Here is a 55,988-nt window from a genome sequence, read left to right on the forward strand (position 1 = left end):
TGACCGCCGGCCTGTCGGGGATGCCTGTCGTCTGCCCGAGCACGAAAGCGCTACGTGACCTGCGCCGCAGACTCGGCAGCGCGCCGGTGCGGGCGGTGTTCGAGGTACTGGCCGGACCGTTGGCCCGGCCGACTACGCCCGGCGTGCGGTTCGGCCCGTATCGGACGGTGTCGTTCGACGGATGCAGCTCGATCAAGGTGCCGGACAGCGAGCGCAACCGGGGCTGGCTGGGACGGTGTCCGCACGGCGGCTATCCCCAGGTCGAGCTGTCCGTGCCACAGAAGCCGCAAAAGGGGCACTGCGGACGACGAACACGACCTCATACCCCTCAGCGTCCCGGAGATCCGCCGGTTGATCGGGCGCCTCGTCATCACACCCCGCCACCACACCAACGAACACCACCTGCACTGGTCACGCTTCCGCAGACGCAGACGCAGACGCAGCCAGGCCAGAGCCCGCCGCTCCCACTGCAAACGCAGAGGCCACAACCCCCAGATGCGGTTGCAGCACTAGCTCGTCGCGGCAACGGCCGCGCTCGTCGGCATCGTCGGCGTACTTGTGACGGCGGCACGCAACCGCTCGGCCCCGTACGACGCTCCCGCCCGTGATGAGCATCCCGAGGTGGCACGAGCCCGCGCACAGTGGCAACAGACGCTGTTGGATCACGGGATGGTGCCGTTCCTGCACCGCCAACTCGAGGAATCGCGGACCGGAGACAGCTCCCGCCGCCCACGCCCCCCGCCTTCCCCCGCTCAGCGGGCACAACCGACAGCACGAGCGGCCATCCGAATCCCTCCTCGAACCGGGACTTCACCTCTCCTGGCTACGCGAGCCCGAACTTCAGTAGCCCGGACTTCGTGGGTCCCGACTCCACCGGGACGGAGTAGCTCAGCATTCAGGCGGGCGCCGCGTCCCCGCCACCGCTGCGGTTCAGGTGGCATCGGGATCGAACGACGGGCGCCCGGTCGGCGCCGCGTCCTCGCCCTTCCTCAGCGAGACTGGGCTCGTCACAGCCTTGTGCAGGGCGGGTTCCGCCGACGAACCGCGCACCGCCGCGCCATCGGCTGCGCCGCGTACGGCGTCCGCGACCTCCGCCAGCTCCTGCCTCGGGTCGAGAGCACTGCGGATCTCGTCGAGCCCCAAGCCATTGCCGTCCAGGACATGCTTGCGTACGAATGCCTTGGGATTCAGGTCCTCGAAATCGAAGTCCCCGAACTCCGGGCCCAGTTCGGACCGGATCTCCTGTTTCGCGTTCTCGGAGAACTCCCGGAACTTCCGGATGAACCCCGACACGTTCTGGATGACCTCCGGCAGCTTGTCCGGGCCGAAGAGGAGGACTGCGAGGACCACGAGCGTGACCAGTTCCAGCAGGCCCACATCAGAGAACACGATGCCACTCCTCGGGCCGTCACTGCCTGGGCGCCCTGTGCGCCGTCCCGCTCGGTCAGGTGGTGTTCCTTCCCGCCAAGGAGATCAGGATCACCAAGGTCAACGCGGTGACCGGGGACAAGGCGGCGAGTGGCGGAGCGTTCATGCAGGCCTCCTCGACCGACCGGCAGGTCACGGTCGCCCTCAACGCGAACCAGCAGGCCGATGTCGCGGTCGGCGACAAGGTGACCATCACGCTGCCCAACGGGAAGGCCACACCGGGTGTGGTCTCGTCGGTGGGGAAGGTGGCCACGAAGGAGAACGACAAAACGACCATCGACGTCCAGATCAAACCCTCGAACCCGAAGGTGACCGGTGAGCTCGACCAGGCGCCGGTGCAGGTCGCCATCGTCTCCGACACGGTCGAGGACGTGCTCTCCGTGCCCGTGAACGCGCTGCTGGCCACGGCCGGCGGAGGGTACGCCGTCGAGGTGGTCGACCCCGGTGGCGAGCACCGTCTGGTCGCGGTGAAGACGGGGCTGTTCGACGACAGTGCCGGCCAGGTCGAGGTGACCGGCAGCGGCCTCGAAGTCGACCAGAGAATTGTGGTGCCGTCCTCATGACAGACGTCGAGGCAGAGACGCGGGTGGCCACGGTCCAGCAGACCGGTACGCCGGTGCTGCAGCTGGACGAGGTCACGAAGGTCTACCCCGGCGCCACACCGGTGGTGGCGCTGGACAAGGCGAGCTTCACCATCCGCCAGGGCGAACTGGTGACGATCGTGGGCCCGTCGGGTTCGGGACGGTCGACGCTGTTGCAGGTCATGGGCACGCTGGACCGTCCCACCTCGGGGACGGTCCGGATCGTCGGCGAGGACGTCGCCAAGATGTCGGACCGGGCCCTGGCCGGACTGCGGGCCACCCGGATCGGCTTCGTCTTCCAGCAGTTCTTCCTGGCCCAGCACGCCACCGCGCTGGAGAACGTCGCCGACGGCATGCTGTATTCGGGCACCCGGCGCGGCGTCCGGCTGGACGCCGCGGCCGCGGCGCTGACCCGGGTCGGGCTCGGTCACCGGATCCGTCACCGCCCGCAGGAACTCTCCGGAGGCGAGAGGCAGCGGGTCGCCATTGCCCGCGCACCGGCCGGCAACCCGGCGATCGTGCTGGCCGACGAACCCACCGGCAACCTCGACAGTGTCTCCGGAGCGGCGATCTTCGAGCTGCTCAAGGAGCTCAACGCCGAGGGCGCCACGATCGTCATCATCACCCACGACCGTGATCTGGCTGCACAACTGCCACGCCGCATCGAGGTCCTCGACGGTCAGATCGTCGTCGACGTCAGCTCGGCGGATCAGCCCCTGTCCACCGAAAGGCATCTGCCATGACGACTTCGGCTCCCGGCCTGCTGTACCCGGCCGACCTGGCTCGTACGGCCAGTGTGGGGCTGCGCACCAGGCGGATGAGGGCCGCGCTGTCGGCGCTCGGTATCGCCATCGGAGTCGCGGCGATGGTGGCGGTCCTGGGCCTGTCCGCCTCGTCCCAGGCGGGTCTGCTGGCCGAGATCGACAAGCTCGGCACCAACCTGCTGAAGGTCAGCCCGGGGCAGCAGCTCGGCGGCGGGGACGCCGAACTCCCCGTCGAGGCACCGTCGATGATCTCCCGGATCGGCACGGTCGAGACGGTCCAGAGCACCGGCAAGACCGATGCCATGGCCTATCGCAGCCCGCACATCCCGAGCATCAACACCAACTCGATCACGGTCAACGCGACGAGTCTGGATCTGCCTGACGCGGTACGCACCACCGTCGCCCGGGGTAGGTACCTCAACGCCGCCACCGCCAAGCAGCCCGTGGCCGTGCTCGGTTCGGCGGCAGCCAGCCGCCTCGGCATCGCCGAGATCCACCCGGGTGCACGCATCTGGGTCGGCGGACAGTGGTTCTACATCGTGGGGATCCTCAACTCCGCGACCCTGACCCCCGAGCTCGACGCCTCGGTCCTGGTCGGCTATCCGGCGGCGCAGAAGTATCTGCACTTCGACGGCCACCCGTCCACGGTCTATGTGCGGGCCGACACCGACCAGGTCGCGGACGTCCAGGGGGTGCTGGCCGCGACGGCCAACCCGCAGAACCCCGATCAGGTCAGCGTCAGCAAGCCCTCGGCCGCGCTGGTGGCCCGGGCCGCGACCAAGTCCGCGCTGAACGGGCTGTTCCTGGGGCTGGGGGCCGTGGCCCTGCTCGTCGGCGGCGTCGGAGTCGCCAACACCATGGTGATCTCCGTGCTCGAACGACGGTCCGAGATCGGGCTCCGACGGGCGCTCGGCGCCACCAAGGGGAACATCCGTATCCAGTTCCTGTCCGAGGCGGTGCTGCTCGCCGCACTCGGCGGAGTGGTGGGGGTGGCGCTGGGAGTCGTCTCCACCGCGGTCTTCGCCCAGGTCAAGGGCTGGGCCACGGTCGTACCGACGCTGGCCTGGGGAGGAGGACTCGGTGCGGCCGTCGCGATCGGAGCGATCGCGGGACTGCTCCCGGCGCTCCGCGCGGCCCGGATGCAGCCCACCGAAGCACTGCGTATCTCGTAGCACCGGACAGCCCGGCCGGCCCGGCATCGCGGAGGACGACCACCGCATGCCGGGCGTCGGCCTGCTCCGGTGCCGATGCCCAGGTCGTCACGGGGACCATGGTGCGCGTCGAGAACGTCCACAAGTCGTACGGCCGGGGGCGGAGAGGACGACGCGCTGGTCAAGACCGACGGGTTCACCGTCGACCTGGCCGCCAAGGCGCGTTGATGTGGCGAGCGGCCCGCGCACCTGCTGTTCGGTTACGGCCGGTGATCAGCTGTGCCCGCTGTCGTCCGGCGATACGGTGATGTGGTCCTCCTCCAGATCCAGCGCCACCCGGTCGCGCATGCCCAGTGCCCTCGTGTACTCGGCGGGCAGCTGGAGGCGGCCGGCCCGGTCGAGCATCGCGTACTCGCGGGCCACCAGCGTCTCGTGGCCGGTGGTCTCGTCGACCTCGCTGCGGCGCAGGACCTCCGTGGAGGTGCGGCCGTCGCGGATGGCGACCGTGCGGCGGACCTCGGTGGCCACGGCGCGGTCATGGGTGACGATGACGATGGTGGTGCCCAGCTCCTTGTTCGCCGTGCGGAAAGCGGCGAAGATCTGCTGGGCGGTGTGGGAGTCGAGCTCGCCAGTGGGTTCGTCGGCGAGCAGCACCGCCGGGTCGCAGGCGAGGGCCACGGCGATCGCGACCCGCTGCTGCTGACCGCCGGACATCTCATGCGGGCGGCGGTCCCGGCAGTCGGCGACCTGGAGCAACTCCATCAGTTCCAGGGCGCGTTCGGCGCGGGCCCGGGAGCGGCGTCGCCCGCCCGCCAGCTGGAGGGGCAGGGCGACGTTCTGGACCGCGGTGAGATACGGCAGCAGGTTGCGGGAGGTCTGCTGCCAGATAAAGCCGACCACCTTGCGCCGGTAGTGCAGGCGGTCCTTCGCGGTCATGGCCAGCAGGTCGTGGCCGGCCACCCGGGCCGCCCCGGCGGTAGGGGTGTCCAGGCCGGCCAGGATGTTCATCAGGGTGGACTTGCCGCTGCCCGAGGCGCCCACCAGGGCCATGAGTTCGCCGTCGCGGACGAGCAGGTCGAGGCCCTGGAGGGCCTGCACCTCCACGCCGTCCGCCGAGAAGATACGGACCAGACGGTCGCAGGTGATGAGGGCGTCGTGGCCGTAGGCGGGCCGAGCGCGGGTGGCGGTCGCCTTGTCGGCCAGCTCGGCGAGGGTGGGATTCGTCGTCATCGGGCTCCTTGGTCAATGGGGGCGCGGCCGACCGGGTGCGCGCCGGGGCTGCCGCGTGCGGGCGAGGGCCGCCAGGGTGGGGGCCGAGTCCGCCGGGGTCAGGGGCCGGAGTCGCCGGAGCCCCTGGGGTCTGGCGCCGTGACCGCCGGCGCCGGAGACCCCAGGGGCTGGCGCCGAGGCCGCCGGGCTCTTTTGCCGGGGCCGCCGGGGACGGGGTGCGCTGCCCTTCTCACCTCGTGTCACCTGCTCTCAACTCCCGCACCGCTCCTCTCCTCCCCGCCCACCACGCCTGTACGCCGGCGATTCCCACCGTCACCGCCACCACGGCCAGCGCCGGCACCGTCAGCGACCAGGCGTCGGTGTGCAGCGGGGTCTGCTTCAGGGGAGCGACCGAGGGCGGTAGGGCCACTGCGGTCAGGTCCATGCCGGGGGAGAGCAGGCGGATCGCGGTCCAGCCGGTCAGGACGCCACCCACCGCGGCGAGCACGGCCTGGGGCAGGGCCTCCAGGACGAGCAGGCGGCGGCCCTGCGGACGGGTGAGGCCCATGGTGCGGAGGCGGGAGAGCAGCGCGATGCGCTCGGGAGCGGCGCGCAGGAGTGACAGGAGCAGCGCGAGCACGGCGTAGCCGGCGCCTGCCGCCACCGCCGCCGTGTAGAGGTGTTCCACGCCGGACTGGAGGGGGGAGTCGACATACCGGGCCCTCTCGTCGGCGCGGAGGCGGACCGACACCGCGTCCCCGGCCGCCTCGCGCAGGCCACGGCCGTCCGCTTCCGAGCCCGTCACCAGCAGCGCCGTCGGCCTGGCCGCCATGGCGCTGAGGCCGGCACGGTCCACCACCAGGAAGTCGGCGCCCATCACGGCCGGAGTGATGTCCCGGACGAGGACGATGCGGACGGTGACACTGCTGCCGTCCTCCATGCTGACGGGGAACGGAGCCGAGCCGTGGGCGTTTGCCACGCTCGGGGAGGCCACGGCGGCGGCCCCCAGGTCGCCCCGGCCCTTCTTCAACACTCCTTCGGAGAAAGCACCGAGCCCCGTCCGCCTCGTCAGCTTCGCGTAGCCGCCGGGATCCACGCCCACCACTGGCACCGCATGGCGCCCGTCGTTCGGCGTCGCCCGGTATGCGACGCTCACCGCCGCCACGTCCCGCACGCCGGAGACCCGGCGCACTCGGTCGGTCAGCCCTGCGGGCAGGGAGTCCACCATCGACTCCAGCCGGCCGTCGGCCCCGACCGCGAGGAGCGCCGAGTGGTCCCGGGCCTCGCCGATGCCCGCCAGGACCGAGCCACCGAACGAGGCCGTCGTGAGGGCGGTGAGCAGGGCGAGCAGCGGCAGCACCGCGGACGCGGAACTGCGGCCGGCCCGGGCCAGGGACAGATGGCTCACCACACCGCGCAGCCGCCCGGCCGGGCCGGCCATGCCACGCAGGGGCAGGGGGTAGAGGCGGACCAGCAGCAGTGCGGCGATCACCCCCACCAACACGGGCGCCGCCGAGATCAGCTGATCGCCGGACCCGCCGGACGTGCCCTGCCGGCGCAGGGTCACCACCGCGCCGGCGGCCACCGCCACCAGCGTCACCTCCGCGACCGTACGTCGCCGGGACGGTCGTACGGACGTCACGTCCTGGCGGAGCGCGGGGATGCGGACGAGCCGGTGGGCGACCGCCGCGCGCAGGGGGAGGGCGACGCAGGCGACGACCGTGACCGCGAGGGCGGCCAGCACGGCGGGCAGGGCCCGGGCGCCGGGGAGGGCCCACACCGCCACGGCCAGGCCGAGCGCCCCGGCCGGGACGGCGACCACCGCCGTCTCCGCGAGCAGGCGGGCGGCGAGGCCCGGCAGCGAGGCGCCGCGGGCGCGCAGCAGGGCCAGTTCGGTGCGACGGCGCTCGGCGGTCAGGCCGCCCGCCATCGCCAGGACGACGGCGGCGACCGTACCGCTGCCGAACGCGGCGACCGAGATCAGCGCAGAGACGCCGGAGTGCAGGCGGGAGTAGGAGGCGAGCACGTCGTCGAGGTCGGTGTCGGCGTCCGTGAGGGGGTCGGTGGCCGTGCGCACCTGCTGGAGGCTGGGGCCCGACACCAGGGCGGCGAGCGCGGACTTGAGCGCGCCCAGGTCACGGTGGTGCAAGGTGTTCGGGTCGGGGGCCAGCCGCCAGTAGCGGTAGGGCCGCCCCTCGGTGCCCAGGAGCGCGGGGGCGGCCTCGGACGGCAGCAGCAGGGCGCCGAGCCAGTACCGGGGCGACTCCGGGTCGACGGGCGATACCCGCGCCAGCACGGGCGTGCGCAGCAGGGTGTCCGTCGCCCAGTAGGCGCCGTCCCGGTCGCGCGGGGCGACGATGCCGGTGACCCGGACGGCGAGCGCGTCCCGACCCGCGCCGGGGACGTGCAGGACTGACCCCACCTTGATGCGCAGGCTCTTGGCGGTGTCCGCGCTGACCGCCGCCTCCACCTCGGGCGTCGTCGCGGTGACCGTGCCGGACGCGCGTGGCAGACGGCCCTCGCTCAGCCGGGCGTGGTCGGCCAGGCCCGCCTGCGCGACGAGGGCGACCTGGGCGGGCAGCCCGCTCGGCCGGGGCAGCCAGGGGTCGGGCACCGCCTGGTTGACGGAAGTGGTCACGCCGTACGACGACTGGCTGGGGTCGGTGACGAAGGGGCGCCGGACCGTGCCGAGGATGCTGTCGTACTCGCGCTTCACGGTGGCGGGGCGCAGTGCTTGCTCGCGCTGGTCCTGCGGCAGGTACGGCAGGGGCGCCGGGGCGGACAGACGGACGACACTTCGGAAGTGGGACACCTGTTCGACGGAGCGGCGCAGGCCCGCGTCCTCGTACCGCTCCAGCGCGCGCGGGAACGCGGAGGCCAGGCAGGCGGTCACCGCCACCAGCAGCGCGAGGGCGAGAGCGGGACCGGGGGCCGACCGCAGACGGGTGCGGACCCAGGGGGCGGCGGCACGTTCCACACGCCTGAACGGGATCACCATGTCACTCCCCCTCCCGCAGCACCTGCACCGGATCGGCCTGTCGCGCCGCCAGCAGCGCCACGACGACGACCGGGACGGAGGCAACTGCCGCCAGCAGGGTGGCCACCTGCAGCGGTGGCAGTTCCACCAGCAGATCCGGCACCGGGCGGGTGGCCTCGCCGGTCAGGACGATGAGCGGCAGCACCGTGCGGGTCAGGGCGACGCCCAGGCCGGTGCCCACGGCCAGCGCCAGCGCGACCAGGACGCCGTGCTCGGCGGCGACGGCACGGGCCAGCCGGCGGCGTGGGGCGCCCAGGGCACGCAGGATCGCGAACTCGGCGTTCCGCTCCCGCAGTGCCCCGGCCGCGCTCACCGCGAACCCGAGCGCGGCCAGCACCGCCGCCGCCCCGGCCGCTGCGGTGAACGCGGCCTCCGGGCCCGCCCCGAACGGGTCGTCGCGCAGCTCGGCGGCGATCTCGTCGCGCACGACGATCTGCCCCGGATCGAGGTCGGGCCGGGCGCGCAGAGCGGTGGCGATGCCCGCGCTGTCCGAGGGCGAGTCCGGCCGCAGCCACCACTCGGTGGGCGCGAGGGCGGCCCCGTAGCGGGCCTGGAGGGCCCGGTTCACGGCGTGCAGATCGACGAGCACGGCGCCGCCGTCGTCGTCTCCCTCCCCGCCCTGGGCCGTCGGCAGCTGCCGTACGGCGCGCACGATCCGCACGGGCACGTTCTGTCCCTCGAAGTCGAAGTCCATCGTCTGACCGGGGCGGGCACCGGCGGAGGCGAGGAAGCGGTCGGTGGCGAGAGCGGCCACCGCGGTGGTCTTGGGCTGTGCCACCTGCATGCGCAGCGTCAGTGACGGACTGAGCCAGGGCTGGTAGGACGGGACGTAGCCCGTGCCGTACACCACGGTCGGGTGCGCGGCGGGGCGGACGCGCGGGCGGGTCGGCGAGGTTCTGGGGTTGTCCGAGTCCTGCTCGTCGGTGCCGGAGGCCGCCGTCCAGGACGCCGGCAGGGGCACCCGTTGTGCCGTGCCGACGGCGGTTGTCGCGGTCAGGGCGTCGAGGGTCAGGGTGTGCTGTTCGGCGTGGGAGGACGGCACGGGCAGCACGAGCTGTACCCCGGTGAGCGTCAACGGTCCGTGGTCGCTCGGCAGTTCGACAGACAGTGTGTGCGGGCGCCCGTCGACGGGGAGGTTGCCGGACGGCAACGGGTAGGGGACGCCGTGGTCGTCCTCCAGCGTCTGGGTCACGGTCGCCGCGCTCTCCGTGCCCCGCACCGAACGGAGCAGGGTCGCCGTCAGCGTCAGCCGGGTTGCCCCGGCGGGCACGCGCGCGCCCGCCGACTCACCCGACGGACCCAGCCCCGCCAGCAGCCGCTTTATCGGGGCGGGCGCCAGGTCGGGGCGCAGCAGGACGGTGTCCGCCGCGTGCGCGGTGTCCAGCGCCAGCACCGTCGCCGTGCGCCCGCCGGACAGCGGCAGGGTCGTCCGCACGGCGGGGACGGCCTCGCGCACGTGGGGCACGGCCGCGTAATCCTGCGTGCGGCCGAGCTCGCTGCCGCCGTTGGCCAGGATCCGCACCGGCGCGCCCGCCGCAAAGTCGGCCTGGTCGTCCTGCGAGCGCTCCCAGGAGGAGCCCTGGCCGATCGCCAGTACGCCGAGCGCGACGGCCAGGACGAGCAGCAGTACGGGACCGGCGCCGCGCCCCGGGCGGCGGCTGAGCTGCCAGCCGGCCAGCGCCGCGGCAAGCCCCCGCCCGCCCGCCGCCCGGCGCTCGGCGAGCCGGGCGGCCGACGGCAGCAGACGCAGCGTCAGAACCGCGCCGGCCAGCAGCGCGAGGGCGGGTGCGGCGACCAGCAGCGGGTCGATGCCCAGGGCGCCGGTCGTGTCCGCGCTCACCGCGCCCGACGTGCGGCGGTCCAGCTGCCAGTAGGCGACCCCAGCCACCGCCACCAGCCCCAGGTCCGCCCCGGCCCGCAGCGGAGCGGGCAGGGCGCGGGCGCGGGACGTGCGGAACCCGGTCGGCGTGACCGCCGGCAGGGTCACCGCCAGCGCGCACCCCAGCGCCACGCCGGCCGCCGTCAGCCACACCCCGAACCCTCCGTCGGCCGGCACCTCCAGTTCCAGTCCGAGCCGGGCCAGCGCCCCCTGCCCGGCCAGCAGCCGGATCAGCGGGCCTGCCAGCAGCGGGGCGATCAGCAGCGCGGGCGCGGCCAGCAGTAGCGCCTCCCGGGCGGCGAGGCCGGCGAGGCCGGCGCGGGAGGCGCCGCGGGCGCGCAGCAGCTGGGTCTCGCCGGTGCGTTCGGCGGCGAGCAGCCGGGCCACGAGCAGCAGCGCGCAGGCCGCGAGCAGGGCGAGCTGGAGGGCGACGATCAGGAGGGTGGAGCGGGAGACGAGCAGGGAGCGCTCGACCCGGTCGAGGACCTGGGGGAGAGCGGTGCTCGCGGTCGTCCCGCCGGCCGTACCGCCCTCGCTGTCGTCCCCGGTGGGCAGCTTGAGCAGGGCGGCCGGCCCGGTGCGCGCGGAGGTGCGCAGGGCGTCGATACGGTCGGCGGTGAGGCGGGCGAAGTCGGCGGAGGCGAGCCACGCCGACCCTCCGTCGCTCACTCGGCCGCCGGTGACGACGGAGGGCGCCGTCAGCAGGGGGCCGTAGGTGGTGAAGCTGGACGTCCGTACGCCCCGACCGCCCAGTTCGTCCAGCAGCCAGTAGGGGGAGGCCGGCTCGGCGGGCCGGTACACGCCGGTGACGAGGATCCGCACGGGCGGCCCGTCGAGCCGGTCGGTGACGGTGAGGCGGGCGCCCGGCGCCAGCCGCAGCCGCCGCGCAGCGGTCCCGGGTATCGCCACCTCGACGTCCGGCGTGCCCGCGCGTGGCAGGCGCCCCTCGCTGAGCCGCACCTGCGTGGCGTCGAGCGCCGCGAAGTGCGTGAGGTCAGGCTTGTCGCCGGGCCGGGTGGTTGCGGGCAGGGCGTACGGGCCGGAGCGCGCCAGCGTCCGCACGGTCACCGGCAGCCCGTCGAAGGTACGGCGCGCTGCGTCGCGTACGGCGGTGTCGGCGGCCCGGCGACGATCGGCCGCCACCTGGGCCCTGACGACCAGCGCGGCATCGGCGGCGTTGCGCGGCTCGGCCAGCGAGTGGCGCAGGGCCGCGTCGCCGATCGCGGTCGAGTAGGCGGCCAGGGCCGCCAGCACGGACGTGGTCAGCAGGACGGTGACGAGCGCAGCGGCGATCAGCGGGCGATGCGCCTGCGCCCTCGCCAGGACGAGCGGGGCACGCCCCGAACGCACCCCAAAACGCCCCCCGTGCGTCGTCACCCGACTTCCCCCAAGCCTCTGTTGTCACCGTTGCCCCGACTTCCGGTGATGTTGTCAGACCGGATGCATGGGGTAAGCGATGCGAAGCGGGCTTTACCGGATTGTGACCGGAAATCGGCGTTCTATGAACGGAATCCGGGCTGTGGAGCGCGAACTCCGGCGCGTTGATCACCGACGCCGCCGCGTACGTCAGGTAGTTCCACAGCGTCGTCTCGTGCTCCTCGGACAAGGGCGTGGCCGCCCGATCAGAGGTCACCCGACAGGCTCTGAGCAGGTCGAGTCGTGGTCCGAGGGGGTAGCCGGGTTCCATGCCCGGTTCGACCATCGTTTCGGCAGGTCGGAGCCCCGCGAGCGGGCGTCGGACTACCTGAACGGGTTGCTCGCGCCGCTTGAGAAAAAGAACGGGTGGACGCTGTCGGAGCAGGTCGGGCAGTTGCGCCCCGACGGTGTCCAGCGCCTGCTCAACCACTCCGACTGGGACGAGAACGCGGTCCGCGACGATGTGCGGGACTTCGTCGTGGAGACCATCGGTGCCAAGGATGCGGTGCTGATCGGCGATGACATCGGCTTCCTGAAGAAGGGCACCAAGTCCGCCGGCGTCCAGCGTCAGTACACGGGCACAGCTGGCCGCACGGAGAGCAGCCAGATCGGAACATTCTTGGCCTACGCCTCCTCCAGGGGGCGGGCGTTGATCGACCGCGAGCTCTACATCCCTGTCTCCTGGACGGATGACCGTGACCGCTGCCGCGCGGCCGGGATCGATGACGGAGTCCCCTTCGCGACCAAGAACGAGCACTTCAAGTGGATGCTGCAACGCGCCATCGACGCGGGTGTCCCGTTCGCGTGGGTCACCGCTGACGAGGCATACGGGCAGGTCAAGCACCTGCGAGTGTGGCTGGAGAAACGTCGGGTCGCGCACGTGCTGGCCACGAAGGTCAACGACACCGTGATCGCCGCGCGCGGGGCGGACGCGCGGGTGGACCAGCTGGTCGCCGCGCTGCCCCGCCAGCGGTGGAAACGGATCTCCGGCGGGGCCGGCGCGCACGGTGAGCGGATTTACGACTGGGCGCGTGCAGCGATCCGCCCGTACTGGGAGAACGGCTTCGGGCACTGGGTACTGGCCCGACGCAGCGTCAGCGACCCGAGCGAGATCGCCTACTACGTCTGCTACGGCCCGGTCATCTCCCGACTGAAAGACCTGGTCAAAGTGGCTGCCGTGAGGTGGGCGGTAGAGGAGTGCTTCCAGACCGCGAAGGGAGAGTGCGGTCTGGACCACTACCAGGTGCGGCTCTACCGGGCCTGGTACCGCCACATCACCCTGGCCATGGCCGCCCTCGCCTACCTGACCGCCATCCGCGCCGCAGAAGCCACAAAAGGGGCACTCTCGACGACGAGCAGGACCTCATACCCCTCAGCGTCCCGGAGATCCGCCGGTTGATGGGCCACGTCGTCGTCACGCGCCACTGCCACAGCAACGAGCACCATCTGCACTGGTCACGCTTCCGACGACGCAGCCAGGCCCGAGCCCGTCGCTCCCACTACAAACGCCGAGGCCACATTCTCCAGATGCGGTTGCAGTATTAGGGCTATGGGGGAGTTGTTGACTGAGAGTGCAGTACGCGAGGTTATGACCGTTTCGCGCTTGGGGTTGGGTGAGGGGGCTGGTCAGCGGGGCGGGGCGGTGGTCAGGGGCGGGGCTGGGCGAACAGGCCGGGTTCGGGTTCGGTGAGGATGCCCAGTGTGACCAGGCGTTTCAGCTTGGACCGGATGCCTTCGGTGTTCTTCGGGAGGATCGGCAGATCGAGGGCCTGGCAGAGGTCGCGGGCCCGCATCGGCTTGTCGGCGTCGGTGAGTCCGGTACCGAGTACAACGCACGGTGGGGTCCTCACGCGGTGAACTCGATACGGAAAGGGTCGTCGGTCACGAGGCGCTGGTACTTGCGGAGCGAGCCGAGGACTCCGCCCGCAGAGCTGTTGGCCCGCTGGGTGATGCGGAGCCGCAGGCAGGTCTCCGTGCCCGTGGACGGACGACTCGCCCAGGTCGCCGGGGCGGACCAAACACCGTTCACGACCTGAGGAGACAACTCGGCGCACAGGTCACCGTTCTGACCGCCTTCCCGCGTGCTGGCCATCGGGAACTCGTCGCAACTATCCGCGCCAGTCGTCCCCGGGTACAGGTTGGTGAAGGGCGTGCAGGTCGCGGCGCGGTTGGTGTTCGCCTGAGTCTTCGACCGCGTGCAGGATGTCGGTGCCCCGGCGCTTCATGATCTCTTCGTAGATGGGCACGACGATCCCGTACTTCGCGTGCGACCGGGAGTAGCTGAGCACCGGAAGGTCATCGGTCGGAATGATGCAGCCGCGCAGCCTGGGCTGTTCCTTGTCACAGCGGATCTTGCCGTCGGCGGGGCTCGACCAGGAGGCGCTCGTGTCGATCGGGGTGGCGCCCGGCATCGTCACGTACAGCTTGTAGCCGGTCTGGAACGAGGAACGGGTGGTGTTCGCCGCGAAGGCATCTCCGGTGTACTTGGTGCTTCCGCTGTTCTCTTTGCCAACCGTGAGAGGGGTGACGCCGTACCACGACTGCTTCGTCAGAGTCGTACACCCGGCGCCGCAGCTCACCTGCATTTTCACCACGAGACTCTGCACGTCACCGGTGACCCTGACCAGCTTGACAGTGATCGTCTCCTTGAGTTCCAGTGACTTGTAGGAAGTGGCAAGTGTGGAGTTCACCTCGATGAGGCCGGTGCCGATGGGCTTGCCGTTCGCGTCATAGAGCGTGTAAGTGACCTCGGCACCGCGCAGACACATGCCGCCGGTGCGGCTCCAGGTCCAGTGTCCCGGTTCAGAGCCTGTCGGGTGACCTCTGATCGGGCGGCCACGCCCTGGCACGCACGCTTCCCGCGTTGCCGAAATGCCCTAGTAGCTCCTTCCCCAAGCTCTCAGCTTCGTTCGAGCAGGGGAGACCCCATCCGAGGACCTTCCAGCGCCTTGGAATCGCACGCACCAGACCGCGTCCGCTTTCCGATCGAAGGTCACCCGACAGGCTCTCAGACAGCAGCCGAATGACTCGATCTTCTATGAGGTGACGCCCGTCTACGAGAACGCCGACAGCGCGATCCCCGTGGGGGTCCGCATGACCGGTACGCGAGTGCGGGCGAACGGATGGTCTCATCCGGTGTTCGACGACGACGAATACATCCCCAACACCCAGACGAATACTGGGACTTACAACCTCGGCAACTGATTTCGGTAGTTCGCGCCATCGGGAGCAAGTATGAGCATCACCACACCGCCGCGGCCGCTCGAAGTGACCGCGCTCTTCCCTCAACTTGCCCCGCTGGCGCGCACGGCAACTCGGCTGCATCCCCGTCCCGGGGCTCCGTCCGGGCACGACAGCTCCATCGGCGGACCACTCTTGTGGCCCGCCGACGAGCCCTGGCCCCACTGCACGGGACCCCATGTGTGGGACGGGCGGAACCCGGCCCTCCCACCGGACGACGTCCGGTGGGAGCGGCGCATCCGGGCGGAACTGGCCGACCGCCCGCACAGCGATCCCAACCTCCCCCTGGCCGCCCGGTACACGCCCGAGGAAGCAGCGATCGCGAAGCGGATCAAGGTCGGCCGCGCGTGGCCCGAGGGTCCCGTCGCCATGCTGCCCATGGCCCAGTTGTACGTGCGCGACATCCCCGACCTGCGCCCGCCCGGGCAGCCCGAGGCCGATCTGCTCCAGATTCTTTGGTGCCCCTTCGACCACCCAGCGAACCCCACGACCGCGCTGCGCTGGCGGTCCACCGCCGACATCACCGAAGTGCTCGACGCGCCGCCCGAGCCGCCCGCGATGCAATTCCGCGGCTACCTGCCAGAGCCGTGTCTGCTCGCACCGGAGCAGATCACCGAGTACCCCAACCCCTTGGAGCTGAGCAAGGAGCTGCAACAGGAGCTGCGCGACTGGACCAGGTGGCAGGGGGCCGGAGCGACGGTGGACAGTTCCTACGCGGTCGCTCCGGATGAGTTCTACTTGAGCAATATGTCCGTCGCTCCCGGCTGGAAGGTCGGTGGTTGGACCCGGTGGGGTCTCACCGACCCCATGCCCCGGCGCTGCCAGGAATGCGGCACCGAGGCAGACCCGCTGCTGACCATCGCCAGCTCCGAGTGGAGTGCGAACACCGAGAGCTGGGCCCCTAATGGAGAGCAGGCGAACCTCACGCCGTCTCTCCCGCTGTCCCCGTCGCAGAAGCCCACCAAGCTCGACATCGCCCGGGGATACAACCTGCAACTCCACACGTGCCCGGTCTCCCCGGACCACCCGCACATCGAACTGATCCAGTAACAACCCGTTTTGGACGTGCCCCTGGTGGCCATGCAGGAGTTGAGCCAGGCGAGCACGGTCACCCCGTTACCTCTTTCGTGGCTTTCACCGTCACCTCACCACAGAAGTTGGACCAGACCTCCCTAGCCTCGATCTTTCATGACGGTCCGTCGGTTTCTTCGGCGGGCCGTTTCGGCTGTTCGGGCTGGTAGTGGTCAGGCTGATGGCCCGGCTGTCGCGTCGGGTGGGCGCCGGGTTCCACGGTTCCGGTCGGGGTGGTGCGCCTCGCAGGGACGGAAACGTACTGGTCAGCCGGGGTTCGGGGGAGCGTGGAGTCGCGCCAGGGCGTCGGTGATCACGTCGGTCCAGGGCCAGTGGCGTGCGAATCTCAGGTGCCGACGGCGGCCGGTGGTGACGAGCTGGGCGGCGGCGGAGAACAGCCGTAGCCGCAGTCGGCGGGGCTCCCACCTACGGGTTTTGCCGGTCAGGGCGAGCATGGGCATCCAGGCCAGCAGGTCGAGGGCGAGCTGGACGATCTCCAGCCAGATCCGGTTCTGGGCGGTGTCGTGCAGCGGCAGGTTGCGCAGGCCGGTGGCGCGGGCCGCCAGGATGCGGTCCTCGGCGCGTGCCCGCCGGCGGTGCCGCAGTTCGAGTGCGGCGATGGGGACGCCAGTGGTGTGGGTGGCAAACGCGGTCAGTCGCAGGCCGTCCGCGTCGGTGATCCGCAACTGAGCTCCGGGGTGCGGGCGTTCCTTGCGGACGATCAGCAGCATTCCCTTTCGGCCAGCCCTTGAGGCAGTCGCCGTCGAGTTCGGCGTCCCAGGCTCCCTCGCGGATCTCGCCGCCGGGCTCGACGGCCACCGTCCACGCGGCGGGCGGAGCCTTGAGGACGGCCCCGTGGATGGCGTCGGTGATGGTCATGCCGACCGAGTACGACAGCCACCGGCCCCTCTTCACGAGCCAGGCGACGAACTCATGAGTGCCGCCTGCGGAGTCGGTACGGATCGGCGTCTGACGTCCGCTCCGGTACTTCTTCGGCAGCTGTTCCAGGGCGAGTTGGGCGGTGGTGATGTGGTCGGCGGCGGTGTTGCTGCCTGCGTTGCCGGGCCTGAGCAGGCCGGCCACCGGCTCTCCGCTGCCACCGCTTCCGTGATCGACGAACTCCATCAGAGGATGGTGTCCGAAGGTCTTTCTTCCAGGTCGCGGTGGCGTCCTGCTTCTCGGAGTGAGCCAGCACGAGCACACCGTCCAGGTCCACGATCACCTGCCGGGTCGGACCCGACGGGCTCAGTGCTTGGCATAAAGGGCGATTCTCCTGTCGTGCCCTCTCAGGCTAACCCGCCGAAGCGGAACGTCTCACCCAAGGCTGACAGAGAGGGGCTCGCGCTCTGCTCTGGCCGAATTCCAAACGTCCTTGACACCCGCCCTGTGTCACCGCCAAGAGTCACCGGACGAGCCACAGCCATGGTCATGAGAATCGCCGGTTTGGCCAACCGGCGATCCGCCGCTATGTTGCCGCGCTGCTTCGGCCACTCAGATTCATGGAGCTGTGGGCGCCTCCTCCTTTGAGGCGGGATACGAGGGGCCTGGGCCAGCTGACCCATGGCGGCGCGTGGCCCGACTTCCGGTCGAGCGCCTTCGCTCCTGACTACCGTCCAGACCGTCCGAGTGACGGTGATCACGGACGTCCTTCGGAGGGTGCTGCGTAGGCTTGGGCCGTCGTCACGGTGGGGTCCGCGAGAGTGGGTGAAGCCCTCCTCCCGTCGCCTGACGATGCATCAGAAAAGTCAGCAAGTGGTCAGCATGAGTCCTGAAAAACCTGGGGAAAGCTGCCCGAACATGCGACTCGTTGTAGGGTGTCGAAACAGCCCTTGACCTGCAAAAACGCAGGCAGGGAGCCTACTTGTGGGAGTGCCCCAATGTTGCGTACTGTGTTCAAGTCGAAGATCCACCGTGCCACCGTGACCCAGGCCGACCTGCACTACGTCGGTTCCGTCACCGTGGATGCCGCGCTCATGGAAGCCGCGGATCTTCTGCCCGGCGAGCTCGTGCACATCGTCGACATCGACAACGGTGCCCGACTGGAGACGTACGTCATCGAGGGCGAACGCGGCTCCGGCGTCATCGGTATCAATGGCGCCGCCGCCCACCTCGTCCACCCCGGCGACCTCGTGATCCTGATCAGCTACGCGCAGGTCGACGACGCCGAGGCCCGCACGCTGACCCCGAGTATCGTCCACGTCGACGCGGACAACCGGATTGTCGCGCTCGGCGCCGACGCCTCCGCGCCGGTGCCGGGCACCGCCACCGAGCGGAGCCCGTACGCCGTGCCCGCCACCAGCTGACCGTTCCGTCCCAGGGAGATCCCGTCATGGCGGAGAACACCGCGCTCGAATTCTTCGACGACCGGGAGAACGGCAATCTGCTCGGCTTCGTCGACAACGTGGCCGCCGGAGGCATCGCGTACTTCGTGATGGACGGCGCCCCCGCGGCACTCGTCGCCGTGCACACCGTCGTCGAACCGGAGCACCAGGGCAAGGGCTACGCCGGAGCCCTGGTCCAGGAGTTCTACGCCATGGCGGACCGCGAGGGCGTTCCTGTCGTCCTGCTCTGCCCGTACGCGGCGAAGTGGGCCCAGAACCACCCCGACCAGGCCCCCGTGGCCCCGGCCGAGCTGGCGGAGCGGGCGAAGGAACAGCTGAAGATCCACCCGGAGCTGTCCTGATGCCCGGGACGCTCGCGCTTCTGCACACGTCCCCGGCCCACGTCCCGGTCTTCGAGGCGCTGCGCGACGCCGATCACCCCGGTCTCGCCCTGCGCCACCTCGTGGACGAGGATCTGCTTGCCCGGGCCCGGGACGCGGGGCCCGAAGCGGTGCAGGGGGAGATCCAGGCCCTGCTCGCGGGCGCCGTCGCAGAAGGTGCGAGCGCCGTGCTCTGCACCTGTTCGACGATCGGCGAGGTTGCCGAGTCCGCCGCGGCGGCGCTCGGCATCCCTGTCCTGCGGGTCGACCGGCCGATGGCGGCAGACGCCGTCGGCCGAGGCCGTGGCCGCGTCGTCGTACTTGCCGCGCTTGCGGACACCCTGGCACCGACCCTGGCCCTGCTGGCCGAGGAGGCGGGTGATCGGGCCGCGGACATCCGTACGGTCCTGGTCGAGGGGGCATGGGCGCGGTTCGAAGCCGGCGACCGCGACGGCTATCTGGAGCTGGTGGCCGCTGCCGCCGACCGGGTGACGGACGCCGATGTGATCGTGCTGGCCCAGGCGTCCATGGCCGATGCCGTCACCCGGACGGTCACGCGGATTCCGGTCCTCTCCAGTCCCCGGCCCGGGCTTGCTGCCGCGGCCGTGGCAGCGCACTGAGCCGCCGTACGGGTTCTCGTCCGGTGGCACGGAACCCGTACGTATGCTCTCGGCAGGCGCGGACAGCTGCTCCGGGAGACGGTGGACAGGAGATCCGCCCGCACTTTTGGAGCCCGAGATGACCAACCCGTATCCCGACCCCGTGCAGCCCGCGCCGACGCCCGGACCTCCGCCCGGACCGCCCTCGCCGCTGCCGGAGCCGACACCCGCCCCGCCCGTACCCGGTCCGGTGCCGCCCGGTCCTTCGCCGGACCCGATTCCCCAGCCGCCGTCGCCCAACCCCGAACCGGTGCCGGAGCCGGAGCCCACACCCCACCCCGCCGGATGACGAGTCAGGGCCGGACGGCTACTCCGTGTGCCGGGGGCCGATTCCGAGGAGGGAGTCGGCGTGTCCCGCCCCGCTCTCCTCGGCGATCGACTCCAGCGACTGGGCGTCACGCACCGGCGCGAATCGAACGGCCTCCTCGCCCGAGCTGTCGCTCCCGGCGCCGACCGTGCTGAACCCGTATACGGCGGGCCTCGGCAGACTGTTGTAGGACCAGGGGGTCGAGAAGTAGTACGCGCCGGTGTCGTACAGCACCACGAAGTCGCCCTCCCGCAGCTCCGGCAGTTCCCGGGCGTGCGCCACGACGTCCCCGGCGAAACAGCACGGTCCCGCGATGTCCTGGACCAGCGGCGGACCGTCCTTGGGGCGCCCCTCGGCGTCGAACGCCCCGACCCGCAGCGGCCAGGACTCGGGCATGAAAACGGTACGGGTGGCGACCTGCGCGCCCGCGTGAGTGAGCGCGATACGGCGGGAGCCCGCGTCCTTCGTGTACTCCACCAGCGCCCCGATGAAGCCGTTCTTCGCGAGCAGCGACCGGCCGAACTCCGTGACCAGCCCGTACCGGCCGTCGAAGAGCCCCGGCGCCGCTTCGCGCAGCGCCGCCACATAGGCGGAAAAGGTGGGCCGTACGGAGTCGTCCTCGAAGTTGACCGGCAGTCCGCCGCCGAGGTCGATGCTGGTGATCTGCCGGGCACCGAGGGTCTCGTTGATCTCCTCGGCGAGTCGGTACGTCTCCGCGACCCCGGTCGCGATCAGCTCCAACGAACAGCCCTGGGAGCCGACATGGGCATGCAGCCGGGTCAGCCAGGAGTGCTCGGCGAACGCCCGGACGACACTCTCGCGCGCGCCGGGATCGTGCAGCGCCACGCCGAACTTGGAGGTCGGCGTCGCGGTGCTCATCGCGCTGATGGAGCCTCCGCCCACCTGTGGGTTGATGCGCAGTCCGATGACGGAGACCGAGCTCCGGGGCCGCAGCGAGGCGATGCGCCGCACCTCGTCGAGGCTGTCGGCATTGAGTGCCACACCGAGCGCGAGCGCCTGACGGATCTCGTCGCGCGTCTTGGCGGGGGAGTCGAGGACGATCGTCGAGGGTGCGAATCCGGCGTCGAGGGCGAGCCTCAGCTCACCGGGGCTGGCGACCTCGCATCCCATGCCGCAGTCGGCGAGCAGCCTCAGCACGGGGACGAGGGCCGCGGCCTTGGTGGCGAAGGTGTGCAGCACGGTGGCGGGCGTGTCGGTGAACGCGCCATGGAGGGCGGCGACCGAGTCGCGCACCCCGTCGGTGTCGATGAACCCGGCGACGGGACGGCCCTCGCCGAGCAGCCCGGTGCCGACGGCGTGGCGGACCGCGGCGGCGACACGCGCGGAGGACGAAGGGCCCGGAGCGGGTGTGGTGAGAGGCATACGGCGAGAGTCGGTGATGGGAGCCCCGCAGGTCTCTGTCGAGCAGAACAGGATCGGCGCCGGACCTTGGCCGCAGGGCCAACGACCGTACGAATCAGGGACAAATCTAGCCGCTCAGCCGGACGGCGAGGGTGATGAGCAGCCGGGTGTCGGGGTCGTCGAGATCGACGCCGTACCGCTCCCGGGCGCGGCGCAGCCGGTACCGCAGCGTGTTGGGGTGCAGGACGAGCTGCCGGGCGGCCCGGCCGACGTCGCCCGACGTGTCGAAGTAGGCGGCAAGTGAGCGGACCAGCTCGCCCCCGGTCGCCAGGTCGGACCGTACGAGTTCGTGCACCGGCCCGCTGCCCGCTTCCCAGACCGGCCGTACGGCGTCCAGGACCCGCAGGACGTCCAGGGAGGGACCGACCTCGGCCGCCCCGGCGTACCGCAGGGGCTCAGGCTCCCCGCCGCGCGCGGCGCGGTTGCGCAGCACCCGTACGACCAGCGTCGCCTCCTCGCAGGAGGCGGCGGCCCGGAGGGCGGTGGGCGCGACGGGACCCGCACCGACCCGGACCGGCGCGGAGCCGCGCATCGACACGGCGAGTGCGTCCAACTCGCGTGCAAGGCCGAGCACTTCCGTGTCCCGGCCGCGCTCGACGGGCAGCAGCACCAGCAGCCGGTCCCCGTCGCGCAGCACGCGTGCCGAGGGGCGGTACGAGGATGCGTGCAGGGCGAGTACATCGAGGACGCGGTCGGCCGACGGCCCTGCCGCGCCGTCGCGTTCGGCCACCAGGACCGCGCACGGCGCGTCCGGTGGCAGCCCCAGCGACCAGGCGTGGGTGCGCCGGTCCCCATGCCCGTACAGCAGACCGCGCAGCGCATGGTTCCTCCGGCGCACGGCCCCGTTCGCGCGCAGCCGGTGCTGCACCAGGTGGGGGGCGGCGAGCTCCGCTCCGCGCCGCAGCGCATCCGTTGCCTGCGCGGAGAGCGCGCGCCCGTCCGTGGCCGCCCAGATGGAGCCGAGGACTTCGGAGCCGCTGCGGACCGCGATGATCAGGCGCTCCGGGCTGTCGCCTTCGGCGGCCCGGTGGATGACGTCCCGGGAGGTCCACAGGGCACGGAGGATTCCGCTGCGCCGGAGTTCGGCGACGCGCCACTCGGGAACCCTGCCGCCGAGAATCGTGGACCGGCGGACCCCGTCGGCCTCGGGGCGGGTGGCGGAGTGGGCCAGCACCCGGAAACGGGTGTCCTCGATGGTGATGGAGCCCCCGGTGTTCTCGGCGATGGCCGAGGCGAGGGCTGCCAGCCCGCCGGCTGAGGTGTCCGCCGTGACGGCCGTGTCCCCGGTACGGCCCGTCGCGGCGTAGGAGAGCGCGGAACGCAGCAGGGTCGCGGTGTCGGTCCAGTCGGCCCAGGCCGCACGGGCGAGCAGGGCGATGCCCGACTCCTCGGCGGCGGCCAGTACTTCGGGCGCCGCGGGCACCCCCTCCGTATCGCGGAGCACCACGGCGCAGGCGCCGCGCCGGGCGGCCTCACGGACCGGGCCCGCCGCATCGGCGGAGGAGACCGGCGGGCCGACGGCCAGCACGATGCGCTGGTCGAGTGGCTGCGCCGGCCCTTCGTCACCGACGGCCACACCGCGGACGCCGACGACGTGGTCGGCGGGCGCGAGCAACAGACGGAGTGTGCCGCCGTCGTCGAACGCCAGGATCTCGCGGAGCGTGACCCCGGATCGCGGCTCCCGCTCCGGCTCGGGCACGTCGCGCCTCGTCATGGGAGCCGAGCATACGAGCGACCGGCCGATGGCGGGAGAACGCCCGGTGTCCGGTCGGCGAGGGAGGCGCCCGATCCGGGCTCCCTGAGGGGCGGTTGCCCGGATCCGATCGCCGGTCAACCGGCTTCCGGGTCTTGTTCCGCGCTTCTCCCACCCCTAGGTTAAGCGTCGAGCTAAGTCGATTTAATTTTCCGATAAGCGGCTGGTCGCGTCGTTGCGCGTCCGCTCGAAGTCGGAGCCCCTCAAGGAGTTGTACATGCGCATACGCCCGGCCACGCGCCGAACCACCGGATCGGCGGCGGCTCTTGCCGTCGCCGGCCTGCTGGCAGCGGCCGCCGCCGCTGCCGCCCCCGCGGCGGCCGCCCCGACCGGGGGCGACGGCAGGGGCAGCCATCGCGTCGAGTACTTCGCGGAACCGGGAGGCGCCGGGAAGACCGTCGAGGTCCCGGCCACCGCGCCCAGGAAGAGCGGCCGCAGCGCGGGCGCGTCCCTGAGCGCCGCCGAGGCCGCGCTTGACGGTGCGGTCGGCAGGCAGCAGGTGACCGGCTCGACCGACGACCGGCTCGACGTCGTGATCATCGGTGACGGCTACACGGCCGACCAGCAGGCCGATTTCCACGCGGATGCCACCGCCAAGTGGGCCGACATCACCGCCATCGAGCCGTACCGGAGCTACCGGAACCTGTTCAACGTCTGGACCGTCGACGCCGTCTCCAACGAGTCCGGCATCAGCGGCGACCCCGGCGCCGGCATCGTCAAGGACACCGCGCTCTCCAGCTACTTCTGGTGCGGGGACATCGAGCGCCTCGTCTGTGCCGACATCGACAAGGTGGCCTCGTACGCGGCCGAGGCGCCCGCCGCCGACCTCGTCGTCGTCATCGCCAACTCCACCAAATACGGCGGCGCGGGCTACTCCGGTATGCAGGCCGAGGGCTACCCCTTCGGCGGCGTGTCCACGCTCTCCTCCGACAACTCCAGGTCGAGCATGATCGCCGTTCATGAGATAGGCCACTCGGTGGGCCTCCTGGACGACGAGTACACGTACCCCTCTTTCGGCACCTGGACCGGCGGCGAGACCGACGGACCCAACTCCACCACGTACACCCCCGCGCAGCTCGCCGAGAAGCGCGCCAAGTGGTATCGCTGGCTGGGCGAGAGCGACCCGACGGGCTCGACGGTCGGCACGTACGAAGGCAGCGCCTACTTTCCGCTCGGCATCTACCGGCCGACCTCGACCTCGCTCATGCGTGAGCTGTCGAGCACCGAGTTCAACCTGCCGGGACGCGAGGCGATGATCGCCGGGTTCTACCGTGCGGGCAACGCACTGAGCAGCACCCTCGACACGGGCGCCGCGATCACGCACGGCAAGCGGATCCGGGTCACCCTCGCCGGCCTGGGAAGCGCCGGTGGCGACGGACACGGGTCCGGCCCGGCGGCCGGTCTCGCGCGGACGGATCTGCGCTGGTACGTCGACGGTGTCGAGCAGGTCTCCGCCCGCGGCCGAACCGCCGTCACCCCGGCCTCGCTCGGCGTGCGCGCGGACGGCCGCGGCCACCGGGTGACCGCCGAGGCCGTGGACCGTACGGACGCCATCCGCGACCCCGCGGTCCGCGCCCTGGCCACCGACACGCTCACCTGGACCGTCGAGGCGGCCGGGCACCGGTAGGCAGCACCCGGGGACCCGGCCCCGGCCGTCAGGCGATGATCGGGACCACGGCTTCCGGCGTCAGCATCCGGAACGTGAACGACTGGTGGAAGTAGAGCCGGATGTGCGTCGAGTCGTGGTCCCGATAGCCGATGGACAGATCCTGGCCCAGGCACAGTTCGAAGTCGCCGCCGCGGGTGGACAGCAGCACACCGCCTGCGACGGCGGGCGCCCAGAGGATCTGGTCGTCCAGCAGCCGGGCGAGATGCGTGGACACCGGATAGCCGTGGTCGGACGTCTCGGTCGCCTCGGTGAACGCGTCGGCGCCGAGCAGCAGCCGGTACGGCCCGTCCACACCGGCCAGCCGCAGTTGGGTCAGCGCCTGGCTCACCGTGGCCGGATAGTCGCGCGCATCGGCGGGCAGCGGCAGCGGAGTGTGCGAGGAACCGTTGCGCAGACCGGTGATCCCGGCCGCCGCGTATCCGTCGATGACGGCCATGTCCTCGGCGAACGCACAGGTCCGGGCGGCGTCCTTGACGGGCTGCCAGTCACTGTCGGCGGAGCCGCGCTCGACATCGTCCACGGCCGCCCGCGTCACCGTGAACGGCACCCGCCACTCGATCACCGGCACCGAGGTACGGGCCTGGGCGATGACATCCGGCGTCGGCGGGTCGATGTCCCGCACATGCCCGTCACCGACCGCCGAGAACGACGGTCCCTCCGGATCCGTCACATCGACGACGCGACGGCTTGCCAGATGGCGGCTGAAGGTGCGCCGGGCCTCCTCCTCGATCTGGTCCCAGGCGGCTTCCGTGACGGGGGCGAGTTCGCGGTGGAGGTTGTTCATCACTGGGCGCTTTCTTGCAGGCTGCCGATATGCAGCGAACCGTCCCGCGCATCCGCCGGAACCGTGATCTGAGCAACCGGCGCGGAAGCCGGCTGCGACAGGGATTCGGTTCCGGACAGGACGGGGGACGGCGGCGGGGCGTCGAAGAAGTCGGCGCTGGGGGCATGGAAGAGGGTGCCGGTGACGGCGGTCGAGAAGTCGAGAATGCGGTCGTACGTGCCCGGCGGATTTCCGAGGAACATATTGCGGAGCATCTGTTCGGTCACGTCCGGATCGGCGGCATAACCGATGAAGTACGTGCCGAACTCGCCCTGTTCGAAACTGCCGAACGGCATGTTGGCACGCAGGATCTCGCGCGCGGTGCCGTCCGGCGCGGTGAGGGTGTTCAACGCGACATGGGAGTTATGGGGTTTGACGGCGTCGGGCAGCTCGACGTCGTCCAGCTTGGTGCGGCCGATGACACGCTCCTGCTCCTCCGTGCTCAGCGTGTTCCAGGACGCCAGATCGTGCAGATACTTCTGCACGATGACATAGCTGCCACCTGCGAAGGCGGGGTCGGCTGCGGAGCCCACGAGCGCCGCCGTCCGCGCATCGGCGCCGATCGGGTTCTCCGTCCCGTCGACGAAACCGAGCAGGTCCCGGTGGTCGAAGTACCGGAACCCCTGCGTCTCGTCGACGACCGTCACCGCCCCGCCGAGCCGGTCGAGCAGTCGGGCGGCCCACTCGTAACACACGTCCATCTGCTCGCCCCGGATGTGGAACAGCAGATCGCCCGGGGTGGCGGGGGCGTGGTGGCGCGCGCCGTGCAGCTCCCGGAACGGATGGAGCGAGGCCGGCCGGGGCCCCGCGAACAGCCGGTCCCAGGCGTCCGAGCCGAACCCGGTCACACAGGCCAGTCCGGCGTCCGGCATCCGGAAGTCGATGGAACGGGCGAACGCCGCAAGGTCCGGCAGCACCTCGCGTACGGCGCTCTCACCACCGGGTTCGATCGTGGCGACCAGGATCAGGGCGGCGGTGGTCAGCGGCGCGACGACGGGCTGGGCGGCGGCCGGGTCCGGGACGGCGTCGGGCATGCGGCGGCTCCGAGTGGGTGGTGGCGACAGCTCGGCCGGGGCATCCCGGTGGTGCGGGACGCCGACGGTACTCGCTGCTACTTACGCATACGTGCGGCCCCGCGGCATCCCGCGGTGACCCGACCGGGCGACCGGCCGCCCCCGTCAGCCGGTGGAGACCTCCGACCGGTCGCCGCCCCAGAGCGTGTGGAACGAGCCGTCACGGTCGGTACGCCGATAGGTGTGCGCTCCGAAGAAGTCCCGCTGCCCCTGTGTGAGCGCCGCGGGCAGCCGGCCGGCACGCACCCCGTCGTAGTACGAGAGCGCGGCGGCGAACCCGGGGGTCGGCACCCCTTGGCGCATCGCCTCGGCGACCACCGTCCGCCAGTCGTCCTGCGCCGCACCGATCTCGGCGGCGAACTGCTGGTCGGAGAGGAGACTCACCAGGCCGGGACGCGCGTCGTACGCCGCGCGGATCCGGTCCAGGAATGCGGCCCGGATGATGCATCCGGCCCGCCAGATCGCCGCCACCCCACCGAGACCGATGTTCCAGTCGTACGCCTCGCTGCCCGCCCGGATCTGGTGGAACCCCTGCGTGTAGGAGACGATCTTGGAGGCGTACAGCGCCTGTTCGACCTGGTCGGCGAAGGCTGCCGCCCCTGCCCCGGTGAGGGGGACGGCCGACGGACCCGGCAACTCCCGTGCGGCCTCCCGGAGATCCGCGTGGCCCGACAGGGAACGGGCGAACACCGCCTCCGCGATACCGGAGACCGGCACCCCCAGATCCAGCGCGATCTGCACCGTCCAGCGGCCCGTTCCCTTCTGCTCGGCGCGGTCCTGCACGATGTCGACGAAGGGCTTGCCCGTCGCCTCGTCCGTATGGGCGAGGACCTCGGCGGTGATCTCGATCAGATACGAGTCGAGGCGGCCGGTGTTCCAGCTGCGGAATGTCTCGGCGATCTGCGCGGGGGAGTAGCCGGCCACTCGGCGCAGCAGGTCGTACGCCTCCGCGATCAGCTGCATGTCCGCGTACTCGATGCCGTTGTGGACCATCTTCACGAAATGCCCGGCGCCGTCGGGGCCGATGTGCGTGGTGCACGGGGTGCCGTCCTTCGCCTTTGCGGCGATCCTCTCCAGCAGCGGCCCCAGGGATTCGTACGACCGGGTGGAGCCGCCCGGCATGACGCTCGGCCCGTTCAGCGCCCCCTCCTCGCCGCCCGAGATACCGACACCGACGAAGTGGATCCCGCGCTCCCGCAGCTCCTTCTCGCGGCGGCGAGTGTCCTCGAAGTGGGCATTGCCGCCGTCGATGATGACGTCGCCCTCCTCGAGCAGCGGGGCGAACTCCTGGATCACGGCGTCGGTCGGATCGCCCGCCTTCACCATGATGACCAGCCGGCGCGGCCGCTCCAGCGCCGCCACGAACTCCTCGGGTGTGCGTGCGGCGACGAAGGTGCCCTCGTCGCCGAACTCCTTGACCAGGGCATCGGTCTTTGCGGTCGTACGATTGTGCACCGCGACCGTAAAGCCGTTGCGGGCGAAGTTCCGGGCGAGATTGCGGCCCATCACCGCAAGTCCAGTGACGCCGATCTGCGCAGTGCCGCTCATCTGTGTGCTCCTGCAATCTGTCGAGGATGCCGGATGACCAGTATGGATACGGGAAGCGGGCACGGCCTGTTCACCCCGCCGCGCTCCGTTCGCGCCACCGCAGCAGAAACGCCCGTACCTACCTCAGAGCGGGCGGCGTCAGCGTCTGAACGCTGCCGGGCGGTTGCGCGGAGTCATCGGGCTCGGCGGCCGACAGGGCACGTCGTCCCGAACCGGTGCGCGGCAGCGGCGCGGGGTCGAACCCCACCCGACCCGCCCGACGACTCCTCAGCGTCACCGGCACCGTCACCGGCGACGGGAGCAGCGTTGGAATCGAGTCGGCAGCGGCCGAGCCGGACACGGCGGGCGCGCCCCGGGCAGGCTCCGCCTGGGGCTGATGCCCGGCGGGTGCCCCCGCGAACTCCACCGCACCGGCGGACTTCACCGCAGCAGCGGACTCGGCGGCACTCTCCGCGCCCTCCGGGGCACCTTCCATGTCCTCCAGGGCAACCCCGGCATCCACCTCCGACACATCCGCGCCGATACCCCGGACCCGCTGCTTCTCGCGCTGCTCCGCGCTCATCCGCTCCGTGGTCAGCAGGATCAGCCCGCCCGCGGCCACCACGCCGCACGTGAGCGCCAGCACCGTGCCCTCCGTGCCGTGCCGGAACTCCTCGCCGAACAGCGTGATGCCGACCGCCGCCGCGATCACCGGGTTCACGACCGTCACCGTCGCGAGCGGAGCGGTGAGGCCGGCGCCCCGGTACGCGGCCTGGGCCAGCAGCAGCCCGGCCCCTGCCAGCGCCGCGATCACCAGGAGCGAGGGCAGTCCCGCGCCCACGGCACCCGACGTCCACTCCATCGCCACCGTCTTCGTGAACACGGAGGCGATACCGAACGCGACACCCGCCGCCCCGGCCAGCACCACACTCCGTACCACCGGCTTCCGCACGCCCTTCGAGACCACGAGGAGCAGCGCCGTCGCACCGAACGTCACGGTCGCGAGCATGAACTGCTCCGGCCCGTCCAGCGTGTGCGACTCGCTGCTGCCGGTGAGCGCGAGCAGACCCGCCAGACCGGCCGTCGCCATGATCGCGCCGCGCCAGGCAGTCGCCCCGGCCCGGCGGCGTACGAAGAGGGCAGCCATCGGCAGGGCGAAGACGATCGTCAGCGCACCGAGCGGCTGCACCAGGCTGAGCGGTCCGTACGCCAGTGCCAGCACGTGCAGCACCGCACCCACACCGTTCAACGCCACCGCCACCCACCACACGCGGTTGCGCAGAGGGGTGAGCGAGCGGCCGTCTCCGGCCGCGGCGACGCGCTCCTGGACGATTGCCCCGGCCGCGTACGCGACCGCGGAGACCAGTGACAGCAGCACCGACAGTGCGAGGAAACTCATGTGCACCACGATGGCCCTTCAAAGCCGCCGGGTCGTCGTCCTTGAGACTGCGATCCGACGTACTGCTTTGGTAGTACGGCAGTGGTCCGCGTGTCCTCCTCCCGACGGTAGTCCTACCCCGACGGGCCTCAGGACGATCATCCCGCAGCGATACGGTGAACGGCGAGCCGCGGTACCCGGGATGCCCGCGATGTCACCAGGAGTGATCGATGGAACCCGCGCAGGAGCAGCGCTTGGAACAGGCGGACGCGGCCTCGGTGGGCGGCTTCTTCGCCCTGCGCAGCACACCGGTGCCCGGTGGCGCACACCGCCCGCTGGCCCGGCTGTACGCGGGGGAGACGGCATCGCTCACAACCCGTATCGACGCGGTCGCCGCCGCGCTCCGTACCCCGGAGCGCAGAGTGGCCGCGTCCGTCGCTCACCTGGGCCTGGCCGCCCGTCTCTGGTCGACCGCCCTGGGGTCGGCGGCCATCGGGGGCCGCTTCCCCGATCTGTCCCCCGGCACGCTCCACTGGGACCCGCAGCGCCCCGCCCCCGACGACCTGTGGCACGAGCCGGTCGCCACGCTGCCCGGCACCGCGGACCGGATCCGCGAGGTCGTCCAGTTCGGCCATCTCGTACCCCTGGCGGAGGCGATCCGCCAGGACGGACACCTCGCTCCGCGGCTGCTCTGGGGCAACGCCGGATCGGCCCTGGCCGGAGCGCTCCGCGAACTGATCGCCTGGGCACGGACGTACCACCGCCCGGACGTCGCGCAACGGGCCCGCGCCCTGGTCGCCGAACTCTTCGACCACCCGGATCTGCGCACCACCGGCTCCCCGCACACCCCCGCGTTCCGCAGACACAGCTGCTGCCTCTACTACCGGTGCCCGGGCGGGGGCCTCTGCGGGGACTGCGTCCTCGACCGCAAACCGGGACCCATTGCGGACTCCGCCCCCCGGTGATCGAAACACCGCGCGCCGACAGGCTCTGAGACGTGGTGACGGCGGCGCGGGCAGTCACGACCCCTCGACCGGCTCCGCCCGCGACGCGTCGGGCGCGGCCCGCTGCGCCGCCCTGCGCACCCGGATGGAGCAGCGCGGCGGACATGGCAGACTTGAGCGGGGCGTTCGGCCCGAAGTGCGGCGGCTTCGCGCGAGCCCGCAGCCGGGCCTCAGCCCCGTGGACACCAGTCTTCGTGAGCCCGCTGCGGCAATGCGCCGGGGCCCGCCGAGAGATCCCGGCGGCATGACTGACAGAGGAACGGCAATGACGGTGACAGAGGACGGCGCGGAGTTCGCTCCCGGTATCGAGGAGTTCGGTCCCGGTATCGACCCGGAGCGGCTGGCCGTCTGCCTGAGCGTGCTCGACGAACTCGACACCATCGAGGTCGACCACCCCGACGCCATCGCCGTGCGCCGCGCCACCGCCGGTATCTACCGGACCGTGAAGCAGCGCCGTCGTCAGGACCGCCGGGCCGCCAAGACCGCGCACGACAAGGCTGTCACCGAGGCCACCGCCACCGGCTCGGCCGACCGCATCGACGACGAGACCCAGGGTGTCCTGCCGTCCTCCTCGGCCAGTGCCGAGATCGCCGGGATACTCCAGCGGCCCCGCTCCTGCTACATCTGCAAGACCCGGTACGTCGAGGTGGACGCCTTCTACCACCAGCTCTGCCAGCAGTGCGCCAGGGAGAACCGGGCCCGCCGCGACGCGCGGACCGACCTGACGGGACGCCGGGCGCTGCTCACCGGCGGCCGGGCCAAGATTGGCATGTACATTGCGCTGCGGCTGCTGCGTGACGGCGCGCACACCACCATCACCACCCGCTTCCCCAACGACGCGATCCGCCGCTTCAAGGCGATGCCGGACAGTGACGAGTGGATCCACCGGCTGAAGATCGTCGGCATCGACCTGCGGGACCCCGCCCAGGTCGTCGCGCTCGCCGACTCGGTCGCCGCCGAGGGACCGCTGGACATCCTGATCAACAACGCCGCGCAGACGGTTCGCCGCTCCCCGCAGGCGTACAGCGAACTGCTCGGCGCCGAGTCCGCACCGCTGCCCGCGGGTGAACTCCCCGCGGCCGAGGTCATCGGCACCTTCGGCAGCGGCTCGGTCGACCGCGTCGCCGCCCTGCCCGCCGCCCGCAAGGAGGGGCTGAGCGCGCAGGACGTCACTGAACTGGCCCTGGTCACCGGATCCGCCTCGCTGGAACGGATCGCTGCGGGCACCGCGATCGACGCGGGCGGTCTCGTACCGGACCTGCATCACACGAACAGCTGGATCCAGACGGTCGAAGAGGTCGAGCCGATCGAGCTGCTCGAGGTCCAGCTCTGCAACTCCACCGCGCCGTTCATCCTGATCAGCCGGCTCCGTCCCGCGATGGCCGCGACGGCAGCCAAGCGCGCCTATGTGGTCAACGTCTCCGCGATGGAGGGTGTGTTCAGTCGCGGCTACAAGGGCGCGGGCCACCCGCACACCAACATGGCCAAGGCGGCGCTGAACATGCTCACCCGCACCAGCGCCCAGGAGATGTTCGAGAAGGACGGCATCCTCATGACCGCCGTCGACACGGGCTGGATCACCGACGAGCGCCCGCACCCCGACAAGATCCGGCTGGCCGAGGAGGGCTTCCACGCCCCGCTCGACCTGGTCGACGGCGCTGCCCGGGTCTACGACCCGATCGTGCGCGGCGAAGCGGGCGAGGACCTGTTCGGCTGCTTCCTGAAGGACTACGCGCCGGCCGGTTGGTAGAGCGATCCGTCGTCCGAAAGTGACGGAGCGCACACGTTCCATCGAGCGCGAAAGCGCTCATTTGGTTAGGCTGAGGTGAATGGACGCCACCCGGGGATCCACAAAACTCCCCGGGCCGTCCTGGGACAGGCTTGTAACCAGGCCGCCGTTCCGCCCCATGCCCGGCGCCACCGCGACCGAACTGTTCCTGCCCCGCCCCACATGGGTGGTCGATTTCCGGTAATGAGACCGGAGTGTCGGCGACGCCCGGGGTTTCGCGACATAAAGGAGTGCGCGGTGACACCAGAACTGACGAAGCAAGAGAAGCGACCGGCCGAGCGACAGGGAGAGCGGGCCCGTCGGCCCGAGAAACTCCAGAACCTCGAGGTCTGGGCCAGATCCGCGCCGATCCGGCTGGCCGGCTACGAGGACGATCTTGCCGAGCCGCACATCCTGCCTGGCATCGACTGATCGACGGGCCCGGCTGCGCGCCCGCCCGACGTCCGCGACGCCCGTCAGCCAGGGAGCCCCGGCCTTCCGACACAACGGAGGTCCGGGGCTCCGGGGTGTCCCGGCAGGGTCACCGCACCGGGCGGAATCCAGGTACCCCGGGGCCCGGGTCCTCAAGGGGGCGTGGTCGGGCCGATGCGGGCGGGGGCGAGGAAAACCGGTCTGATGAATTCCCGCACATAGGTGCGGTGCCACCAGTTCCCGGTGGCACGCAGCTCGCGCCAGGTCGTGTACCGGTAGCGGTACACCCTGGCACGGATGTGCGTGGGCGGGGTGCCGGGGAAGGGGTTGTGGCGCAGCAGCCGCAGCGTGTCCCGGTCGTTCTCCAGCAGCCGTTCCAGGAACGGTCCGAACCAGGGATGGGCGTACGCGGGAGAGAGCGCCGCGAACCACATCAGCCAGTCCAGGCGCAGGTGATAGGGAGCGAACTGGCGCGGGAGTCTCCGCGGATCGCCCGGCTTGCCGCGGAAGCCGTACTCCTGCCAGACGGTGTCGGGGTGGAGCACCGTCTCGTCGGTGCCCTCGACCGCGATCTCCAGCCGGACCCGGCTGATGCTGCCGAACGCGCCGTACGTGTTGACGAGATGCAGCGGGTCGAACGAGCGGTTCATCACCTGGCGGCGGGAGATCAGATTGCGCGCCGGACGGTAGCTGAGGACGACCACCAGCGCGGTGACGGCGAGGACCAGCACCTCGTACCAGAGCGGCGGCGCCGACTGTGCGGGCTGCGCAGTGACCAGTGACCAGTCGACGGCGGACAGGGCGAGAGCGATGGTCACCCAGTTCAGCCAGGCGAAGTTCCCGGAGAGCACCAGCCACAGCTGGGTGACGATCATCAGCCCCGCGGCCGCACTCGCCACCGGCTGCGGGGTGAAGAGCAATATCGGGACGAGGAGTTGGGTGACATGGTTGGCCGCCACCTCCACCCGGTGGACCGGTCGGGGCAGCCGGTGGAAGAACCAGCTCAGTGGTCCCGGCATCGGCTGGGTCTCGTGGTGGAAATACAGGCAGGTCAGCTTGCGCCAGCACTCGTCGCCCCGGATCTTGATCAGCCCGGCGCCGAATTCGACCCGGAACAGCACCCAGCGCAGCAGCCACAGCACCAGCACTGGTGGAGCTGTGTCCGCGTTGCCGAGAAAGACGGCGAGGAAGCCCGTCTCCAGGAGCAACGACTCCCACCCGAAGCTGTACCAGACCTGGCCGACCTGGACGATCGACAGATACAACGCCCAGGGCAGCAACCACATCAGCATGGCGGCCCAGAGCGGAACGTACGAATCCACCCCGGCGATCAGCGCGACCGCGAGCGCGCAGCCGGTCCAGGCGACCACCGCGAAGAACCGGTCGGAGTAGTGGAGCCGGAAGAGACCGGGAGCGAAGCGCCAGTCCGTTCGCCGCAGGAACTCGGGCACGGGCAGCATGCCACGTTCGCCGATCAGCGCCCGGAACTGGAGGGCGGCGGCGAGAAACCCGGCCAGGTAGATGCAGGCGAGAGCCCGCTGGAAGATCAGCCGGCTGAGCCAGTAGCCATCTGCGGTGAACCACTCCATCACTTCCAGTATCGACGCTGCGGAGCGGCTGAGCGCTTCAGCCCTCCGACACGATCCGGCGCAGCGCGGTGCCGAGCCGGCGTGCGTACCACCGCTGGAGCACCGGCACGAGGGGTCCCGCCACCCTGCTGTACCAGCGTGCCGGACGAGAGAACGCCAGCACGGTGAACCACACCGTGCCGTCGTCCGCCAGGTCCACCACGAAGCACTCCTCGCCGCGCTCGGGGTGCTGGTGCCGGGTCCCGTACGCGAAGCCGATGCGCTCCTTCTCGTACGCGGTCCAGACGACTTCGCACGGCGCGGTGAACCGGAACGGACCGAACCCGATCGACACCCGCACGGAGGTTCCGGGCTCGGCGCGAGCCGTCGACGTCCGCACCCGGGCGCCGGAGGTGCGGTGCATGCGCCAGCCGGTGACGGCCGCGCCCGCCGTCTCGAAGTCGGCCCGGCCGCGGCCCACCGCGACGCGGTGGTGGAGATGGTGGTAGCCGTCGGGGAGCGGGCCGAGCCGGGTGGCCCCGACCTCCGGGTACGTGAGGGTGCTCATGACGTCCTGCCTTCGGGGTCGGTGAGAAATGGGTCGGTGCGGGTCGGGGCAGCACGGGCGGAGCCGGCGCCGTTTTGGAGCCTCCGCCGGGCGAGCACCGAGCAGAGCGCGAAGCCCAGCGCGTTGCCGAGGCCATGCGTGGCGGCCATCCGGGTCGGTGTGGGGTGCGGCAGCCCGGTCGCCTCACCGAGCGCCCATCTCGGCGCGAGCACCATCGCCACCACGAGGACGGCGGCCGAGGTGGCGAACAGCAGCCGGGTGACCCGGTCCGGCCCGCGGCCACGGACCGTGCGCCAGGTCAGCAGGAGAGGGAGACGGCGCCGGGTGCGGTGAAGAGCGGCCACAGGCGGCGGATCCGGTCGAGCTCGGACGCGCCGGTCAGACGCAGACCGGCGGGTACGACGACCAGCATGCCCGGCATCACGATCGTGTCGACCAGCACGGACATGCCGCACCCCCCGTCTTGAACGCGTTCAAGTAGCTTTCCGCGCCGACTCTAGGGGGTTTCCAGAACGCGTTCAAGACGACTGCGGCGTGTCCGTGGCGCCGTACGCCTACCTCGGCCAGGGACAGCGAGGGCGAGCGAGGATCCTGGGTCAGCGCGGGAGGGCCACCCGGAACGCCGTGTGTCCCGGCCGGCTCACGACATCGGCCGTGCCGCCGTGGGCGGTCACCACCGCGCGGACGATGGCCAGGCCGAGCCCGGTGCTGCCGGTGGCCCTTGCGCGACTGGGGTCGGTGCGGACGAAGCGCCCGAAGATCTCCGGCCGCAGCGCGTCGGGGATGCCCGGCCCGTTGTCCGTGACGGTCAGCCGGACCTCGGCGGCGTCCGCCCGGAGCCGCACCGTCACCTCCGTACTGTCCGGGGTGTGTACCCGGGCGTTGGCGAGGAGATTGCCGATCACCTGCTGGAGCCGGTGCGCGTCGCCGGTGACGGTCACGGGCTCCTCGGGGAGGTCGAGGAGCCAGCGGTGGCCGGGGCTCGCGGCCCGTGCGTCGTCGGTCGCGTCGAGCACGAGCAGGGTCAGATCGACCGGTTCGTGGTCGAGCGGACGCCCCGCGTCGAGGCGGGCGAGCAGCAGCAGATCGTCGACCAGGTGGCTCATTCGCCCGGACTCCGACTGGATACGTTCCAGGGCGTGCCGGACCCCGGCGGGCACGGGGCCGTGATGGCGCAGGGCGAGTTCGGCGTGGCCCCGGATGTTGGCGACGGGTGTGCGCAGCTCGTGGCTGGCGTCGGCGGCGAAGTGCCGCAGCCGTTCCTCGCTCGCCTGCCGCCGGGCGAGCGCGTCCCCGATGTGTCCGAGCATGCGGTTCAACGCGGTGCCGACCTGCCCGACCTCGGTACGAGGATCGGTGACGGGCAGCGGGTCGGGCATGGCGACCTCGCCGCCGGCCAGCGGCAGCCGGGCCACGCCGACCGCCTGCTCGGTGACGCGTCGCAGGGGGCGCAGGGAGACCCGTACCCACAGGGCCCCGGCCACCCCGGTGGCGAGCAGGGCCGCGCCGAACACGACCCCCTCGACCGCTTCGAGCCGGTGCAGGGTCTCTTCCACGGGGTGCAGCGGCACTCCGGTGATCAGCACGTCCCGGTCGTCGCCGGTGACGGCCGCGACCCGGTAGCCACCGAGCGCGGCGAGCCGTACGCTGCGGCCCTCCCCGTCGTCGGGCACAGCCGCGAGCGTGCGCCGGTCGTCGGCGGTCAACGGCACCGTGCGGACGTTCTGCTCATCGACCACGGCGGCCTGGGTCACCCGGCCGTTCTGCAGCCTTGCGCCGAAGGTGGAGTCGGCCTGGCCGCGCGAGTCGGGGCGGTTGTCGCCGTCCGGCGCGGCTTCGTGCTCCAGGCTGGCGGGGAACCTGCCGCCGGACGCGGTCAGCTGCTGGTCCAGGCGGCGCATCAGGAAGCCCTCGAGGGCGAAGACGGTGGTGAGTCCGACCGCGAGACATGCGGCGGCGAGCAGCAGAACGAGCCCGGCGGTGAGCTGCCCGCGCAGCGTGTGCGGCGGCGGCCGCCTCATGACGGATCCGGTTTCAGGACGTACCCTATTCCGCGCACCGTATGGATCATGGGAGCGCGGCCCGCGTCGATCTTCTTGCGGAGATAGCTGATGTACAGCTCGACGACATGGGCGCGGCCGCCGAAGTCGTATGCCCAGACCCGGTCGAGGATCTGCTCCTTGGACAGCACCCGGCGCGGATTGCGCATCAGGAAGCGCAGCAGCTCGAACTCGGTGCGGGACAGCTCGACGACGGCGCCGCCGCGCCGGACCTCCCTGGCCTCCTCGTCCATGGTGAGCTCGCCGACCGTCAGCCGGGGTCGGCCCGGCGCACCGGCCATCCCCGCCCGCCGCAGCAGCCCGCGCAGCCGGGCGAGGACCTCCTCCAGACTGAACGGCTTGGTCACGTAGTCGTCGCCGCCCGCCGTGATCCCGGCGATGCGGTCCTCCACCGCGTCGCGGGCGGTCAGGAACAGCACGCACACCTCACGGGCCTCACGGCGCAGCTCCCGCAGCACGCGCAACCCGTCCATGTCGGGCAGCATCCAGTCCAGCACGACGGCGTCCGGCCGGAACTCGCGCGCTGTGGCCAGGGCGGAGGCACCGTCCGCCGCGGTACGGACCTGCCAGCCCTCGCCGGCCAGTGCTCCGGCCAGTACCTCGGTCAGATCGGGTTCGTCGTCGACGACCAGCACCCGGACCGGGCCCCCGTCGGGGCGGTGCAGAGGCGGCTGTGCGCGGTGGTTTTCCATGTTCTGTCCAGCATCCCTCGGCGCGGACGGCGGCGAGCCGCCGGGGACCTGTGAGTTTCCTCTGAGTTGCCTCTGCATTCCCTACTGGAATCCCGGCGGACCCGGGCGGCCGCCGCCTATTCAGAAGGTACGCAGAGGATGCGCTGCGAGGCTTGCCGTCGTCGGCCGCCCCAGCGGTCCCTTACGAGGGGAGCCTCATGACCACCACAGCCCCCGCCTCGCCGTACGTGAGCAAGGGCACACGTCACCGCCGCCCGCCGCGCAGCGTCGCCCCGCTTCTCGTATCCGCCGTCATCTACGCGGGGGCCGCAGCCGTCCTCGCCCTGTGGTGGAGCGACACGTCCGCCGTCGTCGGCGCGGCGGGCCGGCTGACCAACGCGGGGCGCATCACCGGGCTGCTGGCCGGGTACGCGTGCGCGGTCCTGGTGGTTCTGATGGCCCGCGTCCCCCTGCTGGACCACAGCATCGGCACCGACCGGCTGGCGCGCCTGCACGCCGCCGGCGGCCGGTGGACCGTCTCAATGGTCCTGGCCCACACCCTTCTCGTCATCTGGGGCTACTCCCTCAGTGCCCACACGGACGTGGTGAGCCAGACCTCCGTCCTGGTCCTGCACTACCCGGACCTCCTCAAGGGCACCGCGGGCTTTCTGCTTCTCCTCCTCACCGGTGCCGTCTCCGCCCGAGCCGCCCGCCGCAGGATGAGCTACGAGACCTGGCACTACCTCCACTTCGCCACCTATCTGGCGATCTTCCTCACCTTCGGACACCAGCTCTCCGACGGCGCCGACTTCGTCGGCAACCGACCCGCGCAGCTGGCGTGGTATGCCCTCTACCTGGGCGCCGCCGCCCTGGTCGTCTGGTACCGGTTCGCGGTCCCGGTACGCCGTGGCCTGAGGCACCGGCTGACGGTGACCGCCGTCCACACCGAAGCCCCCGGCGTCGTCTCCGTATACCTCACCGGCGAGCGCCTCGACGAGCTGGGGGCCGAGCCGGGACAGTTCTTCCGCTGGCGCTTCCTCACCCGAGGCCTGTGGTGGACCGCCAACCCGTACTCGCTCTCCGCACCAGCCCACCCCCGCCATCTGCGGATCACCGTCAAGGCCGACGGCGCCCACAGCGCCGCGCTGGCCCGTCTCGCACCCGGCACCCGGGTCTGGGCCGAGGGACCGTACGGGGGCTTCACCGCGCGCCGCCGTACCGCCCACCAGGTGCTCCTGCTGGCGGGCGGGGTCGGCATCACTCCGCTGCGGACCCTGTTCGAGACGCTGCCCGGACCGGTGACCCTCGTCTATCGCGCCCGACGGACCGAGGACCTGGCGCTGCGCGCCGAACTCGACGCCATCGCCGCCCACCGCCGCGCGACGGTGCACTACGTCGTCGACGGGCATGTCCCGCTGACCGCACCGGCCCTCAGCCATCTGGTCCCCGGCCTGGCCGCGCACGACGTCTACCTCTGCGGTCCGCCCGGCATGACCGAGGCGGCGATCCGAGCCCTGCGCGACGCCGGAGTGCCGCGCCGCCGCATCCACCACGAGTCGTTCGCGTTCTGATGAGTGCCCCGAGGAGAAACACCGTGCGCCGAGCCGTGCTCGCCACCACCGGCACCAGTGCCCTGGTCGTGACCCTGCTGTCCCTGAAACCGCACCAGCCTCCCGGTCTGCTCGACGCGGGCAGGCGTCCGACGACCACGGTCTCCCCGGGCACGTCGACCGGTGCCCCGCCCGGCGCCGCCGCCGCGACGGGCACGTTCAACGGTGATCCGGTCGACACGCGGTACGGACCGGTGCAGGTCGCCGCCACCCTCGTCAAGGGGAAGCTCACCGCCGTTCGGGTGCTCCGGGCGCCCGATGAGAACGGCCGCGACCAGGAGATCGCCGCGTTCGCGCTGCCCCGGCTCACCCAGGAGGCGCTGGGTGCCCAGAGCGCGAACATCGACTCCGTCTCCGGAGCCAGCTACACCAGTCAGGGCTATATGGAGTCCCTGCAGAGCGCATTGGACCGGGCCGGTGGCTGACCCCGCGCACGGGCTGCGCCATGTCGAGCACGTCATGGGCACGGTGTTCTCCTTCGACATCAGGGACCGGCCCACCCCTGCGATCCGCCGCGCCCTCGACGACGCGGTGCGCGGGCTGCATCACGTCGACGCGGTGTTCTCCACCTACCGTCCGGACAGTGCCATCAGTCGGCTGGGCCGCGGCGAGTCCGGGCTCGGCACCTGTCCGGCGGAGGTCCGTGAGGTCCTCGACCTGTGCGGCGATGTCACCCGGGTCAGCCGCGGCTGGTTCAGCGCCACACCGGGCGGTTTCCTCGATCCCTCCGGGCTGGTCAAGGGGTGGGCGGTCGAGGCCGCCTCGCAGCTGCTGTACGAGAGCGGCGCGCACAACACCTGCGTGAACGGCGGCGGCGACCTTCAGCTGCGTGGCGAGGCGTGCCTCGGCGTTCCCTGGCGGATCGGTATCGCCCACCCCCTGCGCCGCGGGGCGCTGGCCACCGTCGTGTCCGGACGCGATCTCGCGGTCGCCACCTCCGGAACGGTCGAACGCGGTGCGCACATCCTCGACCCGCACACCGGCACCCCGGCCCTGGGCCTCGCGTCGATCACCGTGGTGGGGCAGGCGCTGACCCTGACGGACGCCTTCGCCACGGCTGCGTTCGCCATGGGCGAGGGAGCACGCGGCTGGCTGGAGTCGCTGGACGGGTACGAGGCGCTCGCCGTCGCACCCGACGGCCGGGAGTGGCGCACCAGTGGGTTCGGCTGGTAGTTCTCCGATGCCCTCGTGCTTCGGGCCGACGGTGGCACCCGAGACCGCCCATGTCGCCGGCGACAGTGTCGCGTACGGCTCGATCCGGGGCGCGTACCTGCCCATCGGGAAGAAGTACGCGGACAACGGCCGGCTCCGGTGGCTGAACACGCAGTACCGCAACGGGAGCATGTACGGGTGTTCCGGCAACTCGTACTTCGCCGGAACGGTCCAGTGTTTCACCTTCGACGTCAAGGCGCTCCAGAGTTGCTGAGAGCCTTCCGATGAGGGTGTTCGGCGGCATTTTGTCTGCCGCCCGTCGGCCGGGATCGTTCGAGGAATCGGACAATCAATGGCAAAGTGTCCCCCATGGATGGTCGGGTAGTGGGTGCCCTGTCGCTCCCGGACGACTGGCCCGCCCACCCGGATCTCAGCCTCGCCCTGAACCGTATGGGCAGCTTCGACTGGGACCTCGACAGCGGACGCATGCACATGGACCGGCCCGCGCTCGACGTGTTCGACCTGCGGGCCGATGAATACGACAACCGGCCGGAGAGCCTCTCCCTCCGCGTGCCGCCGGACGAGCGGGTACGCATTGACGCCCTGGTCTCACAGGCACTCAAGAGCGGAGAGAGCAACTACGGCGCGTACTTCCGGATCCTTCGGCGCGACGGCACGATGCGCTGGACCCACACCCAGGGCTTCATCCGCCGTGACGAGACCGGCCGCCCGCGCCGGATCATCGGCATAGTCAGGGACGCCACCCAGGAGCTGACCGACTCCACCGTCCGCCACGAGCAGGACGAGGAACGGCGCCGGCGCACGACGCTGGTGGAGGGCACCACGGCCGCCCTGGCCCACGCCCGCACCGTCAGGGACGTCGTCGACGTACTCAAGAACTCCCAGGGGCTGGTCCTGCTCGGAGCCACCAGCCTCGTCATGGGGTTGATCGAGGCGGGGCGCATCCATCTGGTGGCCGACGGGCCCGAGGGAGCCTTCGTGCCGGGCACCCGGTACACCCGTACGGACGAGCCGTACCCGATGAGTGAAGTGGTCCGCACCCTCGCGCCCCGCTTCATCAAGTCCGCCGAGGACTTCGCCACCTCGTACCCGATCCTGTGGCCGCACATCAGTGACCTCGGCATCACCTGTGCCGCCTATCTGCCGCTGATCGCCCAGGCCCGCCCCATCGGTGCCCTCGGACTCCTCTACAGCGACAAGGACGGCTTCACCGGCGACGAACGCAATCTGCTGGTCGCTCTCGGCAGCTCCATCGCCCAGAGCCTGCAGCGGGCCATGCTCTACGAGCAGGAGCACGACCTCGCCCAGGGGCTCCAGCAGGCCATGCTGCCGCGCCGGGTCCCGGATGTTCCCGGCGCGCAGATCGCCGTCCGGTACCGCTCGGCGAGGCTCGGGCGGGACATCGGGGGCGACTGGTACGACGTCATTCCGCTGCCCGGCGGCCGGGTGGGCGCCGTCATCGGCGACGTCCAGGGCCACGACACGGACGCGGCCGCGGTCATGGGACAGCTGCGCATCGTCCTGCGTGCCTACGCCGCCGAGGGGCACAGCCCGGCCACTGTCATGGCCCGCGCCTCCGTCTTCCTTCATGAGCTCGACACCGACCGCTTCGCGACCTGCACCTACGCCGAGGTCGACCTGAGCACCGGGGTGGTGCAGCTCGTCCGGGCGGGGCATGTCGAGCCGCTGGTACGTGACGTCGACGGAAGCTGCCGCAGGCTCCCCGCCGAGGGAGGGCTGCCGTTGGGGCTCTCGGCCGAGTTCGGCCGGCTCGAATACCCGGTCAGCACCGTCGAGCTGGACCCCGGCCAGACGGTGGTGCTCTACACCGACGGCCTGGTGGAGCTGCCGGGCGGCGATCTCGACGAGGGCATGCAGCTGCTGACCTCCGTGATCCGGAACGGGTCGCCGGACCTTCAGAAGCTGGCCGACCAGCTGTGCGAGACGGTCGACGAGCGGGGTGGCGAGGACGACGTGGCGGTCCTGCTGCTGCGCCGCAAGGCCACCCACGCACCGCAGCCGGGCGGCCGGCTCCGGCAGCATGTCGCCCAGAACGATCCCGAGGCGCTGAGTTCGGCCCGGCACCTGATCCGGGCGGCGGTGCGGGCCTGGGGCGCGAAGGACCGGGCGGACGAGGTCGAGCAGGCCGCCGATGAACTGATCACCAACGCGCTGATCCACACCGACGGCGGGGCGATCGTCACCATCCGGGTGCTCACCGGGCCCGAACGGCGGCTGCGGGTCGATGTCGAGGACCGGTCGAGCGCGCTGCCGCGCCGTCGTGACGCGGGGGAGTCCGGCGTGTCCGGGCGTGGGCTGATGCTGCTGGACCGGCTGGCGGACGCCTGGGGCGTGGAGTCCCGCGGCAGCGGCAAGTGCGTGTGGTGCGAGTTCATCGTCCCCAGGCGCGAGTGACATGTGGCCATGGTTGACACCGATGGAGGTGATGCGGACTACCAGACGGTAACAGAAAGTAACATGTCTGTACTTGACCGTAACCGATCGCGAGCGATTGACTGCGACTGCGGCAGTCGTTGACTCCGGCAATCTTTGCCTTCGATGACATGAGGACCCGTTGGGCACTGAACTACTGGCACCTCTCGATCTGGCTTTCTGGCACCTCGAAACCGATGCGCATCCCATGCACCTCGGTGCGCTCGCCGTCTTCTCGCCGGCGCCCGCCCCGGCGCCGGGCGTCACCGCGGACGCCGTGGTGGAGCTGCTCGGCGCCCGCGCCGCGGCGATCCCCCGGCTGCGGATGCGCGTACGGGACGTCCTGCTGCCGGTCGGCGGCGCCGCCTGGTCCGTCGACAAGGACTTCGACGTCTGTCGGCACGTCCAGCGCGTGCTGCTGCCCCGGGACGACGAGTCGCCGGACGGCGGCTTCATGGCCGGGGCCACCCGGCTCGCCGGCGAGCTGATGGAGCGGCCGCTGGAGCGGGGGCTGCCGCCCTGGGAGATGTACGTCATCTCCGGCGCCGACGAGGGGCCCTTCGCCGTGCTCGTCAAGCTGCACCACGCGCTCGCCGACGGCATGCGCGCCGTCGCCATCGGTGCCGGGATCTTCGACGAGATCGCCTCCCTCGGAGCCCGCGCCCGCGGCGGTGCGAGCGCCCGCCGGGCGCGCCCGGTCCCGCCCCGCTCGTGGATGCCGGGGCCGCGCCAGGTGGCCGGATTCGCGCTGGGCCGGATCGAGGACCTCTCGCGGGCGTTCGGGGTCGGTGCCTCCGTCGTGTGGGCCAGCCGCCTCGATCTGCGCGGCGCCCCCGCGCTCACCGCGATCTCCAGCGGCACCCGTCGGCTGGCCACCGCGGAGTTGGACGGCGAGTCCGTCCACCGGATCCGCCGGGTCGCGGGCGGGACCACCAACGACGTCCTGCTCGGCGTTGTCGCCGGAGCGCTCCGCCGCTGGATGGTGGAGCGCGGCGAGCAGCTGCCCGTCGCCGACCCGCGCGCCCTCGTCCCGGTCTCCCGGCGCAGGCCCGGCACCGGCGCGGCCTCCGGGAACCGGCTCTCCGCCTATCTGCTCGGGCTCCCCGTCTCCGAGTCCGATCCGTGGGAGCGGCTGCGCACCGTCCGCACCGCCATGGACCGCAACAAGGCCGCCGGACCACTGCGGGGTGCGGGCGCCGTCGCGGTGCTCGCGGATCAACTGCCCTCGCTGGCCCACCGCTTCGGCGCTCCGATCGCCGGCAGTGCCGCCAGGATGCTCTTCGACGTGCTGGTCACGAGCGTGCCCCTGCCGCGTTCGGCGCTCTCGCTGGGCGGCTGCCCGCTGCGGGCCGTCTATCCGATGGCGCCGCTGGCGCGCGGGCAGTCACTGGCCATCGCCCTGTCCACCTACGGCGGCCGGGTGCAGATCGGCCTGGTGGCCGACGGCAAGGCGGTCCCCGACCTGGAGCGGCTGGCCCGTTGCGCCGAGGACGAGCTGGGCGAGCTGCTCGACCTGCTGCCGGTCGGTCAACCCTCGCAGCGGTGCCGATAGATCGGACAGATTTCGGCGCAGGTGCGGAAGTTCGTGGGGCCGATGGAGTTGACGCGTCCAAGTGATCCGATGAATATTCGTTGTGCAGGAATTAACGATCACCGGTGAGGACGGCAGCGGCATGCGGCGAAACAGGCTGGGAACCAGTGCGGTCGAGGTGACCGAGCTGTCCTTCGGGGCGGCCGCCATCGGCAATCTCTTCCGTGAGGTCGACCCCGCCCGGGCCGCCGAGGCCGTGGACGCCGCCTGGGACGAGGGCGTCCGCTACTTCGACACGGCACCGCACTACGGGCTCGGCCTCTCCGAACGCAGGCTGGGCGCGGCCCTGCGTCACCGGCCGCGCGACTCGTACGTGGTCTCCACCAAGGTCGGCCGGCTGCTCGACCCCCTCCCGGCCGACTCGATCGCGTCGTACGACGGCCTCTCCGAAGGCTTTGCCGTGCCCGCCACCCACCGCCGCCGCTGGGACTTCAGCGCCGACGGCGTACGCCGCAGCATCGAGGACAGCCTCGAACGGCTCGGTCTCGACCGCATCGACATCGCCTGTCTGCACGACCCGGACGACCACGCCGAAGCCGCCTTCCGCGAGGCCTACCCGGCCCTGGAGAAGCTGCGCTCGGAAGGCGTCGTCGGAGCCATCGGCGCGGGCATGAACCAGACCGCGATGCTCACCCGCTTCCTCCGCGACACCGACGTGGACACCGTCCTCTGCGCGGGGCGCTACACCCTCCTCGACCAGTCCGCGCTCGCCGAGCTGCTGCCCGAGGCGACCGCACGCGGCCGCAGCGTCGTCGTCGGCGGAGTCTTCAACTCCGGGCTGCTCGCCGACCCGCGCCCCGGCGCGACCTACGACTACGCGGCCGCCCCGCCGGCCCTTCTCGACCGGGCCCTGCGCATCAAGGCCGTCGCCGAGGGCCACGGCGTGCCACTGCGCTCCGCCGCCCTGCACTACCCGCTCGCCCACCCCGCCGTCGCCACGGTGCTTGTCGGCACCCGCTCGCCCGACGAGATACGCGACGCCGCCGGCCTGCTCTCCCGCGAGATCCCCGACGCCCTCTGGGACGAACTGCGCGCCGAGGGCCTGCTCACCGAGGACGGACACCGGCCATGAGAATCGCCCTGCACACCAAGGTCCGCGCCGACCGCATCGAGGAGTACGAGGCGGCGCACCGCGACGTCCCCACGGAGCTCACCGCGGCGATCCGCGCCGCGGGCGCCACCTCCTGGACGATCTGGCGCAGCGGCACCGAGCTGTTCCACGTCATCGAGTGCGAGGACTACGCCCGGCTCCTCGCCGAACTCGAGCAGCTGCCCGTCAACGTGGCCTGGCAGGCCCGGATGGACGAACTCCTCGACGTGGCGCACGACTACTCGTCGGACGGCGCCGAAGCCGGTCTCCCCGTCGCCTGGGAGCTGTGACATGACCGGCCCGCAACGGATCGTCGACGCCCACCACCACGTGTGGGACCTGTCGGTACGCGAGCAGGAGTGGATCACCGGCGAGGAACTGGCCCCGCTCCGGCGCACCTTCACCCTGGCCGACCTGGAGCCCGAGGCCCGCGCCGCCGGGGTGCACGCCACGGTCCTCGTCCAGACCGTCACCGTCCCCGAGGAGACCCCCGAGTTCCTCGCCCTCGCCGACGGCAACGACCTCGTCGCGGGCGTCGTCGGCTGGACCGACCTCACCGCGCCCGGCATCGCCGACACCCTCGCCGCCCTGCGCGAACTCCCTGGTGGCGACCGGCTCGTAGCCATCCGCCACCAGGTCCAGGGCGAACCCGACCCCGAGTGGCTGCTGCGCCCCGAGGTGCAGCGCGGACTGTCCGCCGTGGCCGCCGCCGGACTCGTCTACGACCTGGTCGTCCAGTCCCACCAGCTGCCCGCAACCGTCAGGGCCGCCGCGCTGCTGCCGGAACTCACCTTCGTACTCGACCATGCGGGCAAGCCGCCCATCGCCACCCGGAGCCTGCACCCCTGGGCGGAAGACGTCCGGGCGCTGGCCGGCCGGCCCAACACCGTCTGCAAACTCTCCGGCCTGGTGACCGAGGCCGACCTGCGCTCCTGGACGGTCGACGACCTCCGCCCGTACGCCGACACCGTCCTCGACGCCTTCAGGCCCGACCGCCTGATGTTCGGCTCCGACTGGCCGGTCTGCCGGCTCGCGGCGAGCTATACGGAGGTCGTCGACGCCGCACGCGCCCTCACCGACGGACTGGGCGCGGACGAGCGGTCGGTGGTCTTCGCGACCACCGCGGAGCGGACCTACGGCCTCTGAGGGCGGCGACAGGGGGCAGCGGGCTGCGGCGCCCTGGGACCCATAAGGCCGCTGGCCGGCCGTCGCCTTTTCCGGACACGTCTACACTCCGGCCTCATGCTGCGCGTACTCGCCGTCGACGACGAAGCACCCGCCCTGGAGGAGCTGCTCTACCTCCTGCGCGCCGACCCCCGCATCCGCAGCGCCGAAGGCGCCACCGGGGCCACCGAGGCGCTGCGCCGGATCGGCAGCGCCGTCGACGCCGGTCCCGACGATCCGTCCGCCATCGACGTCGTCTTCCTCGATATTCACATGGCGGGCCTCAGCGGCCTCGATGTCGCCCAGCTGCTGGCCGGGTTCGCAGTGCCCCCGCTCATCGTCTTCGTCACCGCCCACGAAGGGTTCGCCGTCCACGCCTTCGACCTCAAGGCCGTCGACTACGTCCTCAAGCCCGTCCGCCGCGAACGCCTCGCCGAAGCCGTCCGCCGCGTCGCCGAACAGGTCGGCGGCCGCTCCGCTTCCCTCCAGGACACCGCAGCCGACCAGATGGCCGTCGAACTGGGCGGAGTGATCCGGTTCATCCCGATCGACGACATCGCGTACGCGGAGGCGCAGGGCGACTACGCCCGGCTGCACACCGCGGGTGGCAGCCATCTCGTCCGGATCCCCCTCACCACCCTGGAGGAACGCTGGCGCTCGCGCGGCTTCGTACGCATTCACCGCCGCCACCTCGTCGCCCTTGGCCGGATCGACGAACTGCGGCTCGACGCGGGCAGCATGAGCGTCCGCATCGGCACCGCGTCGCTTGCCGTGAGTCGCCGCCACACCCGCGCCCTGCGCGATCTGCTCATGCGGCAGACCGGCCGCTGACCAGGGACTACCCAGGTCCGAAACCTTCCCAGAGCGGTCCCCGGCTGCGTACACTCCGGGCCCATGTCCGCAGAGTCGACGCCCCGGCGTGAAGTGGTGACGGGGCAGCCCCGGCGGGTGCGCCCGCTGCCCCGCTACCGCACCCAGTCGGAGATCGACGAGCAGACCGCGCTCGGCGGTGCCTACGTCCGATCGTTGATGCGCAGCCAGCTGCGTGCCGGACTCACCGCGTTCACCGTCCTCGCCGTCGTCGTCGGCACGCTGCCGCTCGTCTTCGCGGCGCTGCACAGCGCCGCCGTCGTCTGGACGGTCCTCGGCTTCGCCGCCTACCCGCCGTTGACTCTGATCGCCTGGTGGTACGTGCGGCGGGCCGAGCGCAACGAGCGCGACTTCGCCCGGCTCGTGGAAGGCCGCCCCGTACAGTGAGCCGCACGTACGCGGTGGTGGCCGTCGCCGCCGTCGTTCTCGCCACCGTCCTCGTCGGCGGTTTCGGGCTGCGCATCTCCCGTACCACCTCGGACTTCTACGTCGCCTCCCGCACCGTGCGCCCACGGCTCAACGCCGCCGCGATCAGTGGCGAGTACCTCTCCGCCGCCTCCTTCCTCGGCATCGCCGGCCTGGTGCTCGTGCACGGCCCCGACATGCTCTGGTACCCGGTCGGCTACACCGCCGGCTATCTGGTGCTGCTGGTCTTCGTCGCCGCGCCGCTGCGCCGCTCGGGGGCGTACACCCTGCCCGACTTCGCGGAGGGGCGACTCGAATCGCGGCAGGTGCGCAGGCTGGTGAGCGTGCTCGTCGTGGGGGCGGGCTGGCTCTACCTCGTACCGCAGCTCCAGGGTGCCGGGCTCACCCTGAAGATCCTGACCGGGGCGCCCGGCTGGCTCGGCGATGCGCTCGTCGCATCCGTCGTCGTGGTCGCCGTCGCGGCGGGCGGCATGCGGTCCATCACCTTCGTCCAGGTCTTCCAGTACTGGCTGAAACTGACGGCGCTTCTGGTCCCTGCGATCTTCCTGGTCCTGTCCTGGCAGGGCGACGGGCGGCCCCAGGTCACCTTCGACGAGCAGCTGTCCGTCTTCCGGGCCGACCATCCGCTCTACGCGACCTACGGGCTGATCATCGCGACGTTCCTCGGAACGATGGGGCTGCCGCACGTCGTCGTCCGCTTCTACACCAGCCCGAACGGCCGCGACGCCCGCCGCACCACCGTGGCCGTCCTCGCCCTGATCGGCGTGTTCTACCTGCTGCCGCCCGTGTACGGGGCACTGGGCAGGCTGTACGCCCCCGAGCTGATCCAGGGCGGGGACGCGGACGCCGCCGTGCTGCTGTTGCCCGAACGCGTCGTCGGCGGGCTCGGCGGGGACCTGCTCGGCGCACTCATCGCCGGCGGCGCCTTCGCCGCGTTCCTGTCGACCGCATCCGGACTCACGATGGCCGTCGCCGGCGTCATCACCCAGGACGTCCTGCCCTCGCGCGGCGTACGGCACTTCCGGCTGGCCACCGTTCTCGCCATGTGTGTGCCACTGGCCGGCTCGCTCATGGTCAGCCGGGTGCCGGTGGCGGACTCCGTGGGGATGGCGTTCGCCGTATCGGCGTCGTCCTTCTGCCCGCTGCTGGTCCTCGGCATCTGGTGGCGGCGGCTCACCCCGCCGGGCGCGATCGCCGGACTGGTGCTCGGCGGCGGCTCCGCGTTCCTGTCCGTCGGGATCACCGTCAGCGGTGCGGTGCGCCCGCCCGGCTGGCCGCACACCCTGCTCGCCTGGCCCGCCGTCTGGTCGGTGCCGGTCGGCTTCCTCGCGATGGTCCTGGTGTCGCTCGCCACGCCCGGTCGCATACCGTCCGGCACGAATGCCGCGATGACCCGCTTCCATCTGCCGGAGGCCCTGATACCCGGGAGACACCGATGACAGGGCCCACGTATGCCGTCCTCGTCCTGCTCGTGCTCCTCCTGCTCGGCGCCGGGTTCCTGCTCGGCCGCCGCACCGCCCGTCCCGTCCGCCCCAGCGACGTCGGCACCCCCGTCGAGCACGCCACCTTCGAGACGCTGCACACCGCCTCGCTCGCCGCGCCCCCGCTGCGCGCCGGACTCACCGAGGAGAGCGCCCGCAAGTCAGCCCGCAGACTGCGTTCCCTGCTCGGCACCGACGCGCTCTGTCTCACCGACCGGGACCGGGTCCTCGTCTGGGACGGCGAGGGCGACCACCACGGCAGACACGTCATGGACCAGGTGCAGGGGCTTCTCGCCAGCGGCCGCGACACCGCCTTCCACAGCGACTGCGACGACCTCGACTGCCCGCTGCGCTGGGCCGTCGCCGTGCCGTTGACCGTCGACCACCGTGTCCTCGGCGCCCTGATCGCCTACGCCCCGCGCGAGTCGGCGGTCCTGGCCAGGGCGGCCGGAGAGGTGGCCCGCTGGGTCTGCGTACAACTCGAGCTCGCCGAACTCGACCGGTCCCGCACGCAGCTCATCGAGGCCGAGATCAGGGCGCTGCGTGCCCAGATATCCCCGCACTTCATCTTCAACTCCCTCGCCGCCATCGCCTCGTTCGTCCGCACCGATCCCGAGCAGGCCCGCGAACTGCTGCTGGAGTTCGCCGACTTCACCCGCTACTCGTTCCGCAGCCACGGCGACTTCACCACCCTCGCCGACGAGCTGCACTCCATCGACCAGTATCTGGCCCTCGTCCGGGCCCGCTTCGGTGAACGGCTCGCGGTCACCCTCCAGGTCGCCCCCGAAGTCCTGCCCGTCGCCCTGCCGTTCCTGTGCCTCCAGCCTCTGGTCGAGAACGCCGTCAAGCACGGACTCGAAGGCGCCGTCACCCGCAGCCGCATCACCATCAGCGCGCTGGACGCGGGCTCGGAGGCAGAAGTCGTCATCGAGGACGACGGCACCGGAATGGACCCGGGACGGCTGCGGCACATCCTGCGCGGCGAGGGAGGACACTCCACCGGCATCGGACTGCTCAACGTCGACGAGCGGCTCCGCCAGGTGTACGGCGACGACTACGGGCTCGTCATCGAGACGGGCATCGGCGCCGGGATGAAGATCACGGTGCGGCTGCCGAAGTACCGCGCCGGGGTGCACGGTTCGTGACGAGCGAAGGCGCCGTCGTGCTCAGTGCAGATGGATCGCCAGATGCCCCAGTGGCAGCCCCAGCTGCCAGGCGGGCGTCCACACCTGGGCCGACGCCTGTGCCCACTCCTCGTCGCCCACGGTGCCGAGCGGCTCCCACGGCGGCGGCCCTACCGCGTCGAGATCGGCCGCGAGCAGCTCGGTCTCGTCCAGCCACCGCCATGCACGACGGGCCAGCGCCAGATCGGGATCCGGAACACGCCGGCCGCCGTCCGGCGAGGGGACCGCGGACGCCGCCGCGTCGAGCCGTTCGCAGACCCAACGGCGCCAGGCACTCCCGTACGCCGTCAGCAGCCGCAGCTCGTCCATCCGGGTCGCGGGCAGCGCATCGGCCACCGCCCCGTCGGAGAGGAAGATGGTCAGGGCGAGCGCCTCGCGCCCCGCGCGGTACTCGAGCGTCGACGGCTCCATCAGATCGCCGGTCCGCAGCAGTTCATCGGCGATGTACTCGGCGTACATCCAGGCCATCGGGACCAGCAGCCCGCCCCCACTGGTTCCATCCGTACGTTCCGGACGCATCCCGTCTCGCCTCTTCCTCATCTCGGCACCGGGCCACACGCAGCATTGAACCGGGGGAGCGCGCCCCGCGTGGCCAGAAGGACAGGATCCGTCCGACCCGATCCGTCACAGACATGAGGTTGCGATGACCGCTGATCCCGGGGAGGGACCGCACATGCGGCAATTGCTCGGCGCGTATGTGCTCGATGCGCTCACCGACGGGGAGGCCCGGCTGGTCTCGCGGCATCTGCAGGACTGCGACGGATGCGCCGCCGACTATGTGGAGGTCGCGGAGACGGTGTCCCTGCTCGGCCTGCTGAGCGAGGAGGACCTGCTGGAGTAGCCGGGCAGGTTGCGGGAGAGCAGGCGCAGCGCGTAGTAGGAACGGGACTTGACCGTGCCCGCCGGTATGCCCAGCACCTGCGCCGTCTCGCCCACGCTCAGCCCGCGGAAGTAGATCTGGACCAGCACCGCACGGTGCTCCGGGCTGAGCGTCCGAACCGCCTCGCGGACATCGAGCGCGGCGACGGTCGCCTCCGCCGTGTCCTCCCGGCCCGGGGCGCTCTCCAGTACGAGGTCGCCGACCTCCGTCGGCCGGGCCTGGCGGGACCTGCGCGCATCGATCGCCAGCCGCCGGGCGACAGTGAAGAGCCAGGGCCGCATCGATTCGTACGGACTGTCGAACGCCTCGGGGTGCTGCCAGGCGCGTACGAGCGTCTCCTGGAGCAGATCCTCGGCGCGCTGCCGGTCGCCGAAGGTCAGACCGAGCAGGAAGTGGAGGAGCGCGGGACCGTGTTCGCGCTGCAACTCCGCGAGGGCCCGCTCATCGGTCGTCGTGGTCATGGTAAACGCCCCTTTCCCGCGGAGGCCTCTGCCGCCTCACCGCTGCCTGCGCCGTATACGAACGCATCGGGGCCGCGACGAACAGAAGATGCACCGAGGTGTGCGACGAGCGGTCGCACGGAGCGGCGAATGGTGCGGTGAACGGTCGGCCGGGCGGTGAACGGACAGGGGCGGGCGTCGTGCGGCGAGTGCGACCCCGCACTCGGCCGGACATGCGGTGTGGCCGAGTGCGGGGTCGGTGGCGGTCAGCGGGCAGCGGACGCCGGCCGTACGGACAGCAGCCACCCCCGCCCCGGCGCCACCGAGACCGGCTCGCCCGCCGCGGGGTCTTCCCCCCGGTCGGTCCACGATGGCCGGCGTTTATCCGAAGATGGCCCAGGGCTCCATCGGCGCCATGGTGTTCGCCGAGTTCACGGAACGACGGTGACGGGCCAGCGCCCCGCCTTCACCAGCCGGATCGCCACCGATCCGATGAACCGGTGTCCCGCTGACTCCGACGCGCCCACCACGACGGCATCCGCCTTCAACTCGTCTGCCGCGGTGACCAGGCCGTTGTACGGATCACCGCGGAAGGTGTGGAACTCCCAGCGCACATCCCATAGGCCCTTGACCCGCTCCGTGGCCGCCCTGATCTCGCTCACCAGGCCCTCCGCGACCTCGCCGGTCGTGTCGGCGACCGGTGCGCCGAGCGTGGCACCCGCGGGCATTACCGGCTGGACATAGACGAGGGCGAGCATGGCGTTCTGTCGGCGGGCCAGCCCGGCGGCGTACGCGGCGGCGCGCATCGAGGAATCGGACCCGTCGAGGCCCGCGACGATCACTTTCGGACCGTCTGTGCCACGTTCGAACTGGTGAGGCTGCTGGTCTGTCACGGCAGTGAGGTTAGCCGCTTCCGCGGCCGCACCTGGCCCGGGCGAATGGGTGGCTGCCGGAAAGGCCCACCCGATCGGGGCGAATGTGCGGACAGCGGACTCTGACTGTCCATGACCTGCGCCTCCGTCAGAAGTGTCGGGCAGGGGCCTGCTGGGTCGGATCACCAGGGTGGAGCAGTGCCGGAATGTGTGGATCAAGGATCTGGTGAGGGTTCGTCACGCGCAGGGCGGCGCCGATGGATCTACGGACGCAGGCTCCGCGGAGCTGAGCGCCGGAGCCGGCCCGGGCCGCCGTCGCGGAGATCGGTGGCGGCGCGTCCCCCGTGCGTCTTCGGTGGATGGGCCACCATGTGATCCGGTCGGCCGAACGCGGCCACCGGCCCGGTAAGCCCGTCGCCCCGGGTCCTGATCCAGGACCCGGGGCGACGGGCTTACCACCGACGGTCTGCGCCGGTCAGTGGCTGTACCTCTCGTTGCGCCGGCGCACCACGAAGACGGCGCCGGTGGTCGCGGCCACGGCCAGTGCCGTGCCGCCGACCAGTTGCGCGGCATTCATCCGGCCGATGCCGCCGCCGAGATCACCCGGTACACCGTTCGGCGCGATCGCCGTGGAGCCGGGGGTGGGGGTGGGGGCGGAGATCGCGAGACCGATCTCCGCCGTGGAGGTCGGCGATGTATTGCAAATGAACGACACTTCATAGGAAGCGCCGGGTTTTGCATCCCAGTCGACCGTGGCCGAGGCGCTGCCTCCTCTGGGAATAGTGACGCTGTCGAAGATGCCCGAGCTGGCCGTTGCTGTTGTTAGGCACCCCCGGGCGGCCAGGGTGACCTGGCCGCCCGGCGCGATCACCGACGGAGCAACGGTGTATCCGGTCGCGCCCGGCGTGCCCCCCGACGTCACGGCGTACGAGGTCGCAGCCGGAGCGGTCAGGGCGAGAGCGGTGGCGCCGAGCAGGGAGACGGGTGCGACGCCTATGGCGCGCATCATGAATCCTCCGGTTCCCCGAGGAGCAGCTGCGGAACGGATATCCACAAAGTGTTAAATATGCACCTCGATGGAGGAAACGTTAGAAGTGCTGTATATCGCTCGCGATCGGGGACCGGCGAATGGGGCACCGGTGTCCCCCGGGCGGCGCACCGACGGGACGTCAGGCCGTCAGGGTGCCGGTCAGCCCGACACGTTGGGAAAGAGGTCGAGGAACGGCGCGGCCGTGGCCGAGATGCCGCGGCCGAAGGGGGAGTCGAAGTCCCAGATCAGGAAGAGCAGGAAGGCGATGAGCACGCTGAACAGCCCGGCCAGCAGCAGTTCCCGGAATGTTCGGCGGATCTGCAGGGTGAAGATCAGCCCGATGGTCACCAGCGCCCCCGTGATCAGCCCGAACCAGACCACGCCCGGCATGGTGGCGCCGGCGCTCTGGGCGCGGGCACTGCGCGCGTCGTCGGCCGCGGCGACCTGGTCGACCAGTGGCTGATACGCCTGCCCCTCGTGGTCGTTCCTCGGCCGGTAGCCGGTGACGTCGGCACGTACCCGGCCGAGAAGTTCTGCGCCCTCGTCGGTGAGGCTTCCGTGCTCCGCCATCGCCCTCCACTCGTCGTGGACGACATGACCGACGTACGCGTCGACATGGGCGCGGATCCGGGTACGCACCTCGGCCGGGTAGACCGACGAGCGGGCGTTCACCTCGTGCAAGGCCTGGGCCTCCTGGCGGACGTACTCCTGGGCGGCGCTGCGCCCCTCCCAGACGCCCGCGATGGCGAGGCCGAGCACGATGGCGTACACCACGCCGATCATCATCGTCATGTATTCGATGACGTCAGGGGTTTCGGACGGGTCGTCGTCCTCCCTGACGCGGCGATTGTTGAGGACGGCGATGGTGAGCACGACGGCGCAGGCCGCGGCCATGGCGAGGGTGAGAACGAGCCATTCCGACATGGGCTTCTCCGTAGGTCATCGGGAGCGGGGACGTAGCACGGCGACGGCGAACACCGCGGGAGCGGTGATCAGCAGGGTGAGGGTGACCAGGGAGGGACCTCGCTGGGGGACCTTGCGCGGCGGCTTGCGGTAGGTGGGGATCGCCACCGGCTTGGGCGGGGGTGGCGTGGGGCGTACGGAGGGCGTGGGCTGCGGAGGGGGCGGTGGGGGCACCGGTGCCGGGGGTGGTGGCGGAGGAGGAGGTGGGGGCGGCGGGGGAGGCGGGGGAGGCGGGGGAGGGGGAGCCGGAGCCGGCGCCGGCGGTGGGGGTGGGGGTGTCGGCCGCGGGGTCGGTCCGGGCGCCGGGCCCGCCTGGCAATGGCCGTCGCCCGATGTGGCGACCGCCGAGTTCCCGCCGCCGTCCCCGATCGAGGCGTACGAGCAGTTGTCGGCCACCGCGGGCACCGGGGCGGTCAGGAGCCAGCTGAGTGCGACGGCTGCGGTGAGCCGCCCGAAGAGGGATCCGTACACGACGGGGAGCATGTTCCGGCCGGTCGGACGGCACTCGGACCACGGTCCTGATTCCCCTGATGGAGGGGACCTGGGGCGCTGAGGGTTTGCGGATCGGGAAAATTCTGCGAACGCGTTGAACAAAGAAGCACCCGCCGCCCGTACCCAGGGCCATGAACGACGGGGTCCCGCGTCACAACTTGCGTTAGAATAACGGGAGTTGACATGAACACCTGGCGGAGGGCCTCGCTCACGGGCACCGCGGCGGCCCTGTTGGCGCTGACGGCGGCGTGCGGTCAGGAGCAGGGCACGGATTCGCCCAACGGCCAGAACGTCGGCAATGCCGGCCCGGCCGGTCAGTCTGGCAGCGGCTACGACACGGGCAGCGGATACGGCTCCGGCAGCGACTGAGGATCCGATTCCGGGGCCCAGGGGGCAAGTGCAAGCAGGCGGGACAGCTCGCGGTGTGGGACAGCAAGAAACTCGGCAAGGTCGTGACGGACAGCGAGGGATTCACTCTCTACCGTTTCGGCAAGGACACCGCGAGCCCGCCGAAGCCGAATTGTGAGGGCGACTGCGCGAAGATCTGACCGGTCGTTCCCGCGGGCAATGTGACGGCCGCCGCCGGTGCCGACGGAGCCCTGATCGGCAAAGTCACCCGTGCGGACGGCACCCGGCAACTCACCATTGCGGGGTGGCCGATGTACCGGTATGCCAAGGAAGCCAAACCCGGAGACGCCAAGGGTCAGGGAGTGGAAGGCACGTGGTTCCCCGGGTGACACCAACGGCCAGGGTGCCGGGGGCACATGGTACGCGGTGTCCCCCGACGCGAAGCTCGTCGGCGCCCCGAAGTAGCCACACAACAGCCGTTCCGGACCGGCCAGTCGCCGAATGTCACCGTTAGCGACGGGCCGGTTGCACATGTCACGGGTGTGTGACCAATAACGGACCGCTAATTTCCGTTTCCGCTCGCTCTCCTGGCGGTCAATCAGTAGCCTCTGGTCAACACTGACCATGAACATGGCCGGATCGCCGTGGCGACTTGTTGGAGACATCGATGGAGCGTCCCGCCTGGGCACCGCAAGGCATTGACATTTCGGTGCCGAGCGTGTCACGCATGTATGACTTCTATCTGGGCGGATCGCACAATTTTGAGGTGGACCGGGAAGCGG

General features: G+C 71.3%; 52 protein-coding genes and 5 pseudogenes (1 of these 57 running past the window's edge). 29 read left to right on the forward strand and 28 right to left on the reverse strand.

Annotated elements, in window-relative coordinates:
* Positions 1-217, reverse strand: a 217-nt coding sequence (locus tag ACGFSA_RS22220) for a hypothetical protein (RefSeq protein WP_393306724.1), incomplete at its 3' end; no start/stop codon positions are given.
* A gap of 713 nt (positions 218-930) precedes the next feature.
* The gene (locus ACGFSA_RS22225) at positions 931-1,389 is read right to left on the reverse strand and encodes a sec-independent translocase (RefSeq protein ID WP_393306726.1); all 459 of its coding nucleotides are present in this window, start codon (positions 1,387-1,389) and stop codon (positions 931-933) included.
* A 59-nt stretch (positions 1,390-1,448) separates the two neighbouring features.
* Between ACGFSA_RS22225 and ACGFSA_RS22230 the strand changes: the two genes are divergently transcribed.
* Genes ACGFSA_RS22230 through ACGFSA_RS22240 form a run of 3 tightly spaced genes read left to right on the forward strand, consistent with a single transcriptional unit; the run spans position 1,449 to position 3,945 of the window.
* Positions 1,449-1,991 carry a hypothetical protein gene (locus tag ACGFSA_RS22230; RefSeq protein ID WP_393306728.1) on the forward strand — a complete coding sequence of 181 codons (543 nt, stop codon included), beginning with the start codon at positions 1,449-1,451 and terminating at the stop codon, positions 1,989-1,991.
* Positions 1,988-2,752: an ABC transporter ATP-binding protein gene (locus tag ACGFSA_RS22235; RefSeq protein ID WP_393306730.1), complete on the forward strand. Its 765-nt coding sequence runs from the start codon at positions 1,988-1,990 to the stop codon at positions 2,750-2,752. Before ACGFSA_RS22230 ends, ACGFSA_RS22235 begins: the two co-directional genes overlap by 4 nt.
* Positions 2,749-3,945 (forward strand): ABC transporter permease, encoded by a 1,197-nt coding sequence (locus tag ACGFSA_RS22240; protein ID WP_393306732.1) that lies wholly within the window; start codon positions 2,749-2,751, stop codon positions 3,943-3,945. The genes ACGFSA_RS22235 and ACGFSA_RS22240 overlap by 4 nt, the downstream gene beginning before the upstream one ends.
* A gap of 252 nt (positions 3,946-4,197) precedes the next feature.
* On the opposite strand, the gene ACGFSA_RS22245 is transcribed toward ACGFSA_RS22240, so the two are convergent.
* The 4 genes and pseudogenes from ACGFSA_RS22245 to ACGFSA_RS22260 all read right to left on the reverse strand — a co-directional run.
* Positions 4,198-5,154 carry an ABC transporter ATP-binding protein gene (locus ACGFSA_RS22245; RefSeq protein WP_393306734.1) on the reverse strand — a complete coding sequence of 319 codons (957 nt, stop codon included), beginning with the start codon at positions 5,152-5,154 and terminating at the stop codon, positions 4,198-4,200.
* Between the two features lie 229 nt (positions 5,155-5,383).
* Positions 5,384-8,131, reverse strand: coding sequence for an FtsX-like permease family protein (locus ACGFSA_RS22250; protein ID WP_393306736.1), 2,748 nt, complete (start codon positions 8,129-8,131; stop codon positions 5,384-5,386).
* Between the two features lies 1 nt (position 8,132).
* Entirely contained in the window at positions 8,133-11,399 is a 3,267-nt protein-coding gene (locus ACGFSA_RS22255; RefSeq protein ID WP_393306738.1) for an FtsX-like permease family protein, read from the reverse strand.
* 184 nt (positions 11,400-11,583) lie between these two features.
* Positions 11,584-11,655, reverse strand: a pseudogene (locus tag ACGFSA_RS22260) (globin); the annotation flags it as partial.
* 15 nt (positions 11,656-11,670) lie between these two features.
* Between ACGFSA_RS22260 and ACGFSA_RS22265 the strand changes: the two are divergent.
* Positions 11,671-12,864, forward strand: a complete 1,194-nt coding sequence (locus tag ACGFSA_RS22265; RefSeq protein ID WP_393306888.1) for an IS701 family transposase — start codon at positions 11,671-11,673, stop codon at positions 12,862-12,864.
* Positions 12,865-13,111: 247 nt separating this feature from the next.
* Here ACGFSA_RS22265 and ACGFSA_RS22270 read toward each other — a convergent pair whose 3' ends face one another.
* From ACGFSA_RS22270 to ACGFSA_RS22280, 3 genes are read right to left on the reverse strand one after another with little or no spacing between them, the layout of a single operon-like run.
* Entirely contained in the window at positions 13,112-13,315 is a 204-nt protein-coding gene (locus tag ACGFSA_RS22270; RefSeq protein WP_393306740.1) for a hypothetical protein, read from the reverse strand.
* Positions 13,312-13,557: a hypothetical protein gene (locus ACGFSA_RS22275; protein ID WP_393306742.1), complete on the reverse strand. Its 246-nt coding sequence runs from the start codon at positions 13,555-13,557 to the stop codon at positions 13,312-13,314. Before ACGFSA_RS22275 ends, ACGFSA_RS22270 begins: the two co-directional genes overlap by 4 nt.
* 16 nt (positions 13,558-13,573) lie before the next feature.
* Positions 13,574-14,233, reverse strand: coding sequence for a hypothetical protein (locus tag ACGFSA_RS22280; protein ID WP_393306744.1), 660 nt, complete (start codon positions 14,231-14,233; stop codon positions 13,574-13,576).
* Between the two features lie 274 nt (positions 14,234-14,507).
* On the opposite strand from ACGFSA_RS22280, the gene ACGFSA_RS22285 reads away from it, so the two are divergent.
* A complete protein-coding gene (locus ACGFSA_RS22285) occupies positions 14,508-14,669 on the forward strand; it encodes a hypothetical protein (protein ID WP_393306746.1) in 162 nt (53 codons plus the stop codon).
* Between the two features lie 30 nt (positions 14,670-14,699).
* Positions 14,700-15,755, forward strand: a complete 1,056-nt coding sequence (locus ACGFSA_RS22290) for a hypothetical protein (RefSeq protein WP_393306748.1) — start codon at positions 14,700-14,702, stop codon at positions 15,753-15,755.
* 287 nt (positions 15,756-16,042) lie between these two features.
* Here the strand turns inward: ACGFSA_RS22290 and ACGFSA_RS22295 are convergent.
* Positions 16,043-17,001, reverse strand: a pseudogene (locus tag ACGFSA_RS22295) (IS1380 family transposase); the annotation flags it as partial.
* A gap of 652 nt (positions 17,002-17,653) precedes the next feature.
* Between ACGFSA_RS22295 and panD the strand changes: the two are divergent.
* From panD to ACGFSA_RS22310, 3 genes are read left to right on the forward strand one after another with little or no spacing between them, the layout of a single operon-like run.
* On the forward strand, positions 17,654-18,079 hold the full coding sequence (gene panD, locus ACGFSA_RS22300) for an aspartate 1-decarboxylase (protein WP_393306750.1): 426 nt from the start codon (positions 17,654-17,656) through the stop codon (positions 18,077-18,079).
* Positions 18,080-18,105: 26 nt separating this feature from the next.
* On the forward strand, positions 18,106-18,459 hold the full coding sequence (locus ACGFSA_RS22305; protein WP_393306752.1) for a GNAT family N-acetyltransferase: 354 nt from the start codon (positions 18,106-18,108) through the stop codon (positions 18,457-18,459).
* Complete coding sequence (locus ACGFSA_RS22310; protein ID WP_393306755.1) at positions 18,459-19,097, forward strand: aspartate/glutamate racemase family protein; 639 nt, start codon at positions 18,459-18,461, stop codon at positions 19,095-19,097. Before ACGFSA_RS22305 ends, ACGFSA_RS22310 begins: the two co-directional genes overlap by 1 nt.
* 346 nt (positions 19,098-19,443) lie before the next feature.
* Here ACGFSA_RS22310 and ACGFSA_RS22315 read toward each other — a convergent pair whose 3' ends face one another.
* Together ACGFSA_RS22315 and ACGFSA_RS22320 are read right to left on the reverse strand one after the other, a co-directional pair.
* On the reverse strand, positions 19,444-20,826 hold the full coding sequence (locus ACGFSA_RS22315) for a diaminopimelate decarboxylase (RefSeq protein WP_393306757.1): 1,383 nt from the start codon (positions 20,824-20,826) through the stop codon (positions 19,444-19,446).
* A 106-nt stretch (positions 20,827-20,932) separates the two neighbouring features.
* Complete coding sequence (locus ACGFSA_RS22320) at positions 20,933-22,579, reverse strand: PucR family transcriptional regulator (RefSeq protein WP_393306759.1); 1,647 nt, start codon at positions 22,577-22,579, stop codon at positions 20,933-20,935.
* A gap of 256 nt (positions 22,580-22,835) precedes the next feature.
* On the opposite strand from ACGFSA_RS22320, the gene ACGFSA_RS22325 reads away from it, so the two are divergent.
* Positions 22,836-24,245, forward strand: coding sequence for a M64 family metallopeptidase (locus ACGFSA_RS22325; protein ID WP_393306761.1), 1,410 nt, complete (start codon positions 22,836-22,838; stop codon positions 24,243-24,245).
* A gap of 28 nt (positions 24,246-24,273) precedes the next feature.
* Here the strand turns inward: ACGFSA_RS22325 and ACGFSA_RS22330 are convergent, their stop codons facing one another.
* The 4 genes from ACGFSA_RS22330 to ACGFSA_RS22345 form a co-directional block, all read right to left on the reverse strand.
* Positions 24,274-25,071: a family 1 encapsulin nanocompartment shell protein gene (locus tag ACGFSA_RS22330; protein ID WP_393306763.1), complete on the reverse strand. Its 798-nt coding sequence runs from the start codon at positions 25,069-25,071 to the stop codon at positions 24,274-24,276.
* Entirely contained in the window at positions 25,071-26,144 is a 1,074-nt protein-coding gene (locus ACGFSA_RS22335) for a Dyp-type peroxidase (RefSeq protein WP_393306765.1), read from the reverse strand. The genes ACGFSA_RS22330 and ACGFSA_RS22335 overlap by 1 nt, the downstream gene beginning before the upstream one ends.
* A gap of 144 nt (positions 26,145-26,288) precedes the next feature.
* On the reverse strand, positions 26,289-27,731 hold the full coding sequence (gene gndA, locus ACGFSA_RS22340) for an NADP-dependent phosphogluconate dehydrogenase (protein WP_393306767.1): 1,443 nt from the start codon (positions 27,729-27,731) through the stop codon (positions 26,289-26,291).
* Positions 27,732-27,849: 118 nt separating this feature from the next.
* Positions 27,850-29,109, reverse strand: a complete 1,260-nt coding sequence (locus ACGFSA_RS22345; RefSeq protein WP_393306769.1) for a DMT family transporter — start codon at positions 29,107-29,109, stop codon at positions 27,850-27,852.
* Between the two features lie 209 nt (positions 29,110-29,318).
* On the opposite strand from ACGFSA_RS22345, the gene ACGFSA_RS22350 reads away from it, so the two are divergent.
* The 3 genes from ACGFSA_RS22350 (at position 29,319) to ACGFSA_RS22360 (ending at position 32,292) form a co-directional block, all read left to right on the forward strand.
* The gene (locus ACGFSA_RS22350; RefSeq protein ID WP_393306772.1) at positions 29,319-30,053 is read left to right on the forward strand and encodes a (2Fe-2S)-binding protein; all 735 of its coding nucleotides are present in this window, start codon (positions 29,319-29,321) and stop codon (positions 30,051-30,053) included.
* A gap of 304 nt (positions 30,054-30,357) precedes the next feature.
* Positions 30,358-31,842: an SDR family NAD(P)-dependent oxidoreductase gene (locus ACGFSA_RS22355; protein WP_393306774.1), complete on the forward strand. Its 1,485-nt coding sequence runs from the start codon at positions 30,358-30,360 to the stop codon at positions 31,840-31,842.
* A 276-nt stretch (positions 31,843-32,118) separates the two neighbouring features.
* Positions 32,119-32,292, forward strand: a complete 174-nt coding sequence (locus tag ACGFSA_RS22360; RefSeq protein ID WP_266978285.1) for a hypothetical protein — start codon at positions 32,119-32,121, stop codon at positions 32,290-32,292.
* Between the two features lie 152 nt (positions 32,293-32,444).
* Here ACGFSA_RS22360 and ACGFSA_RS22365 read toward each other — a convergent pair whose 3' ends face one another.
* From ACGFSA_RS22365 to ACGFSA_RS22390, 6 genes and pseudogenes are all read right to left on the reverse strand, one after another.
* Positions 32,445-33,881: a lipase maturation factor family protein gene (locus tag ACGFSA_RS22365; protein ID WP_393306776.1), complete on the reverse strand. Its 1,437-nt coding sequence runs from the start codon at positions 33,879-33,881 to the stop codon at positions 32,445-32,447.
* 37 nt (positions 33,882-33,918) lie between these two features.
* Positions 33,919-34,428, reverse strand: a complete 510-nt coding sequence (locus ACGFSA_RS22370) for a DUF1990 family protein (RefSeq protein ID WP_393306778.1) — start codon at positions 34,426-34,428, stop codon at positions 33,919-33,921.
* A pseudogene (locus tag ACGFSA_RS22375) lies at positions 34,425-34,733 on the reverse strand (YndJ family transporter); the annotation flags it as partial. The gene ACGFSA_RS22370 and the pseudogene ACGFSA_RS22375, both read right to left, overlap by 4 nt.
* The gene (locus ACGFSA_RS22380; RefSeq protein WP_393306780.1) at positions 34,727-34,876 is read right to left on the reverse strand and encodes a hypothetical protein; all 150 of its coding nucleotides are present in this window, start codon (positions 34,874-34,876) and stop codon (positions 34,727-34,729) included. The gene ACGFSA_RS22380 and the pseudogene ACGFSA_RS22375, both read right to left, overlap by 7 nt.
* A gap of 148 nt (positions 34,877-35,024) precedes the next feature.
* Positions 35,025-36,449 (reverse strand): sensor histidine kinase, encoded by a 1,425-nt coding sequence (locus tag ACGFSA_RS22385; protein ID WP_393306782.1) that lies wholly within the window; start codon positions 36,447-36,449, stop codon positions 35,025-35,027.
* Positions 36,446-37,180 (reverse strand): response regulator transcription factor, encoded by a 735-nt coding sequence (locus ACGFSA_RS22390; RefSeq protein ID WP_393306784.1) that lies wholly within the window; start codon positions 37,178-37,180, stop codon positions 36,446-36,448. The genes ACGFSA_RS22385 and ACGFSA_RS22390 overlap by 4 nt, the downstream gene beginning before the upstream one ends.
* Before the next feature lie 197 nt (positions 37,181-37,377).
* On the opposite strand from ACGFSA_RS22390, the gene ACGFSA_RS22395 reads away from it, so the two are divergent.
* The 13 genes and pseudogenes from ACGFSA_RS22395 to ACGFSA_RS22455 all read left to right on the forward strand — a co-directional run bounded on the left by ACGFSA_RS22395 (position 37,378) and on the right by ACGFSA_RS22455 (position 50,142).
* Positions 37,378-38,730, forward strand: a complete 1,353-nt coding sequence (locus ACGFSA_RS22395; protein ID WP_393306786.1) for a ferric reductase-like transmembrane domain-containing protein — start codon at positions 37,378-37,380, stop codon at positions 38,728-38,730.
* A gap of 23 nt (positions 38,731-38,753) precedes the next feature.
* A complete protein-coding gene (locus tag ACGFSA_RS22400; RefSeq protein WP_393306788.1) occupies positions 38,754-39,194 on the forward strand; it encodes an FMN-binding protein in 441 nt (146 codons plus the stop codon).
* A 34-nt stretch (positions 39,195-39,228) separates the two neighbouring features.
* Complete coding sequence (locus tag ACGFSA_RS22405) at positions 39,229-39,942, forward strand: FAD:protein FMN transferase (RefSeq protein ID WP_393306890.1); 714 nt, start codon at positions 39,229-39,231, stop codon at positions 39,940-39,942.
* Positions 39,943-39,949: 7 nt separating this feature from the next.
* Positions 39,950-40,183 (forward strand): annotated as a pseudogene (locus ACGFSA_RS22410) (chitinase); the annotation flags it as partial.
* A 107-nt stretch (positions 40,184-40,290) separates the two neighbouring features.
* The gene (locus ACGFSA_RS22415; protein ID WP_393306790.1) at positions 40,291-42,357 is read left to right on the forward strand and encodes a SpoIIE family protein phosphatase; all 2,067 of its coding nucleotides are present in this window, start codon (positions 40,291-40,293) and stop codon (positions 42,355-42,357) included.
* 160 nt (positions 42,358-42,517) lie between these two features.
* A complete protein-coding gene (locus ACGFSA_RS22420; protein WP_393306792.1) occupies positions 42,518-43,927 on the forward strand; it encodes a wax ester/triacylglycerol synthase family O-acyltransferase in 1,410 nt (469 codons plus the stop codon).
* 121 nt (positions 43,928-44,048) lie between these two features.
* Positions 44,049-45,038 carry an aldo/keto reductase gene (locus ACGFSA_RS22425; protein WP_393306794.1) on the forward strand — a complete coding sequence of 330 codons (990 nt, stop codon included), beginning with the start codon at positions 44,049-44,051 and terminating at the stop codon, positions 45,036-45,038.
* Positions 45,035-45,346, forward strand: a complete 312-nt coding sequence (locus ACGFSA_RS22430) for an L-rhamnose mutarotase (protein ID WP_393306796.1) — start codon at positions 45,035-45,037, stop codon at positions 45,344-45,346. Before ACGFSA_RS22425 ends, ACGFSA_RS22430 begins: the two co-directional genes overlap by 4 nt.
* 1 nt (position 45,347) lies before the next feature.
* Entirely contained in the window at positions 45,348-46,202 is an 855-nt protein-coding gene (locus ACGFSA_RS22435; RefSeq protein ID WP_393306798.1) for an amidohydrolase family protein, read from the forward strand.
* Between the two features lie 96 nt (positions 46,203-46,298).
* Complete coding sequence (locus ACGFSA_RS22440) at positions 46,299-47,051, forward strand: LytR/AlgR family response regulator transcription factor (protein ID WP_393306800.1); 753 nt, start codon at positions 46,299-46,301, stop codon at positions 47,049-47,051.
* Between the two features lie 63 nt (positions 47,052-47,114).
* Positions 47,115-47,477: a hypothetical protein gene (locus tag ACGFSA_RS22445; RefSeq protein ID WP_393306802.1), complete on the forward strand. Its 363-nt coding sequence runs from the start codon at positions 47,115-47,117 to the stop codon at positions 47,475-47,477.
* On the forward strand, positions 47,474-48,955 hold the full coding sequence (locus tag ACGFSA_RS22450; protein WP_393306804.1) for a cation acetate symporter: 1,482 nt from the start codon (positions 47,474-47,476) through the stop codon (positions 48,953-48,955). The genes ACGFSA_RS22445 and ACGFSA_RS22450 overlap by 4 nt, the downstream gene beginning before the upstream one ends.
* Positions 48,952-50,142 (forward strand): sensor histidine kinase, encoded by a 1,191-nt coding sequence (locus tag ACGFSA_RS22455; protein WP_393306806.1) that lies wholly within the window; start codon positions 48,952-48,954, stop codon positions 50,140-50,142. Before ACGFSA_RS22450 ends, ACGFSA_RS22455 begins: the two co-directional genes overlap by 4 nt.
* A 21-nt stretch (positions 50,143-50,163) precedes the next feature.
* On the opposite strand, the gene ACGFSA_RS22460 is transcribed toward ACGFSA_RS22455, so the two are convergent.
* On the reverse strand, positions 50,164-50,700 hold the full coding sequence (locus ACGFSA_RS22460; RefSeq protein ID WP_393306808.1) for a hypothetical protein: 537 nt from the start codon (positions 50,698-50,700) through the stop codon (positions 50,164-50,166).
* Between the two features lie 124 nt (positions 50,701-50,824).
* Between ACGFSA_RS22460 and ACGFSA_RS22465 the strand changes: the two genes are divergently transcribed.
* On the forward strand, positions 50,825-51,022 hold the full coding sequence (locus ACGFSA_RS22465; protein ID WP_393306810.1) for a zf-HC2 domain-containing protein: 198 nt from the start codon (positions 50,825-50,827) through the stop codon (positions 51,020-51,022).
* On the opposite strand, the gene ACGFSA_RS22470 is transcribed toward ACGFSA_RS22465, so the two are convergent.
* The 5 genes from ACGFSA_RS22470 to ACGFSA_RS22490 form a co-directional block, all read right to left on the reverse strand.
* Positions 50,956-51,522, reverse strand: a complete 567-nt coding sequence (locus ACGFSA_RS22470; protein WP_393306812.1) for a sigma-70 family RNA polymerase sigma factor — start codon at positions 51,520-51,522, stop codon at positions 50,956-50,958. The genes ACGFSA_RS22465 and ACGFSA_RS22470 overlap by 67 nt on opposite strands.
* 410 nt (positions 51,523-51,932) lie before the next feature.
* Positions 51,933-52,394, reverse strand: coding sequence for a universal stress protein (locus tag ACGFSA_RS22475; protein ID WP_393306814.1), 462 nt, complete (start codon positions 52,392-52,394; stop codon positions 51,933-51,935).
* 454 nt (positions 52,395-52,848) lie between these two features.
* Positions 52,849-53,379, reverse strand: coding sequence for a hypothetical protein (locus tag ACGFSA_RS22480; RefSeq protein ID WP_393306892.1), 531 nt, complete (start codon positions 53,377-53,379; stop codon positions 52,849-52,851).
* Positions 53,380-53,562: 183 nt separating this feature from the next.
* Complete coding sequence (locus ACGFSA_RS22485; RefSeq protein ID WP_393306816.1) at positions 53,563-54,327, reverse strand: hypothetical protein; 765 nt, start codon at positions 54,325-54,327, stop codon at positions 53,563-53,565.
* 15 nt (positions 54,328-54,342) lie between these two features.
* Positions 54,343-54,474, reverse strand: coding sequence for a hypothetical protein (locus ACGFSA_RS22490; protein ID WP_327242784.1), 132 nt, complete (start codon positions 54,472-54,474; stop codon positions 54,343-54,345).
* A gap of 567 nt (positions 54,475-55,041) precedes the next feature.
* On the opposite strand from ACGFSA_RS22490, the pseudogene ACGFSA_RS22495 reads away from it, so the two are divergent.
* Positions 55,042-55,586 (forward strand): annotated as a pseudogene (locus ACGFSA_RS22495) (hypothetical protein); the annotation flags it as partial.
* Positions 55,587-55,873: 287 nt separating this feature from the next.
* Positions 55,874-55,988 carry the 5' end (the start) of an SAM-dependent methyltransferase gene (locus ACGFSA_RS22500; RefSeq protein ID WP_393306819.1) on the forward strand. The gene runs 704 nt beyond the window's last position, so 115 of the gene's 819 nt are visible here — the first part of the coding sequence; its start codon is at positions 55,874-55,876; its stop codon lies off the right edge, out of view.

This window comes from Streptomyces sp. NPDC048496 (assembly GCF_043200055.1).
In the GTDB taxonomy this organism is placed as follows: domain Bacteria; phylum Actinomycetota; class Actinomycetes; order Streptomycetales; family Streptomycetaceae; genus Streptomyces.

What these genes read in the sequence shown, in the direction of transcription:
- ACGFSA_RS22235 (WP_393306730.1), top strand. Translation starts at nt 1,988, where the DNA reads ATGACAGACGTCGAGGCAGAGACGCGGGTGGCCACGGTCCAGCAGACC.
- ACGFSA_RS22240 (WP_393306732.1), top strand. Translation starts at nt 2,749, where the DNA reads ATGACGACTTCGGCTCCCGGCCTGCTGTACCCGGCCGACCTGGCTCGT.
- ACGFSA_RS22245 (WP_393306734.1), bottom strand. Translation starts at nt 5,154, where the DNA reads ATGACGACGAATCCCACCCTCGCCGAGCTGGCCGACAAGGCGACCGCC.
- ACGFSA_RS22250 (WP_393306736.1), bottom strand. Translation starts at nt 8,131, where the DNA reads ATGGTGATCCCGTTCAGGCGTGTGGAACGTGCCGCCGCCCCCTGGGTC.
- ACGFSA_RS22275 (WP_393306742.1), bottom strand. Translation starts at nt 13,557, where the DNA reads ATGGCCAGCACGCGGGAAGGCGGTCAGAACGGTGACCTGTGCGCCGAG.
- ACGFSA_RS22280 (WP_393306744.1), bottom strand. Translation starts at nt 14,233, where the DNA reads ATGTGTCTGCGCGGTGCCGAGGTCACTTACACGCTCTATGACGCGAAC.
- ACGFSA_RS22290 (WP_393306748.1), top strand. Translation starts at nt 14,700, where the DNA reads ATGAGCATCACCACACCGCCGCGGCCGCTCGAAGTGACCGCGCTCTTC.
- panD (WP_393306750.1), top strand. Translation starts at nt 17,654, where the DNA reads ATGTTGCGTACTGTGTTCAAGTCGAAGATCCACCGTGCCACCGTGACC.
- ACGFSA_RS22305 (WP_393306752.1), top strand. Translation starts at nt 18,106, where the DNA reads ATGGCGGAGAACACCGCGCTCGAATTCTTCGACGACCGGGAGAACGGC.
- ACGFSA_RS22310 (WP_393306755.1), top strand. Translation starts at nt 18,459, where the DNA reads ATGCCCGGGACGCTCGCGCTTCTGCACACGTCCCCGGCCCACGTCCCG.
- ACGFSA_RS22315 (WP_393306757.1), bottom strand. Translation starts at nt 20,826, where the DNA reads ATGCCTCTCACCACACCCGCTCCGGGCCCTTCGTCCTCCGCGCGTGTC.
- ACGFSA_RS22320 (WP_393306759.1), bottom strand. Translation starts at nt 22,579, where the DNA reads ATGACGAGGCGCGACGTGCCCGAGCCGGAGCGGGAGCCGCGATCCGGG.
- ACGFSA_RS22325 (WP_393306761.1), top strand. Translation starts at nt 22,836, where the DNA reads ATGCGCATACGCCCGGCCACGCGCCGAACCACCGGATCGGCGGCGGCT.
- ACGFSA_RS22330 (WP_393306763.1), bottom strand. Translation starts at nt 25,071, where the DNA reads ATGAACAACCTCCACCGCGAACTCGCCCCCGTCACGGAAGCCGCCTGG.
- ACGFSA_RS22335 (WP_393306765.1), bottom strand. Translation starts at nt 26,144, where the DNA reads ATGCCCGACGCCGTCCCGGACCCGGCCGCCGCCCAGCCCGTCGTCGCG.
- gndA (WP_393306767.1), bottom strand. Translation starts at nt 27,731, where the DNA reads ATGAGCGGCACTGCGCAGATCGGCGTCACTGGACTTGCGGTGATGGGC.
- ACGFSA_RS22345 (WP_393306769.1), bottom strand. Translation starts at nt 29,109, where the DNA reads ATGAGTTTCCTCGCACTGTCGGTGCTGCTGTCACTGGTCTCCGCGGTC.
- ACGFSA_RS22350 (WP_393306772.1), top strand. Translation starts at nt 29,319, where the DNA reads ATGGAACCCGCGCAGGAGCAGCGCTTGGAACAGGCGGACGCGGCCTCG.
- ACGFSA_RS22355 (WP_393306774.1), top strand. Translation starts at nt 30,358, where the DNA reads ATGACGGTGACAGAGGACGGCGCGGAGTTCGCTCCCGGTATCGAGGAG.
- ACGFSA_RS22365 (WP_393306776.1), bottom strand. Translation starts at nt 33,881, where the DNA reads ATGGAGTGGTTCACCGCAGATGGCTACTGGCTCAGCCGGCTGATCTTC.
- ACGFSA_RS22370 (WP_393306778.1), bottom strand. Translation starts at nt 34,428, where the DNA reads ATGAGCACCCTCACGTACCCGGAGGTCGGGGCCACCCGGCTCGGCCCG.
- ACGFSA_RS22380 (WP_393306780.1), bottom strand. Translation starts at nt 34,876, where the DNA reads ATGTCCGTGCTGGTCGACACGATCGTGATGCCGGGCATGCTGGTCGTC.
- ACGFSA_RS22385 (WP_393306782.1), bottom strand. Translation starts at nt 36,449, where the DNA reads ATGAGGCGGCCGCCGCCGCACACGCTGCGCGGGCAGCTCACCGCCGGG.
- ACGFSA_RS22390 (WP_393306784.1), bottom strand. Translation starts at nt 37,180, where the DNA reads ATGGAAAACCACCGCGCACAGCCGCCTCTGCACCGCCCCGACGGGGGC.
- ACGFSA_RS22395 (WP_393306786.1), top strand. Translation starts at nt 37,378, where the DNA reads ATGACCACCACAGCCCCCGCCTCGCCGTACGTGAGCAAGGGCACACGT.
- ACGFSA_RS22405 (WP_393306890.1), top strand. Translation starts at nt 39,229, where the DNA reads ATGGGCACGGTGTTCTCCTTCGACATCAGGGACCGGCCCACCCCTGCG.
- ACGFSA_RS22415 (WP_393306790.1), top strand. Translation starts at nt 40,291, where the DNA reads ATGGATGGTCGGGTAGTGGGTGCCCTGTCGCTCCCGGACGACTGGCCC.
- ACGFSA_RS22425 (WP_393306794.1), top strand. Translation starts at nt 44,049, where the DNA reads ATGCGGCGAAACAGGCTGGGAACCAGTGCGGTCGAGGTGACCGAGCTG.
- ACGFSA_RS22430 (WP_393306796.1), top strand. Translation starts at nt 45,035, where the DNA reads ATGAGAATCGCCCTGCACACCAAGGTCCGCGCCGACCGCATCGAGGAG.
- ACGFSA_RS22435 (WP_393306798.1), top strand. Translation starts at nt 45,348, where the DNA reads ATGACCGGCCCGCAACGGATCGTCGACGCCCACCACCACGTGTGGGAC.
- ACGFSA_RS22440 (WP_393306800.1), top strand. Translation starts at nt 46,299, where the DNA reads ATGCTGCGCGTACTCGCCGTCGACGACGAAGCACCCGCCCTGGAGGAG.
- ACGFSA_RS22445 (WP_393306802.1), top strand. Translation starts at nt 47,115, where the DNA reads ATGTCCGCAGAGTCGACGCCCCGGCGTGAAGTGGTGACGGGGCAGCCC.
- ACGFSA_RS22455 (WP_393306806.1), top strand. Translation starts at nt 48,952, where the DNA reads ATGACAGGGCCCACGTATGCCGTCCTCGTCCTGCTCGTGCTCCTCCTG.
- ACGFSA_RS22460 (WP_393306808.1), bottom strand. Translation starts at nt 50,700, where the DNA reads ATGCGTCCGGAACGTACGGATGGAACCAGTGGGGGCGGGCTGCTGGTC.
- ACGFSA_RS22465 (WP_393306810.1), top strand. Translation starts at nt 50,825, where the DNA reads ATGACCGCTGATCCCGGGGAGGGACCGCACATGCGGCAATTGCTCGGC.
- ACGFSA_RS22470 (WP_393306812.1), bottom strand. Translation starts at nt 51,522, where the DNA reads ATGACCACGACGACCGATGAGCGGGCCCTCGCGGAGTTGCAGCGCGAA.
- ACGFSA_RS22480 (WP_393306892.1), bottom strand. Translation starts at nt 53,379, where the DNA reads ATGCGCGCCATAGGCGTCGCACCCGTCTCCCTGCTCGGCGCCACCGCT.
- ACGFSA_RS22485 (WP_393306816.1), bottom strand. Translation starts at nt 54,327, where the DNA reads ATGTCGGAATGGCTCGTTCTCACCCTCGCCATGGCCGCGGCCTGCGCC.